Raw genomic sequence first — 55,882 nt, forward strand, 5'->3', positions numbered from 1 at the left:
CTCGAGGCCGCCGCGGCCGCCGCCCCCATGTCCTTCCTGGACAACTCCGGGCAGGACTGCTGCGCCCGCACCCGCATCCTCGTCCAACGCCCGGTCCACGACCGCTTCCTGGAACTCCTCGCCCCGGCCATCGAGTCCGTCACCGTCGGCGACCCCGCCGACGAGACCACCGACATGGGCCCGCTGATCTCCAGGGCCCAGCTGGAACGGGTCCGTTCGTACGTCGACGCCGACGCGCCCGGCATCCGGGGCAAGGCGCCCGACGGCCCCGGCTTCTGGTTCCCGCCGACCGTCCTCACCGGCGTCGACCCGCACGCGCGCGTGGCCGTCGAGGAGGTCTTCGGGCCGGTCGCCGCGGTCATCCCCTTCGACGACGAGGCGGACGCGATCCGGCTCGCCAACGGCACCGACTACGGCCTGTCCGGCTCGATCTGGACGCGTGACGTGGGCCGCGCCCTGCGCGTCTCCCAGGCCGTCAAGGCAGGCAACCTGTCCGTCAACTCCCACTCCAGCGTCCGCTACTGGACCCCCTTCGGCGGCTTCAAGCAGTCGGGGATCGGCCGTGAACTCGGCCCGGACGCGCTCACCGCCTTCACCGAAACCAAGAACGTCTTCATCAGCACGGAGGGCTCCGCACAGTGACCGACACCCCAGTTTGCCGACGCCTGGTCGGCCGTACGGCCGTCATCACCGGAGCCGGCAGCGGCATCGGCCTCGCCACCGCGCGCCGGCTGGCGTCGGAGGGCGCCCACGTCGTCTGCGGCGACGTCGACGAGGCCCGCGGCAAGGCCGCCGCCGAGCAGGTCGGCGGAATCTTCGTGAAGGTCGACGTCACCGACGCCGAGCAGGTCGAGGCCCTGTTCAAGACGGCCTTCGACACCTACGGCAGCGTCGACATCGCCTTCAACAACGCCGGTATCTCCCCGCCCGACGACGACTCCATCCTGGAGACCGGCCTGGAGGCCTGGAAGCGCGTCCAGGAGGTCAACCTCACCTCCGTCTACCTGTGCTGCAAGGCCGCCATCCCCTACATGCGGCGGCAGGGCAAGGGGTCCATCATCAACACGGCGTCCTTCGTGGCCCGGATGGGCGCGGCCACCAGCCAGATCTCCTACACCGCCTCCAAGGGCGGCGTGCTGGCCATGTCCCGTGAGCTGGGCGTGCAGTTCGCCCGCGAGGGCATCCGCGTCAACGCCCTGTGCCCGGGACCGGTCAACACCCCGCTGCTCCAGGAGCTGTTCGCGAAGGACCCGGAGCGGGCGGCCCGCCGCCTCGTGCACATCCCGGTCGGACGCTTCGCCGAGGCGGAGGAGATCGCCGCCGCCGTCGCCTTCCTGGCCAGCGACGACTCCTCCTTCGTCAACGCCAGCGACTTCCTCGTGGATGGCGGGATCTCTGGGGCGTACGTCACACCCCTGTAGGAGCCGCCCCAACTCCCGTCCTACAGTGCGGGAGTGAGCATGACGCCGCCCGGCTGGTACTCCGACCCGCAGGCCCCGCACCTGGAGCGCTGGTGGGACGGTGGCGCCTGGACCGTGCACCGGCGCACCCCGTCCGGCCTCCCCGCGCCGCCGACCCCGGCGGCCGGGGCGTCCGGACGCCGGGCCAAGGCCGTCGCGCTGATATCCGCCGGTGCCGTGCTGGCGACGGCGATCGTCACCGGAGCGACCGTGGTCCGCACGGACGAGGTGCGCGGCGGCGGCGACACGACGATCAACACCGCGCCCAGCGGCCCGCCCGCCCCGTCCCTCGTCGTCGACCAGCTCAACGGCATCACCCTGCCGGTGCCGCCCGGCTGGACCAGCCCCTCGTCCGTCGCCCAGGACGACGTCGTGATGACGACCGACGGCACCTACGACTGCCCCGCCCACACCGGCCGATGCCGCCACGGCCAGGTCATCAGCCGTACGGCACCGAGCACCGAGGGCGCCTCGCCGCGCACCGTCGCCGAACGGGACGTACCCGACGCGGCCGAGTCGGCGTACGGCCACGATCCCGGCGGCCGGCGGCCCTACGGCGGCATCCGCTCCCACCAGGTCGTCAAGGCCGGGCGGATCGCGGTCGCGGGCCGCGACGGATACCTGGTGCGCTGGCGGGTGAGGACGGCCGAGGGACCGGGCGGTTACGTCCAGTCCCTCGCCTTTCCGTCCGACTCCGGCATCCCGGCACCGGTCGTCGTCCGGTTCGTCTTCGACGCGGGCCCGGACGGACCGCCGTTGTCCGACATGGACGAGATCACGAAGGGCATCCGTCCCACGGGACGGTAGGTCTCGGGTCAGAGGAAGGTGTGACCTTCCCCCCGGTACGTCGGCACGGTCGCCGTCACCCGGTCGCCCTCGACCAGATGCAGCTCCGCGAACCGCTCGCACAGCTCGCCCGCCTTCGCGTGCCGGAACCACACCTTGTCGCCGATCAGCAGGTCGTCCGCCGCGGAGCCGAGCAGCGGGGTCTGCACCTCGCCGGGGCCCTCCTGGGGGTCGTACGACAGCCCCTCCGGCAGGTACGGCACCGGGAGCCGGTCGGGGCCCGGGGCGCCCGAGGCCGGGTAGCCGCCGCCGAGGACGGTGACGACCCCGACACCGGGCCGCCGTACGACCGGCATGGCGAAGAGTGCGGCCGGGCGGCCGGTGAAGGACGTGTAGTTGTCGAAGAGGCGCGGCACGTACAGGCCCGACCCCGCCGCTATCTCGGTGACCGCGTCCTCCGCCGCCGTGGTCTGCACACTGCCCGTGCCGCCGCCGTTGACGAACTCCAGGTCCGGCGCCACCGCCCGGACCGCCCGCACCACCGCGGCGCGCCGCTCGGCCAGTTCGCGGCGGGCGGTGGCCTGCATCAGCCGGACCGCGCGGGAGCGCAGCGGGCGGCCCGAGACAGCGTCCCCGACCCCGGCGATATGCCCCTCGTACCCCATGATCCCGACCAGCCTGAAGCCCGGCCGCCGGGCCACGGTCCGGGCGAGGTCGGCGAGCTGGGCGGGGGAGTACAGCGGCGAGCGCCGGGCCCCGACCCGCACCCGGCCCCCGAACATCTTCAGCGAGGTGTCCAACTCCAGGCAGACCCGGACCACTTCGGTCCCGCCGTCACGGGCGGAGTCGATCAGGTCGAGCTGCGCCGGGTCGTCGATCATCACCGTCACGGCGGCGGCCAGCTTGGGATCGGCGGCCAGCTCCGCGAACCGGGCCCGGTCCGCGGACGGATAGGCCAGCAGGATGTCCTCGAATCCCGACCGCGCGAGCCACAGCGACTCCGCGAGCGTGAAGGACATGATCCCGGCGAACCCGTCCTTCGCCAGCACCCGTTCCAGTAGGTGGCGGCAGCGTACGGACTTGCTGGCGACCCGTACCGGCTTGCCGCCGGCCCGGCGCACCAGGTCGTCCGCGTTGGCGTCGAAGGCCTCCAGATCCACGATCGCGAGGGGGGCGTCCAGATGGGCGGTGGCCCGGTCGTAACGGGCCCGGTCGGCGGCGCGCGCAGTCATGAACGAAGCCTGCCAGACAGGATTACCGCAGGGTAGGGGGACGATCCGGGCAGATGCCCCGGGGGCGCGGACTGGTTGCCGTTTGCCGTCGCACAACCCGTAGAGTGACGCGCACGTACGGCGGAACGACCCCGGCCGCCTGACCCGCGCCGGGATGCGGATCCGCGCGTGCGGGTATGCGTGCCCGGGGCGGAGAACTCCGCGCCGGGAGGCACGGCGGCCCGTACGAGGAGTTGGCCCGGGCGCGAGGAAACGGGGGGCGCATGAGTATGGAAGCGCGGCACGCCCCGATCCCGCGACGCCCCGCGTCCGACCCGGCCTCGACGGTGCCGGCACAGCCGGGACAGCAGCCTGCGGGGGAGCCGACGGAGTCCATGGGGGAGCCCGCGCCGACGACCGGTGACCGGGCCGACGGGACCGAACCGGGGAACGGCAGGAACGGTGGGATAGGCCGGGGACCGGTGCCGGGTACGGCCGGCGCGTCCGGCCGCGCCGGCGGGCCCGGTTTCTTCGACCGGGTGAGCCGAGTGAATGGGTCGCCCCGGCCGGACGTATCCACCGGTGGCGCCGACGCCACCGGGCAGGACCAGCTGCCGGGATGGTCCGGCGGTCGGCAGAGTCGTGATGACCGGACGAGTCGGGGCGGTGCGGTGGGGCAGGGCGAACAGGGCGCGGGGGACAGGGCGGTCGGCCGCCCTACACCCGCCGAACGCATCACCCGCCCCCGCTATCCCAACCTCCGCCCGCCCCAGGGCACGACCACCACGTCCGCCCCTCCGCCACCGGCATCGGCCCGCTTCCCGGACACCCCGCCCGCGCCTCCGGGCCGGTACCCCGGCAGCGGCGCACCATCGACATCCCCCGGCCCCGGCCGAGAGCCCGACCGCCCCGCTCCCCCCGCGTCCTCGGGCCGACAGCCCGGCCGCGTCGCGCCACCGGTCTCCCCTGGCGGTGAGTCCGGTCGTGGTGGGTCGGCTGGTTTTGCTGGTCGGGATGCGGGGCGTGGCGCTCCGCCTGCCTCCTCCGGTCGGGAGTCGGGGCGTAGTGCGCCGCCCGCCTCCTCCGGTCGGGAGTCCGGTCGTGTCGCTCCGCCGTTCCGGTTGTCGTACGGTCCGGGGCCGTCGTCCCGGCGTTCGGAGGCCGGGGCGGAGCCGGCCGCATCGCTCCGCCCCCTGCGAGCTTCGGGGGAACCGGAGCCGTCGTCGGACGAGCGGGGCGGAGCCGATGGGTCGGCATCCCCGTCGCGCCCGTCGGCCGTACGCCCGGGCACCGCGTCCACGTCCTCGGCCGACACCACCGGCGCGGCCGGGCCCAAGCGGACCGAGCGGCCCCGCGGCGACTTCTTCGCGCCCCCCATCGGCGCGCCGGCGTCGGGCACCGCGTGGAGCCCGCACATGCGGACCTTCCCGGTGCCGACCGCCCCACCGCGCCCCACGTCACCCCCGAAGGCCGCCCCGCCGCCCCGCACGGCCGAGCCCCCGGCGACCGTAGTTCCACCGCGCCCGGAGCGTCCCCCGGCGGCCGGCGACGCCCCGCGTCCCGCGTCCACCACTCCACCGCGGCCCACGGACCCCCCGGCCGCCGAGGGTGCCGCCCCGTATCGTCCGAGCACCCCGCCCCGACCGGCGGGACCCCCGGACTCCGGCGCGTCGGCCCGCTCGGCGGGCTCCGGCTCGGCCGGTGCTGCCCCGCCGCGCCCGTCGGCCGCTCCCGAGGCGGCAGCCCCGGACCCCTATTACGACACCGCCTCGCCCTTCGGCGGACCCGCACCGGACCCCGCGATGTCCTGGAGCGCCTCCGCGGGAACTCCCGGCCGGGACCGGCCCGTTGTGACCTTCGGCGAGCCGGAGGGGTACGACGAGCGAGGGCGGGGGCGGTCGTTGATCGGTCGCGTGGCGCCGCACACCGCCGTCGCCGCCGCCTGCGTGGTGCTCGGCCTGGGCCTCATCGGCGGTGCGGTGACCGGGAGTTGGCTCATCGACGACGGCACTGACAGCAGCGCGGCGACCAGCTTCAGCTCCGCCTCCGGCCTGTGGCACAACGTGCCCGTCGACGAACTGTTCCCGCCCACCGTGCAGGGCACCGGCGCCGGTCCCGGCGGAGCCGACCGCACCTGGACCCGGATCGCCGTCGCCCCGGCCACCGGCTGCGCCGACGCCTTCGACCCGCTGCTGCGCAAGGTGCTCGCCCCCGTCGGCTGCCGGCGCCTGATCCGTGCCACCTACACCGACGCCACCCAGAGCTATGTGACCACCGTGGGACTGCTGTTCACCAAGGCCGACCCGGCCGGGATGACCGCGCTGGCCAAGCGTTTCGAGACCGAGCACCTGGACCGCCGCACCGACCTGATGCCCCTCCCGTACGCCGCGAAGAACACCGCCGCCGAACGGTTCGGTCCCCACCAGCGCGCGGCCTGGACGATCTCCGTGCTGTCCGACGCCCCGGTCGTCGCCTACGCCGTCTCCGGCTGGGCCGACGGCCGTACCGTCGACACCCCGCAGCCCGCCGCCGACGCCGAGGCGTCCGGCGCCACCACGCCCGCCGCCCAGGCAGGCCTCGGCAACGAGGCCCAGGGCCTGGCCGACCGCATCGAACGGCGACTGCGCCAGAACACCGTCGGCCAGGCAACGGAGACGCCCTCATGAAGCGCCGCGCAACCGGGGCCGCGGTGAGCCTGCTGCTCGCCGGCTCGCTCACCCTCCTGCCGTCCACGACCGCGTACGCCGACAGCATCCGCGCCCAGCAGTGGAGCCTGTCCGCCCTGCACCTGGACCAGGTCTGGCAGACCACCAAGGGCAAGGGCATCACCGTCGCCGTCCTCGACACCGGTGTGGAGGACGACCACCCGGACCTCGTCGGCAACGTCCTGCCCACCAAGGACATGATCGGCTTCGGCGCCGGGCCGGGCAGTCGCAACTGGGCCCGCCACGGCACCGCCATGGCCGGCATCATCGCCGGTCACGGCCACGGGATCGGCAACAGCGACGGCGTGATGGGGGTCGCCCCGGAGGCCAAGATCCTCCCCGTGCGGGTCATCCTGGAGGACGACGACAGCGCCCGTGCCAGGGCCCGCTCCACCCGGGGCAACGCCCTCGCCGAGGGCATCCGCTGGGCCGCCGACCACGGCGCCGACGTCATCAACCTCTCCCTCGGCGACGACTCCGCCTCCGCGCACCCCGAGCCCAGCGAGGACGAGGCCATCCAGTACGCCCTGAAGAAGGACGTCGTGGTCGTCGCCTCGGCCGGCAACGGCGGCAAGAAGGGCGACCACATCTCCTACCCGGCCGCCTACCCGGGCGTCATCGCCGCCACCGCGGTGGACAGGTTCGGCGTCCACGCCGACTTCTCCACCCGCCGCTGGTACGCCACGGTCTGCGCACCCGGCTACGACATCGTCATCGCCGACCCGGACCACAAGTACTACGAAGGCTGGGGCACCAGCGCCGCCTCCGCCTTCGTCTCCGGCGCCGTGGCTCTGATCAAGGCCGCCCATCCCGGCCTCACCCCGGCCCAGATCAAGAAGCTGGTGGAGGACACCGCCGGCAACCCCCCGAGCGGCGGCCGCGACGACTCCCGCGGCTTCGGCATGATCGACCCGGAGGCGGCGATCAGGGGCGCGGCCAAGCTGAGGACACAGAGCCTGACGTCGGCGTCGTACGCCAACAAGTACTTCGGCTCGGGCCCCGACGCGGCGAAGACCACGACGAGCGTCACCGACTGGGCAGCCCCCCTGGCAGGCGGCGCGGGCGGCGTCCTGCTGGTGGCGGCGGTGGTCCTGTGGCGAGGCCGCCGCAGAAGCGCCCCGTAGGGGCGCGGGGCTGTATCGATATGCGGCTCCGCCGCGTGGGCGCGACCAGCCCCCACGCGGCCGCACCCGTCACGAAGCCTGTTGCCCCTACCCCTACTGCGAAGCCGACGCAGACCCGGAAGAAGAGTCAGCGTCCGTGAACGACCCCACCGCCGCCTTCGCAGCCGCCTCCACCAGCGAAATCCCCCTCGCCTGACTCACCGTCCCCTTGGACAGCACGGCAACCAGATAGTCGGTCCCGCCCACCGTCACCCGCCCGATGCTGTTCACGTCCCACAGCCCGGTCGTACTCCGCGCCAGCCACCCGTTCTTCAACGCGAACTCCGAACCGTCGGCGGCGGCCGAAACCCCCCACCGCTGGTCCGACTCGACCGCCTTCATCAGCCCCTGGACATACGCCTGCGAGGCCTCGCTCAGCTTCGAGTCGTCCCCGAACACCTGCTGGAGCAGGATCAGCTGGTCGGCCGCCGTGGTCTGCGTCAGCCCCCACAGCGCCCCGTCGCCGCCCTCCGTCCCCGTCAGCCCGAAGCGCTTGTTCGCCGCGTCCAGCCCCGCCGCCTGGCCGATGATGTCCCACAGCTCCGACGCCGACGTGTTGTCACTGTTCTCGATCATCTTCGTGGCGTACGCCCTCTCCGCCGCCGTCAGATGCCGCCCCGCGTCCTGCGCCTGCAGCAGCAGCGTCGCGAGGATGTCGACCTTGACGATGCTCGCGGTGTCGAAGGCGCTGTCGCCGTAGGCCGCGCTGTCGCCGGAGTCCAGGTCCAGCACCGCCGCCGACACCTTCGCCCCGGACGGCACGGTCACCGTCTTCAGCGCCTTGCCCAGCAGCGCGTCCCGGTCCACGGCCGGCTCCGTCACGGGTTCCACCGATGCCTCCCCGTTCGCCGAGGCCGAGGAGGAGGGCGACGACGACGCAGCCGAGGATACGGCGCCGTTGTTGTCACGCGCGTGTGCCTTCACATACACGGCCCCGGCCGCCGTGGCGCCGACGGCGGCGACCAGTGCGAGGCTCGTATAGAGGAGAGCGCGGCGCCGCGGCCGGTGCGCGCGACGGCGGCCTCGGGGGGCGCGGGGGGCTCCGGAGGTGGCTCTGGGGGACTCCATGCCCGCGATGCTCGGGGTGGGGACTGTGTGCCCCGTTAGCCCGAAGTTAGAACTCGGTCAGGGAAATCTGAGATTCCCGTGAAAGCCGTGTCTGCAGTGTTTCGGGGGCCGCACAACCGCAGCAGCTTCCCACCGATAGGGTCGGGGACCGTGGCGAACAAGAACATTCCCGACTCCGGCTACTCCGACGACGACGGCTCCGCCGCCCCCCGGCTGGCCGCCGCGCTGGCCGACTGGGCCGAGGACCGGACGGCCGTCGCCCCGGTTCTGGAGGCGCTGAAGGGCGCCCGGCTGCTGGTGCCGGTGGTCGCCGTGCTCGGTGAGGTCGAGGAGGACGAGAACGGGCTGCGCCGCGAGAAGACCAGTGACATGGCCGTCCCCACCCTGAAGGCCGGCCACCGCACCGCCCTGCCCGCCTTCACCTCCACCCAGTCGCTGGCCCGCTGGGACCCGGCGGCCCGGCCCGTCGCCGTACCCCTGCACCAGGCGCTGCAGGCCGCCGCGCACGAGAAGGCGGACACCGTGGTGCTGGACCTGTCGGGACCGGTGCCGTTCGAGCTGACCGGGCCGGCGCTGCTGGCCCTCGCCGAGGGGCGTACGACGGTCGATCCGCTCGCCGACCCGGCGGTGCGGGAGGCGGTCCGTACCGCGGTGTCCGCCGAGCCCGCGGTGCTGCGCGCGCACCTCGGCCCCGGGCCGGCCGACGGAACCCTGGCACTGGTCCTCGACCCGGCCGCCGCACCGCCCGCCGACACCGTCCGCGCCGTCGCCGAGCGCCTCGCCGCGGACGAGACACTGAGGGCCCGCCTGGTGCGCGGCCTCGACCTGGCACTGCTGCCGGCCGGGACCACGCCTCCGGGCGAGCCCTTGTACGTGAGGAACTGATCGCTAGCCGTAGACCGGCCCGGTGTACTTCTCGCCGGGGCCCTGGCCCGGCTCGTCGGGGACGATCGAGGCCTCGCGGAAGGCCAGCTGGAGCGACTTCAGGCCGTCGCGCAGCGGGGCCGCGTGGAAGGAGCTGATCTCGGTCGCGGACGCGTCGAGCAGTCCGGCGAGGGCGGTGACCAGCTTGCGGGCCTCGTCCAGGTCCTTGTACTTGTCGCCCTCCTCGGTCAGACCGAGCTTCACGGCCGCGGCGCTCATCAGGTTGACGGCGACCGTCACGATCACCTCGACCGCGGGGACCTCGGCGATGTCGCGGGTCATCTCGTCGAAGTCGGGCTGCTCGGCGTCATCGGGGCCGGGAAAGGGCGTCTCACTCATGCCCCACACGATAGGCGCAGGGCGCGGGGGGCTCTTACTTAGCCCCAGGTCGTCTCAATTAGCCCTGTCTCGGCTTTGCTGCTAGCCTTGTGTGACGACCGGCCGGACAGGTATGCCTCACGGCTAGCTGGACCGGCCCACAAGTGGAGGCTTCGAACTCCCACCCGACCGCCCTACGGGCGGCGGGTCACCGGTCAGACGGTCGCTTCGCCGCTACGGCGACGGCGTTCCGTCCGATAGTGCGCCCCGCGATCCCCGCGGCGGTGTTCCGGTAGTTCGAGGAGCCCCGCCTGTGATCGTCCGGGGCATTTTTTCTGCTTCGGTGCGGTTAGGTCTTACGGAAACAGACGTTACGCGGCTGCCCGCCAGGCCGTCGCGTGGTGCTACCGAGGAGGATCCATCAGCACCGAGCCCCGCATCAACGACCGGATTCGCGTACCCGAGGTGCGACTTGTCGGTCCCAGCGGCGAGCAGGTCGGGATTGTTCCGCTTGCCAAGGCGCTGGAGCTTGCGCAGGAGTACGACCTTGACCTGGTCGAGGTGGCGGCGAGTGCGCGTCCGCCGGTCTGCAAGCTCATGGACTACGGGAAGTTCAAGTACGAGTCGGCCATGAAGGCCCGTGAGGCGCGCAAGAACCAGGCGCACACGGTCATCAAGGAAATGAAGCTCCGGCCGAAGATCGACCCGCACGACTATGACACCAAGAAGGGTCACGTCGTTCGGTTCCTCAAGCAGGGCGACAAGGTCAAGATCACGATCATGTTCCGTGGTCGCGAGCAGTCCCGGCCCGAGCTGGGCTACCGACTGCTGCAGCGGCTCGCGGAGGACGTCCAGGACCTCGGTTTCGTCGAGTCGAACCCGAAGCAGGACGGCCGGAACATGATCATGGTTCTCGGTCCGCACAAGAAGAAGACCGAGGCGATGGCCGAGGCTCGTCAGGCGCAGGAGGCCCGCAAGGCCGAAGCGAAGGCCAATCCCGGTCGCTCGCAGAACCCTGCCGAGTTCGAGGCTGAGGCCGCCGAGGTCGAGGTGCCCGCTGAGGAGCACGCCGAGGCGTGACCCCGGGGGTAACGCCCCAGGTCAGCACCAGGGGCGCGAGCCCCAGGCAGTATCCGACACAAGAGCGACGTTCCACCGTGCCCGGTTTCGCGACCGGGCACCGGAACGCCACCGACGAGGAGATAACGGCGCTATGCCGAAGAACAAGACGCACAGCGGTGCCAGCAAGCGCTTCAAGGTCACCGGCTCCGGCAAGGTGCTGCGTGAGCGCGCCGGCAAGCGCCACCTGCTCGAGCACAAGTCGTCCCGCGTGACGCGTCGCCTCACCGGCAACGCCGAGATGGCCCCGGGTGACACCGCGAAGATCAAGAAGCTTCTCGGGAAGTGACCCACGGCGCCCACCGGCGCCCTGAGTCAGACCAACCGGGACCCAGTCGTTTCCGGGCCGCGTGAGTCCAACCGCGGCCCCGCTACAAGGAGTTAACAAGTGGCACGCGTCAAGCGGGCAGTCAACGCCCACAAGAAGCGCCGGGCGATCCTCGAGCAGGCCTCCGGCTACCGCGGTCAGCGTTCGCGCCTGTACCGCAAGGCCAAGGAGCAGGTCACCCACTCGCTGGTCTACAACTACAACGACCGCAAGAAGCGCAAGGGCGACTTCCGGCAGCTGTGGATCCAGCGCATCAACGCCGCTGCCCGCGCCAACGGCATCACGTACAACCGCTTCATCCAGGGTCTGAAGGCCGCGAACGTCGAGGTCGACCGCAAGATCCTCGCGGAGCTGGCCGTCAACGACGCGGGCGCGTTCGCCGCGCTCGTCGAGGTGGCGCAGAAGGCGCTGCCGGCGGACGTCAACGCCCCGAAGGCGGCGTGACGCTGGCGCTGGCTTCGGCCGACGTGACTTGAGGACCCGCAGGCTTTAGGGCTTGCGGGTCCTGTTGTTGGGGCCTGCGGTTCGTTGTTCGGCTGCGGGTCGGTGGGGGCTGGTCGCGCCCACGCGGCGGTAGCCGCATATATGTACAGTCCCGCGCACCTTCGGGCGCGCTTCCACCGCGCTTCCTCGAAAGTGACCCACACGATGCCCACCCCCGAGCTGATCTCCCCCCGTTCCGCGCGTGTCGTCGCTGCTCGGCGGCTTGCCCGGCGGAACTTCCGGGGGAAGGACCGGCTGTTTCTCGCCGAGGGGCCGCAGGCCGTGCGGGAGGCGGCCGGGCATCGGGCCGGTGAGCTGCCCACGCTCGTCGAGCTGTTCGCGACCGTCGAGGCCGCGGAGCGGTACGCCGACATCGTGGGGGAGGCCAGGGCGGCCGACGCCCGGATCCACCTCGCCTCCGAGGACGTCATCGCCGACATCTCCACCACCGTGACGCCCCAGGGGCTCGTCGGGGTCTGCCGGTTCCTGGACACCCCCTTCGAGGACATCCTCGCCGCCCGCCCCAAGCTCGTCGCCGTCCTCGCCAACGTCCGCGACCCCGGCAACGCGGGCACCGTGCTGCGGTGCGCCGACGCCGCCGGCGCGGAGGCCGTCGTCCTCACCGACGCGTCCGTGGACCTGTACAACCCCAAGGCCGTCCGCGCCTCCGTCGGCTCGCACTTCCACCTGCCCGTCGCCGTCGGCGTCCCCGTCGAGCAGGCCGTCGCCGGGCTCAAGGGCGTCGGTGTGCGGATCCTCGCCGCCGACGGGGCCGGGACCGACGACCTCGACGACGAGTTGGACAAGGGGACCATGGGCGGGCCGACCGCCTGGGTGTTCGGCAACGAGGCCTGGGGGCTCCCGGAGGAGACCCGTGCGCTGGCGGACGCCGTCGTGCGCGTCCCGATCCACGGGAAGGCCGAAAGTCTGAACCTCGCCACCGCCGCCGCCGTATGTCTCTACGCATCGGCCCGTGCACAGCGCGCCTCCGGAGGGTGCCGTTCCGTCACCAGGGACTAGTAGGGTGACCAGCTCGGGGGCCTGCTGCGCCGTCTGAGAGGTGGAGTACGGGGTATGAGTGTCGGCACCAGCAACGCGCCGGGGGGCCGTGGCACCGGCCATGTGCCCGCGCCCCGGCACGGCGACCTCACCGGGCCCGGCATCGACCCCGACGAACTGCCCGACGGCCTCGTGATCGCCGACGAGCACGGTCTCGTCGTCTGCTTCAACGCCGCGGCCGCCCGGATCACCGCCACCGCGCCCGCCGACGCCCTCGGGCAGCGCCTGGAGAAGGCCCTCCCTTTAGAGGACCTGGAGGGCAGGCGCTGGTGGCAGCTCACCGACCCCTACGGCGGCCTCGCCATCCGGGTCGGCCAGCCCGAGCGCAACCTGCTGCTGCCCGGCGGCCGGGAGGTGCTGGTGTCCGCCAGGTACGTGCGGGCCGAGCCGACCGGGCCCGTGCGCCGGGTCGTCGTGTCGCTGCGGGACACCGAGGCCCGCCGCCGTACCGAACGCAGTCACGCCGAGCTGATCGCCACCGTCGCCCATGAGCTGCGCTCGCCGCTGACCTCCGTCAAGGGGTTCACCGCCACCCTGCTCGCCAAATGGGAACGGTTCACCGACGACCAGAAACGGCTGATGCTGGAGACGGTGGACGCGGACGCCGACCGGGTCACCCGGCTCATCGCCGAGCTGCTGGACATCTCGCGGATCGACTCCGGGCGCCTCGAGGTGCGGCGGCAGCCGGTGGACATAGGCGCGGCCGTCGGACGGCACATCCAGGCGTACGTCGCCGCCGGGCAGCCCGCCGACCGCTTCCTGCTCCGCGTCGAGCAGCCGCTGCCCGCCCTGTGGGCCGATCCCGACAAGGTCGACCAGGTCCTCAGCAATCTCATCGAAAATGCCGTGCGGCACGGCGAGGGAACCGTCACCATTGACATCACGGCCACGGCCTCCCCGCGCGAAGGCGAGGAAGCCGGCACGTCGGTCACGGTGAGCGACGAGGGGCCAGGCATCCCGGAGGAGTCCATGAACCGCGTCTTCACCCGCTTCTGGCGGGGCAGCAAGCGCGGCGGCACCGGCCTCGGGCTGTACATCGTCAAGGGCATCGTCGAAGCCCATGGCGGCACCATCACCGTCGGACGCGCCCCCAGCGGCGGCGCCGAGTTCCGATTTACGTTGCCCGTGAGCGCCCCGGCATATCTCGCCTGAGAACGGCTGAGCAGTCCGGGAGCGGCCCGCGGGCGCGTTCGTATACCTCCACCCCGTTAGACTCGGCCTTTGGCACCTTTGTGTCCTTCTCACGGCCCATCAACGGTCTCGGGGACCATCCGCCAGCCAACCGGAAGCACGGGAAGAGATGTCGGCACCCAATAAGTCGTACGACCCTGTAGAGGTCGAGGCCTTGAAACCGGAAGAGATCGAGCGCATGCGGGACGAGGCGCTCGCCGCCTTCGCCGCCGCGGACTCCCTCGACGCGCTCCAGGAGGCCAAGGTCGCCCACACCGGCGGCACCTCCCCGCTGGCCCTCGCCAACCGCGAGATCGGCGCCCTGCCCCCGCACGCCAAGGCCGCGGCCGGCAAGGTGGTCGGCCAGGCCCGGGGCGCGGTGAACAAGGCCCTCGCCGGCCGTCAGGAAGAGCTGGAGGCCGAGCGTGACGCCCGGGTGCTGGTCGAGGAGGCGGTGGACGTCACACTGCCGTACGACCGCGTCCCGGCCGGTGCCCGGCACCCGCTGACCACGCTCTCGGAGCGCATCGAGGACATCTTCGTGGCCATGGGCTACGAGGTCGCCGAGGGCCCGCAGGTCGAGGCCGAGTGGTTCAACTTCGACGCGCTCAACATCGGCCCGGACCACCCGGCGCGCGGCGAGGCGGACACCTTCTTCGTGCAGGGTCCCGAGGGCGGCACCGAGTCCGGTGTCGTGCTGCGCACCCACACCTCGCCGGTCCAGATCCGCTCGCTGCTCGACCGTGAGCTGCCGGTCTACGTGATCTGTCCGGGCCGGGTGTACCGCACCGACGAGCTGGACGCCACGCACACCCCGGTCTTCCACCAGGTCGAGCTGCTCGCCGTGGACGAGGGCCTGACCATGGCGGACCTCAAGGGCACCCTGGACCACATGGTCCAGTCGTTGTTCGGCGCGGGCATGAAGACCCGGCTGCGGCCGAACTTCTTCCCCTTCACCGAGCCGAGCGCCGAGATGGACATGCTCTGCTACGTGTGCAAGGGCGAGTCCGTCGGCAACCCCGACCGGCCCTGCCGCACCTGCTCCTCCGAGGGCTGGATCGAGCTGGGCGGCTGCGGCATGGTCAACCCCCGGGTGCTCGCCGCCTGTGGCGTGGACCCGGAGAAGTACAGCGGCTTCGCCTTCGGGTTCGGCATCGAGCGGATGCTGATGTTCCGCCACAACGTCGAGGACATGCGAGACATGGTCGAGGGTGACGTCCGGTTCACCCGGCCGTTCGGGATGGAGATCTGATGCGGGTCCCGCTTTCCTGGCTGCGGGAGTACGTCGACCTGCCGGCCACCGAGACCGGCCGTGACGTCCAGGCCAAGCTCATTTCGGCCGGTCTGGAGGTCGAGACCGTCGAGCAGCTCGGCGACGGCCTCAAGGGCCCCCTGGTCGTCGGCCGGGTGCTGACCATCGAGGAGCTGACGGAGTTCAAGAAGCCGATCCGCTTCTGCACCGTCGACGTCGGTACGGCTGGGGGCACCTCCCAGGCTTTCGGCTCTGGGGGAGGCACGGGTGAGCCGCAGGAGATCGTCTGCGGCGCCCGCAACTTCGCCGTCGGCGACAAGGTCGTCGTCGTGCTCCCGGGCGCGGTGCTGCCCGGCGGCTTCGCGATCAGCGCCCGCAAGACGTACGGCAAGACCTCCCACGGCATGATCTGCTCCACCGGCGAACTGGGCATGGGCGACGACGGCAGCCACGGCATCATCGTGCTGCCGCCGGAGACCGAGGTCGGCAAGGACGCCATCGAGCTCCTCGAGCTGGTCGACGAGGTCCTGGACATCGCCGTCACCGCCAACCGCGGCGACTGCCTGTCCATCCGCGGTGTCGCCCGCGAGACCGCCATCGCCTACGGCCTGCCGCTGCGCGACCCGGCGCTCCTCGACGTGCCGGGACCGAACGCCTTCGGCTACCCGGTCCAGGTCTCCGACCCGATGGGCTGCGACCGCTTCACCGCGCGCACCGTCATCGGCCTGAGCCCCGAGGCCCGCTCCCCGATCTGGCTGCAGCGCCGTCTGCAGAAGGTCGGCATGCGCCCGATCTCGCTCGCGGTCGACGTCACCAACTACGTGATGATGGAGCTCGGCCAGCCGCTGCACGCCTACGACCGCAACCTGGTCCAGGGCACCATCGGCGTCCGCCGCGCGGCCGAGGGCGAGAAGATCGTCACCCTCGACGGCACCGAGCGGAAGCTGCACGCCGAGGACCTGGTGATCACCGACGACCGCGGCCCCATCGGCCTCGCGGGCGTCATGGGCGGCGCCAACACTGAGATCGCCGACCACGAGGACGTGGAGAACGCCACGACCGACGTGGTGATCGAGGCGGCCCACTTCGACGCCGTCGCCATCGCGCGCACCGCCCGCCGCCACAAGCTGTCCTCCGAGGCCTCCCGCCGCTTCGAGCGCGGCGTCGACCCGCAGGCCGCGGCCGCCGCCGCGCAGCGCACGGTCGACCTGCTGGTGCTGCTGGCCGGCGGCACCGCCGAGGCCGGCGTCACCGAGGTCATCGCGCCGTCCGCGCCGCACACCATCACGGTCGCGGCGAACCACCCCGACAAGGTCGCGGGTGTCGAGTACGGCCGGGAGACCGTCGTCCGCCGCCTCCAGGAGGTCGGCTGCGACGTCTACGGGCAGGACGAGCTGATCGTCACCGTCCCGTCCTGGCGGCCCGACCTCCTTGAGCAGAACGACCTGGCCGAAGAGGTCATCCGTCTGGAGGGCTACGAGAACCTGCCCTCCACGCTGCCCAAGCCGCCGTCCGGCCGTGGCCTCACCCACCGCCAGCGCCTGCACCGCCGGGTCGGCCGCGCGCTGGCCGGGGCCGGCTACGTCGAGGCGCCGAACTACCCGTTCGTCGGCGAGGGCGTCTTCGACCAGCTCGGCCTGGCCGCCGACGACCCGGCCCGCCGTGTCGTCAAGCTGACCAACCCGCTCAACGACGAGGAGCCCGCGCTCCGCACGTCGCTGCTGCCGGGCCTGCTCGGCGCGCTCCGGCGCAACGACGGACGCGGCGGGCACGACCTGGCGCTGTTCGAGACCGGCCTGGTCTTCCTCCCGCGCGAGGAGCAGGGCGTCGCCGGTCATCTGCCGGTCGACCGCCGCCCGACCGACGAGGAGCTCGCCGCGCTGAACGCGGTACTCCCCGAGCAGCCGCGCCATGTCGCGGTCGTCCTCACGGGCGCCCGCGAGCAGGCCGGCTGGTGGGGCAAGGGCCGTCCGGCGGACTGGGCCGACGCGGTGCAGGCCGCGCGGACCGTCGCCGCCGAGGCGGGCGCCGAGCTGACCGTGCGGTCCGGCCAGTACGGACCGTGGCACCCCGGCCGGTGCGCCGAGCTGGTGGTCGTTGCCGACGGCACCGAGCGGGTCGTGGGCCACGCCGGTGAGCTGCACCCGCGCGTCGTCAAGGCGCTGGGACTGCCGGCGCGCACCTGCGCGATGGAGCTGAACCTCGACGCGCTGGAGCAGGCCGGCGACGGTGCGCCGCAGGCGCCGAGCATCTCGACGTTCCCGGTGGCCACGCAGGACGTCGCCCTCGTGGTGGACAAGCCGGTGCCGGCGGCGGAGGTCGAGGCGGCGCTGCGCGAGGGCGCGGGTGAACTCCTCGAGGCCATCCGGCTGTTCGACGTGTACGTCAACGACGGGCAGCTCGGCGACGGGAAGAAGTCGCTGGCGTATGCGCTTCGCTTCCGTGCCGGGGACCGGACGCTGACCGTGGACGAGGCGTCGGCGGCTCGGGATGCGGCGGTTGCCCTTGCGGGGGAGCGTACGGGAGCGGTGCTGCGGGGCTAGTCGCCGTTGGGGGACTGTTGTCGGCCGGCTGCGGGTTGGTTGTGGCTGGTCGCGCAGTTCCCCGCGCCCCTAACGAGGCGCTGCCTCTCGCGGCGTGAAACATGTACTGCCACCTGCATAAATGCGGGTGTCTGGATGATCGTCACTCATTTGGGTGAGATCCAACCCAGACCTGGCCCTTTCGGGGCATGCCGTCGACAGAATCGGACCGGCCTTTCGGGGCCGGTCCGTCTGTTCTGGCAGGGCCTACATGGGGGCCATCGGCATGATCCGTATCAAGGCGAACCCACGGCCCGGGCGCCGTGCACGTGCCCTGGGGCTGCCGACGGCGTGGGGCGCCGTCGCGGTCTCGTACAAATTCGGATGCCCGCTGGCCGGGCAGAGCCAGCTCGGCGCGCGGATCGTCACCAGCGCCGTGTTCTTCGCGGTCGGCACCGGACTCATACTCCATGTCCGCCGGACCCTGCTCCGGGAGCTGCGGCAGGTCCGCAAGGTCGCCGGCGCCGCGCAGAGCGTGCTGCTGCGGCCGTTGCCGCCGCGCCTCGCCGGACTGAACGTCGCCGCCGCCCAGCTCTCCGCCGACCGGGGCGCGAGCATCGGCGGCGATCTCTACGAGGCCGTCGCCACCGAGCACGGTGTACGGGTCGTGATGGGCGACGTACGCGGACACGGGCTGTCCGCCATCGGCACGGTCGCCGCCGTCCTCGGCAGCTTCCGCGAGGCCGCCCACGACGAGCCCGAACTGGGACGTGTCCTGGGCCGGTTGGACCGCGCCCTCGCCAGACACCTGCGCGAACGAGCCAGGGCCGAGCACCCGGCCGGCGGCGGCCTGGACCCGGACAGCCCGGTGGCCGAGGAGTTCGTGACCGTACTGCTGCTGGAGATCACGGGAGACGGCGAACTACGGGCGATCAACTGCGGTCATCCATGGCCGTATCTGCTGAGCGGCGCGCGCGTGGAGCCCCTGTCGCGAGCCGATCCGCTGCCGCCCCTCGGCCCGTTCCCCCTCCCGACGGACCTCACCGCCACCGACTGCGGCCCCCTGCACCCCGGCGAGTCCCTGGTCCTGTACACGGACGGCGCGGAGGACGCGAGAGACCGGGAGGGCCACTTCTTCTCCCTGCCGGAGGCGCTCGCGGAAGCGGTGCGAGACCGCCCGGTCTCCCCTCAGGGCATCCTTCGCACTGTTTTCACGGCCCTGCTCCACCACACGAACGGCCACCCGACCGACGACATCGCACTCCTGGTACTTCGCAACGAACGCGAGCATCAACGGACCTGTCTGGGGGCGCGGGGAACTGCGCGACCAGCCACCACGCACCCGCAGTCGACGAACTACCTCCAGCGGCCCCTTCTCTAGTCGTCGGCCAAGCCAACGGCCGGGCCACCGCACTGTACGAGGGGGAGCCGGCGGCCCGGCCGGCCTCTTGCGAGGCAATTCAGTCAACCGGTTCGACACTCTCCGCAACAGTGCGCGTACGCTGCGGATTCGCGCACTCCGTTCACACCCCGTGTGAATCGGGACGCACTACGCTGACGGCACCAGGCCATTCGGGGGGCATTCATGCAGCCCAACTCTCTGCTCGACGCGATCCTGGACGAGGCGGGGATCTCGCACGCCGGTCTCGCCGCCCATGTCAACCAGGCGGGCCGGGCCCGAGGACTCACGCTCCGTTACGAACACACCGCCGTCGCCCGGTGGTTGAAGGGGCAGCGGCCGAGAGGCCAGGTGCCGGACCTGATCTGCGAGGTGCTGGCCGGCCGGCTGCACCGACCGGTCACCCTCGACGACATCGGCCTCGGCGTGCCCGGCGAGCCCAGCGTCCCGCACACGACCTCGCTCTCCGGGTTCGTCGAACGGGCCACCGCCCTGTGGCGGTCCGACGAACAGCAGCGCCCGCACATACTCGGCGCCCCCGCCGTCACCGGCACGCCCGCGGTGATGCCGGTGTGGGAGTGGGAGAACCCCCCTGAGGACGTGGACGTCTCGCGCGGCGGACGGCACCGGGTCACCCATGCCGACCTGGAGATGCTGCGCGCGGCCCGTGCCCACTACGAGCAGATGTACCGCAAGGCCGGCGGGATGGCGACCCGCACCCGGATCGTCGGCTTCCTGAACGCCGAGGCGGCCCCGCTGCTGCGCGGCAGCTACACGGACGCCACCGGGCGCCAACTGCACCGCGCGACCGGTGGGTTGGTGGCGATCGTGGGTATCTGCGCGTACGACTCCGACGCTCACGGTCTCGCCCAGCGCTACTTCCACCAGGCCCTGCGCCTGTCAAAGGCCAGCGGTGACCGGGGACTCGGCGCGTATGTCATCGCGCTGCTGGTCAACCAGGCACTGTTCATGCGGGAGTTCCGGCAGGCCGTCGCCTTCGCGGAGGCCGCGCTGCGCACCGCGGGCAAACACATCACCCCCGCCCTCGCCTCCGACCTCTACGCGATGCAGGCCAAGGCGTACGCCCACCTCGGCGACGGCACGAGCGCGCTGTCCTGCATCCGGCGGGCCGAGACGGCCGCCGAGCGCATCCGGCGGGGCTACGAACCCGACGAGACCGGCTATGTCCAACCCGGCCTGGTCAATGTGCAGGTGGCCGAAGCGCTGCTCAGCCTCGGCGAGATCGCCGCCGCCCGGGAGCACGCCGCGGCCGCCGTCGACAACCCGGCCCACGACCGGGGGCGGGTGCACCGGCTCGCCATGCTCAGCACCATCGAACTGCGTCAGGGAAACGCCGACAACGCGGTGGCCACGGCCGTCCAGATGGCCGAGCAGGCCCGTGGGATGGAGTCCCAGCGACTGCGCGACAGACTCCGCGCGGTACGCGAGCACCTGGTGCGCAGCGGTTGTTCCGGAACCGCCGAAGCCGCCGAACTCATCGACGGCGCACTGCGCGTACCGCTGTAGAGGCCCAGTACTGCTGAGGAGTCCCTGCTGCGATATTGCCACTTACTCGGCGGAAGGTGGCAGAACCGTGCAGTGGACGAAACAGAACGAACAAACTGTGTATGAAAACCGCTGGTTCAGCGTCAATCTCGCAGATGTCGAGCTGCCGGACGGCCGGCACCTCGACCACTTCCTGATCCGGCTGCGGCCGGTGGCCGTGGCGACGGTGGTCAACGAGGCCAATGAGGTCCTCCTCCTGTGGCGCCACCGTTTCATCACCGACAGCTGGGGGTGGGAACTGGCCGCGGGCGTGGTCGAGGACGGCGAGGACATCGCGTACGCGGCCGCCAGGGAACTGGAGGAGGAGACCGGCTGGCGGCCGGGGACCCTGCACCATCTCATGACCGTGGAGCCGTCCAACGGCCTCACCGACGCCCGGCACCACATCTACTGGTCCGACGAGGGCGAGTACGTCGGACACCCCGTGGACGACTTCGAGTCGGACCGCCGGGAGTGGGTCCCGCTCAAGCTCGTCCCGGACATGATCGCCCGTGGGGAGGTCCCGGCCGCCAACATGGCGGCCGCGTTACTCCTGCTGCATCACATGCGGCTCACTGATGACTAGCGGGCCAGCGCCTGCCAGACGGTGACGACGAGGGCGCCCAGTGCGGTGAGCGCGGCGATCGAGGGCAGGGGCCAGCGAGCGTGCTCCAGCGAGGCAAGGCGGGTGTTCAGGTCGTCCAGTTCCTTGGCCGTCTCCTTGGTGCGATGGCTGAGCAGGTTCAGTCCACCCTCGACCTGTGCGTAGGCCACATCGAGGCGACGACGTAACTCTGCGAGTTCTCCTTGGACCACGGGATGCTCTGGTTCGGTGGCCACGGGTCCGCTCCTTTGCGTAGTCGAATGTGTAGTTCCGCATCCCTTGCATGCGCATGAAGAGTGAACTCGCCTGGTGAGCGCGTGGGGAGAGTGTGCGAAGGGCATATGCGTGCCCGGCGCGCACACGGTGTGTGAAAAACATGGGCCCGGCACCGATGGCGGTGCCGGGCCCATGCGGCATCGCTCCCTGTAACCGCAAGGCGGTTGGGAATGCCGGTAGCGCATCAACACCGAACGCCTGCCCAGGGACGGGTCAGGATCGCGCTGGTCACCCTGCCCGACACGAAGTCCTGGGCGTCCTGCCCGGAGGCCGCCGTGCGGTCGGCGCGGAAGCGGGTCGGGGTGCGGCCCGTCATGGCCTTGAACGTCCGGTCGAAGTGCGGCTGGTCGTGATAGCCGGCCTGGGCGGCGGCCATGGCCCAAGGGGCCCCCGTCTCCTTCAGCCGCAGGGCGTTCTGGAGACGCATCACCTGTGCCGCGCCCTTCGGGGTGAGGCCGGTCTGGAGATGGAAGCGGCGTTCGAGGTGGCGGCGGCTCCAGCCGGTCCTGGCGGCGAGTTCCTCCACCCGGATCCGCCCCGCCGTCCGCCGGCAGGCCTGCCACGCCCAGCATGCGCGAGCGCGGCTTCACCTACCGCCCGCAGCCCCTCGCCCCGGGCCCCAACTCGCTGGACGACAACCGGTACGGCCTGCTGACCGCCGAGCAGGCCACGCAGGACGGCTATGGCGAGACCGGTGCGGTGCTCCGCGCAGCATCCACCGCCGACACCAACTCCCGCGAGGAGACCGACCCGCGCTGGACGGCTGCGCTGCTCGGCACCGACCGCCACCGGGCCTACGTCCATCTGCCGGCCGGGCAGGAGTACTTCTACAACTCCGACGCATGCGTGACCGCCGCCGACACCGGGCTGTACGGCGCGGACTACCAGCGCCTCTGCAAAACCTTCCAGGTCCTCACCGGCCAGGTCGTCGACCGGGGTGACCGCGGACGCGCGGTACCGTTCCGCCGTACGGCGCTGGGAGACGTGCATGCGCAAGGCCGACCAGGACGTCCACGGGCTCGACAGCCCGGCCGTCGCGATCCAGCGGCAGCTACGACGCATCGGCGACGACCGGGCCGCACTGCACACGATCGCCGGCCAGGAGCTCGAGTCCGCCGCCACGGACGCCCGTTGCCAGCAGCAGGCAGGACTCTTCGACGCGGTGGCCGCGGCGCAGCGCGAGGCGGAGCCCACGGTGCTGCGCGAGGCGAACGCGGAGGCGGAGCTCGCGCGCCTGAGGAAGGCACGGCAGTCGGCCACGGCCAGAGCGACCCCGCCGACACCCGAGCCCACACGCACACGGTGAACCCGCCCTACTCCTCCGGAGCCCCGCGCTCCACGGCCACGCGCGCTGGTAGCGCGTCAGGTTCTCCGGGTGCGTGCTGGGCGCGAGCAGGAGGCGGGGGAGACGGCAGCTGCGCGTGCAGCCTAGATCGTGTTCGGCATCGCATCGTGGCGCTCCTGAGCGACGCGCAGCAGGATCTCGCGCAGCACTTCGCGTGTGCTTCCACGTGTCTTGACGGCATGGCAGTTCGGGCAGAGCGCCACCATCTGACTCGGGTGATCGCGACCGCCGCCGGCGAGGTCCACCACATGGTCGACTTCGAGGATCGGATGCCTGCGATCCGTCACATCGGCGGGTTGGCCTGTGCACTGGGGGTTCTCGCAGCGTCCCTTGCTCCGGCGCAGGACGAGATGGCGTGCGGCACGTGAGCGCCTGGGCCGTTGCGTGGTGCGGGAGATCCGTTCTCCATGGGTTTTGGCTTCGCGCTCCTCGACGAGCCTGCAGCCGCGCTCGTACTCCGCTGCCGTGATGAGCCACTGCTCGGGCTCTCCCTCGGTCACCTCGGGGAGGTCGGCCGACTCGATGTCCCGCAAACCGACGTCAGCGAGAAGCGGGGTGCAGTCGAGGCCGTCGAAGAAGGTGTCGGCAAGCTCGTCGATCACGGCGAGGCGGGTCACCTCGGAGTCCCGGAACAGCTCGTACAGCGGCTCGGCCAAACCCCCGAGCGGTTGGTTGGCAGCGAACCAGCGGCGTACCTTGGCGTCACCGTGTGCGGTGGTCACGGGCTCCGCGTAGTCGTGCAACGACCAGACCCCGACGTGGTGGAGAGAGGCGACGGGGTAGTCGGGCCGTGGCCGCTCTCCCCTCAGACCGTGCCGCTCCAGGAGGGCCTTCAGAGTCTCCTCGGTTTCAGTCCAGGGAAGCAGCCGCTGCTCGCCGCGCAGGGCTCGGCCCATGGCCCACAGCAGCGCGATGGGTTGGTACAGGGCGGGATGACCGGAGGAGCGGTTCACCTTCAGATGAGTGACGCGGTGGACGAGATCGTCAGCGGTCGGACCGCTCACCGGATGATCCTCCGCGATGTCGAAGCCGAGGCTCCTCAGCAGTCCGGCGGCGTGCGCTGCGCCGCCGGAGAAGTCGCCCGCAGCCAGCGGCTGTTGGCCGGGCAGGAAACCGTGTGCGGCGCCGACGATCGCCTTGGAGTCGTACTGTTCGCCCTCGTACGACAGCAGGTAGCGGCGGGCGCGCCGGAAGCCGTGATGCTTGAGGAAGGCATCGCGACCGAGCCGATCGCATTCTTCGATCGCCTTCTCGACCTCGCGGCGTGTTATGTCGGTCAGCGCCATGCCAGAACCCTACGTGAGGGGCGCCGCTCAAGGCGGAGCCGGCGACGCTGCTGTCGGCAGGGGTACGTGGCTGAGGTGGTCGATCACGGGTGAAACCGCCACCGGCCTTCTGAAACCACGTCCACCTTGTCGTCGCTGACGCGAATGGCTGTGTCGTCGTCGATGAAGTAGATCGGGAAGTCCGCTCGCGCGGTGATGCGATCGGCCCAGGCGTCGTCGCGCTCCGGGAAGTCCGGCGAGTACAGATGGGGCTTCAGGTACCAGTCGAAGAGGCCGAAGGGCGGCTTCACGGTGGTCGCGTCGAGGACATGGAGGTCCGCGGTGTCCCCGATGACGTCGGCGGAGTGTTCGGTGAGATTCCGGCTGAAGATCATCGATCCGGCGCTCAACCCCACATAGACCCGGCCTGCCAGCGCTTCCAGGAAGCCGTCGGCCAGGTCGTTGCCGGTGATGCTGCGCGCGAGATGGTAGTGACTGCCGCCCCCGGCATAGATGACGTCGGCGCGCAGCAGCCGGTCGAGTACCAGCCGCCGGGGCAGACCGTTCAGTTCCAGGACGTCGAACTCCCGCCAGCCGAGGCCGTGCAACCGGTTCATGTCCGAGAGGAGCCACCCGTGGTCTCCGGACTCGGCCACGGACGCCGTGGGAACGTACACGATGTTCGCCGACCCGAACGGCTTTCCCAGCATGTCCCGCAGCGCACCCCGCAGGGCCTCGTTACGCAGTCCGCTCGACGTCAGCAGTAGCTCCATCGGATGAGCCAACCACGCCCGACGGGCTCACGCAACGCACCGCCCGCAGACCCGGGCGGGCCTCAAGACCGCCTGCTCACCGGCTCGCCGTCGACATCGAGGCCACGGTCCTGCGCCCAGGCGCGCCGACGGCACGAGGAGCCCCGTCACCGGGAGCAGAACGTGAAGGGGCTCTTGAGCAGCGCCACTTGGCGGCGTCGCCGCACTCCCTAGTACGTGTAGAAGCCCGACCCCGTCTTCCGCCCCAGCCGCCCCGCCTCGACCATGCGCTGGAGCAGCGGGGGAGCGGCGTACAGCGGCTCCTTGTACTCGGCGTACATCGAATTGGCGATCGAGACGATCGTGTCCAGGCCGATCAGGTCGGACAGCTTCAGCGGGCCCATCGGGTGGGCGCAGCCCAGCTCCATGCCGTTGTCGATGTCCTCGCGGCTCGCGATGCCCGACTCGAACATCCGGATGGACGAGAGCAGGTACGGCACCAGCAGTGCGTTGACCACGAAGCCGGAGCGGTCCTGGGCGCGGATCGCGTGCTTGCCGAGCACCTTCTCGGCGAAGACCTGGGCGCGGCTGATCGTGCCCTCGGAGGTGGTGAGCGCCGGGATCAGCTCGACCAGCTTCTGCACCGGGGCCGGGTTGAAGAAGTGGATGCCGATCACGTGGTCGGGGCGGGAGGTCGCGACGGCCAGCTTGACCAGCGGGATCGAGGAGGTGTTGGACGCCAGGATCGCGTCGGCGCGGGTCACCACCTGGTCGAGCACCTGGAAGATCTCGGTCTTCACCTGCTCGTTCTCGACGACGGCCTCGATCACCAGGTCGCGGTCGGCGAACTCGCCGAGGTCCGTGGTGAAGCTCAGCCGCGCCAGCGTGGCGTCCCGCTCCTCCTCGCTGATCTTGCCGCGCTCGGCGGCCTTGGCCAGGGAGTTGTACAGCCGGGTACGGCCGATCTCCAGGGCTTCGCCGGTGGTCTCGGCGACCCGCACGTCCAGACCGGCGCGGGCGCACACCTCGGCGATGCCCGCTCCCATCTGGCCGCAGCCCACGACTCCGACCTTCTCGATGTCGGTCACATCGTCCCCTTCGCTGATCTACGGGCGGCCCGCAGGACCTCCGGATCCGGTGCCTGCTCCGTTCGTGCACGTTACCCGTAAGTATCGATGATCGATCGTCCGGGTGGGGCATCCTGGCCGCGGACGAAGATCCGTCAGGGTGCGGATCCCCCAGGATCCCCGAGCGTAAGAGGGTCTCACGATGGCAGGAGTGTCTCGCAGGGCATTCGCGTTGGCGGCGCTGTCGACGCTGACACTGGCTACGCCGGGGGCCGAGGCCGCACCGGCACGGTCGCGCCGGGCGGTCACCGAGATGCGGGGCATGTGGCTGGCGACCGTCTCCAACCGTGACTGGCCCTCCCGCACCGGCCTGACGGCCGCCGAGCAGCGCAAGGAACTGACCGCCCTGCTCGACAAGGCGGTCGACTACCGGCTCAACGCCGTGATGTTCCAGGTACGGCCCACCGCCGACGCGTTCTGGCCCTCGCCCTACGAGCCCTGGTCGCAGTACCTCACGGGCACCCAGGGCAAGGACCCCGGCTGGGACCCGCTGGGCGTGGCCGTCGAGGAGGCGCACGCCCGGGGACTGCAACTGCACGCCTGGTTCAACCCGTACCGGATCGCCAACAACACCGACCCGGGCAAGCTGGTCGCCTCGCATCCCGCCCGCAAGCACCCGGAGTGGGTGGTGCCGTACGGCGGCAAGCTCTACTACAACCCGGGCATCCCGGCGGTCCGCGCCTTCGTGGAGCAGGCGATCCTGGACGCGGTCGCCAGGTACCCCGTGGACGCGGTCCACTTCGACGACTACTTCTACCCCTATCCGGTGGCCGGCCAGACCTTCGACGACGATGACGCCTACGACACCTACGGCGGCGCCTTCTCCTCGCGGGCGGCCTGGCGGCGGGACAACATCGACAAGCTGGTGACCGAGATCGCCGACGGGATCAGGGTGCTGCGGCCCGGCACCCGGTTCGGGGTCAGCCCGTTCGCGGTGTGGCGCAACGCCACCACCGACTCCCGGGGCTCCGACACCAGAGCGGGCGTCGAGACGTACGACGACCTCTACGCCGACACCCGGACCTGGGTGCAGAGGAACTGGATCGACTACATCGTCCCGCAGGCGTACTGGCAGATCGGCAACACGGCCGCCGACTACGCCAAGGTCGTCGACTGGTGGGCGGGCGTCGCCAAGGGGACCGGGACCCGGCTCTACATCGGTGAGGCGCTGTACCAGGCGGGCGCCGCCGACGCGCCCTCGGCCTGGCAGGACCCGGCCGAGCTGTCCCGGCATCTGACCCTGGCCGGCCAGTACGCACAGGTCGGCGGGCATGTGTACTTCGCGGCCAAGGACGTGGCCGCCGATCCGATCGGGGCGCTCTCGCGGGTGGTCGCCGACCACTACCGGCAGCCGGCGCTCCCGCCGGGCTGACCTGCGCGTGGCCGGCGACCCCGGCGCCTACTTCTGCGGGTGGGTCTCCCGGTGCCTGACCTGGCAGTCGGGGCCGGGGGACATGATGGCCTCGTGGCCGTCCTCGAAGCGGACCCGGTAGGGCGGGGTGCCCTCCGGTCCCAGCACCTTGACGATGGTGGACACATGGTCGTGCTGTCCGACCACCCTGCCGTGCTGGACAAGCTGGTCGCCCTCGGATGCACGCATCTCCAGGGCCTCCTCACGATCGCGATCGTTGGGTGACGGCGATGCACACGAGCACGGCGGCGGCCGTGAGAGGAGCGGCCGCGGAGAGGTGCTCGCCCAGCAGCAGCACCGACCACACCAGTGTGAGCAGCGGCTGGGCCAACTGCAACTGGCTGGCCTTCGGAATGCCCACGGCCGCCATGCCCCGGTACCAGACCACCAGCCCGAGGAACTGCGAGCCCGCCGCCACCCACAGCACCCCGAGCACACCGTGCGTGTTCCAGACGACCGGCTCGTACGACAGCGCGACCACGGCGGCCGGCACGGTGAGCGGCAGACAGAGCACCAGCGCCCAGCCGATGACCTGCCAGCCCGGCATGATCCGGGCCAGCCGGCCGCCCTCGGTGTAGCCGGCCGCGCACACCACCAGCGCGGCGAACAGATAGGCGTCGGCGGTCGTGAGCGCCCCGCCGCTCTGCGCGATCGTGAACGCCAGCACGGCCGCCGCGCCCGCGAGAGCCGCCGCCCAGAAGGTGCGGGACGGCCGGATGCCCATGCGCAGGGCCGAGAAGAGGGCGGTGGTCAGCGGCAGCAGGCCCACGACCACGGCGGCGTGCGAGGTGGTGGAGGTCTCCAGGGCGAGCGTGGTCAGCATCGGGAAGCCGAGCACGACCCCGGCCGCGACGACGGCCAGCCCCGCCCAGTGCCGGCGCTCGGGCAGCCGTACCCGGAGAAACAGCAGACAGCCGCCCGCCATGACCGCCGCCAGCACACTGCGCACCGCCACCAGCGCCCAGGGGCCGAAGCCCTCCAGGCCCCAGGCGGTGGCCGGGAAGGTGAGGGAGAAGGCGACCACACCGAGCGCGGCCTGCAGGGTGCCGAGCCGGTGGGAGGGAGCGGCAGGCGAGGTGCCGGAAGGGGAGGTGTCGGCCGGGGTAGTGCCGGTCGGGGAGGTGTCGGCCGGGGGAGTGCCGACCGCTATCGAAGTCGAGCGGATAGCGCTACTCTGTTCTCTCATGCAAGAGCGTAGCAGTGTCCTTGAACTGGCGGAACAGTTGCGGCGGGACCTCGACCGCTACTCAGCTGGCGGAAAGCTCCCGTCGAGCCGGGCGCTCGTCGAGCGGTTCCGGGTGAGCCCGGTGACGGTCTCCCGGGCGCTGGCGCAGCTGGTCGCCGAGGGCCTGGTCGTCACCCGGCCCGGTGCCGGCGCCTTCAAGGCCCGGCCGCGCTCCACGCCCGAGCCCATCGGGGACACCTCCTGGCAGGAGGTGGCGCTCAGCGCCGACGGCGCCCTCGACGTGGTCCCGCGCACGGTCGACGCGTCCGGGGTCACGGTGTGCCTCGCCGTCCCGCCGCCCGGTGTCCTGGAACTCAGCGGCGGCTATCTGCACGCCTCCCTGGAGCCGGAACGGGCGATGGCGGCGGCGCTGGCGCGGGCCGGCCGCCGTCCCGGCGCCTGGGGCCGGCCGCCCCTCGACGGACTGCCGGAGCTGCGCGAATGGTTCGCCCGCGAGATCGGCGGCGCCGTCACCGCGGCCGAGGTACTGATCGCGAACGGCGGGCAGTCCGCCCTGGCCACCGCCCTGCGCGCGCTCGCCCCGCCCGGCGCCCCGGTCCTCGTCGAGTCCCCGACCTACCCCGGCATGCTCGCCATCGCCCGCGCCGCGGGACTGCGCCCCGTCCCGGTCCCCGTCGACCCCGACGGGGTCAGACCCGAACTGCTCGCCGACGCCTTCCGGGCCACCGGCGCCCGGGTGTTCGTCTGCCAGCCCCTCTTCCAGAACCCGACCGGCGCCGTCCTCGCCCCCGGTCGCCGCGCCGAGGTGCTCCGCATCGCCCGCGAGGCCGGCGCGTTCGTGATCGAGGACGACTACGTACGACGGCTGGTCCACGCGGACGCGGGCCCGCTGCCCCGCCCGCTCGCCGCCGACGACCCCGACGGAGTCGTCGTCCACGTCGTCTCACTGACCAAGGCCACCTCACCGAGCTTCCGGGTGAGCGCCCTGGCCGCCCGCGGCCCGGTCCTCGAACGCCTCCGCGCCATCCAGATCGTCGACACCTTCTTCGTCCCCCGCCCCCTCCAGGAGGCCGCCCTCGAACTCGTCGGCTCCCCGGCCTGGCCCCGTCATCTGCGGGCCCTGTCGGCAGCGCTGAAGAACCGCCGCGACACCCTGACCGGCGCCCTTGCCCACCAGCTCCCCGAACTCGCGATCCCGCACATCCCGTCCGGCGGCTACCACCTCTGGCTCCGCCTCCCCGAAGGCACCGACGACACGGTCCTGACCGCCGCCGCCCTGCGCGCGGGCGTCGCCGTCACCCCCGGCCGCCCCTACTTCAGCGCCGAACCCCCGGCCGCCCACGTCCGCCTGAGCTTCGCGGCCGTCGCGGGGGCGGGGGAGATCACCGAGGGGGTACGACGACTGCGGGCGGCCTGCGACGAGGTGCTGCGGCCCAGACCGTGAAAACCGATCGACGCCCGCGCCCCCGACCGGCGAGGATCCCCGCATGAGCGACACACCCGGCCTCCCCGAGGGCTACGAGTTCTCCGCCGACACCGACCGCGTGGACGTCGAGCGCGTCCACGCCTGGCTGTCGACCGACGCCTACTGGGCGACCGGCCGTCCGCTGGAGAAGCACCGGCGGGCGATGGCGAGCTCGATCAACTGCGGGGTCTACGACACCGTCACCGGGGAGCAGGTGGCCTACGCGCGTGTGGTGACCGACCAGGCGCTGTTCGCCTGGCTCGCCGACGTGTACGTCGACCGGTCGGTGCGCGGCAAGGGCGTCGGCACGGCGCTGGTCGGGGCGATCCGCGAGCACCTGCGGCCGTACGGACTGCGGCGCGTGCTGCTGGCCACCGACGACGCCCACGGGGTCTACCGGAAGCTCGGGTTCGCCCCGCTCGAACAGCCGGACAAGTGGATGGCGCTGTACTACACGTCACCCGAGTGACATTCGGGCCGACTTGTCGGACACCTCCTGACCATTGAGTAACGTTTCCTCCAGCTCGGACAACTCACCACCCCACAGCCCTTGACCTGCGCACATGAGCGTCACACCATCGCCGCATGTCACTTCGGGTCACGTTCGTCGCAGCCGCGCGCAGCTCACCGCTGCTCGCGGAGCGCTTCGAGGACCACCTCCCGCTGGACAGGGAAGGCTGGCAGGAGGTGCAGCGCGTCGCCCCTGAGCTGCTGCCCCTCGCGGCGGCCGAGCTGCGCTACTGCTCACCGACCCCGCGCAGCCGTGCGACCGGCGAGGGCCTGGGGTACGCCCCGCTGGTCCAGCTCGCCCTGCGCGACTGCGACATGGGCCGCTGGCGCGGGCTGACCCTGGGCGAGGCGATGGCCAGGGAGCCGGACCAGGTGGACGCCTGGCTCGCCGACCCGCGTGCCACCCCGCACGGCGGCGAGTCGCTGCTGGCGTTCATCTCCCGGGTCGGCAGCTGGCTCGACACCCGCCCGGTGGGCGACGGCGGCCGGATCGTCGCGGTGGCCGAGCCCTCGGTGATCCGCGCCGCCCTCGTCTACGCCCTCAAGGCGCCGCCCTCGATCTACTGGAACATCGACGTACGCCCGCTGTCGACGACCACGGTGACGGGCATCGCCGGCCGCTGGAACCTGCGCTTCGACACGCCCACGGCACAGGCCCCGCGCACCTGAGCGCTCCGCCGGGAGCGCCGCGACATGCCGTCGGCGGTCTGCGGCGCCGGTGCGGTTGGTCGCGCCCACTCGGCGGCAGCCGCACATCGGTTCAGCCCCGTGCACGTAGTCGGTCGTCTGCGGCGCGGGTGTGGCTGGTCGCGCAGTTCCCCGCGCCCCTTCGGGGCGCTCAGTCGGGGTCGGCCTCGCGCGCGTAGTCGGTCGTCAGGACCAGGTCCTTCGTCGGGCCGCCGACCCGCCACACCGTCCGCCAGTGGTCGGCGTCCCGGACGGTGAACTCGCCCCGGTAGAGGTCGGCCGCACAGGGGTGGTCGGCGACATACCGTCCCGTCGTCAGATCCAGGTCGTGGAAGGGCCGTCCGTCGGCGAACCGCACGTCCGCCGTTCCCGGCCGCGCGCCGGGCAGGAACCGCAGCGTGCGCTCGGCGGGCCGGGCCACGCCCTGCCAGGTGAACGTCCCCGATTCCTCGTGCAGCAGCCCGCCCCCGGCCAGCGGCCGGAACACCGTGATGCCCTCGAACCGCCCCTCGTCCCCGCCCGCCAGATCGCGCACGGTCCGCTCGAGACGCCACCGCCCGGCGAGATGGGCCAGCACGTCCGCCACGGGCCAGAGGCCGTCCACGGGCCGGAAGTCGTCCATGCTCACCCCTTCTTCGGCCGGGGCGTGCCGGTCGGCGCCTTGCGCTCCGCCTGTTGCCGGATCTCGTGGTGCGCGGCATGGCCGGTCGCCCGGAACGCCTCCTCGTACGCGGCCAGCGCCCCGCCCAGCCCGCCACCCGCCGCACCCCGCTGCTGGATGTACATCCCTCGACCCTACGCCCGCCCCATTGACGCGCTCATGGCGTGTACATATCTTGCCGTTCGAAGTGCTGACCGCTGTCCGATATTTCGAATAAGCAACTCCTGAGCAACTCCTTCACGAGCCGCGGAGTATCCATGTCACGCACCACCCGCACCCGGCTGAGACTCGGCCTTGGAGCAAGCGCTTTCCTGCTGGCCGCAGGTCTCGTCCCGGCCCCCGCCCACGCCGAGGACACCACCGACTACTCGATCAGCGTCGACCCGGCCGCCCAGGGCGCCAAGATCGACAAGACGATGTACGGCGTCTTCTTCGAGGACATCAACCGCGCCGCCGACGGCGGCCTGTACGCGGAGCTGGTCCAGAACCGGTCCTTCGAGTACACGACCGACGACAACAAGTCGTACACCCCGCTCACCGCGTGGACGGTCACCGGCACCGCCCAGGTCGTCGACGACTCCGGCCGCCTGAACGACCGCAACCGCAACTACCTGTCCCTGGGCGCCGGTTCGTCCGTCACCAACTCCGGCTACAACACCGGCATCCGGGTCGAGGACGGCAAGAAGTACGACTTCTCGGTCTGGGCCCGCGCGGACGCCGGCACGACCCTCACCGTCGGCCTCTCCGACGCCGGCGGCACCCTCGCCACCGCCCGCCAGGTGGCCGTGAAGAAGAACGGCTGGGCCAGGTACCGGGCGACCTTCACCGCGACCCGCACCAGCTCCACCGGCCGCCTCACCGTGGCCAGTTCGGACGCCGCCGCGCTCGACATGGTCTCCCTCTTCCCGCGTGACACCTACAAGCACGAGCCCAACGGCCTGCGCAAGGACCTCGCCGAGAAGATCGCCGCCCTGCACCCGGGCTTCGTCCGCTTCCCGGGCGGCTGCCTGGTCAACACCGGTTCCATGCAGGACTACAGCGAGGCCTCCGGCTACCAGCGCAAGCGGTCGTACCAGTGGAAGGACACGATCGGCCCGGTCGAGACCCGCGCCACCAACGCCAACTTCTGGGGCTACAACCAGAGTTACGGTCTCGGCTACTACGAGTACTTCCGCTTCGCCGAGGACATCGGCGCGATGCCGCTGCCCGTCGTCCCCGCTCTCGTCACCGGCTGCGGCCAGAACAAGGCCGTCGACGACGACGCGCTGCTCAAGCGGCACATCCAGGACACCCTCGATCTCATCGAGTTCGCCAACGGCCCGGCGACGTCGACCTGGGGCAAGGTGCGCGCCGGGATGGGCCACCCCAAGCCCTTCCACCTCACCCACATCGAGGTCGGCAACGAGGAGAACCTGCCCACCGAGTTCTTCGCCCGCTTCACGCAGTTCCGCACGGCCATCCAGGCGAAGTACCCGTACATGCAGGTCATCTCCAACTCCGGCCCGGACGACGCCGGTACGACCTTCGACACGGCCTGGCAGCTCAACAAGGACGCCAAGGTCGACATGGTCGACGAGCACTACTACAACAGCCCGCAGTGGTTCCTGCAGAACAACGACCGCTACGACTCCTACGACAGGAGCGGTCCGAAGGTCTTCGTCGGCGAGTACGCCTCCGGCGGCAACACCTTCAAGAACGGCCTCGCCGAGGCCGCCTACATGACCGGCCTCGAACGCAACGCGGACGTCGTCAAACTCGCCTCCTACGCCCCGCTGTTCGCCAACGAGGACTACGTGCAGTGGCGCCCGGACCTGGTCTGGTTCAACAACCACGCCTCCTGGGACTCGGCGAACTACGAGGTCCAGAAGCTGTTCATGAACAACGTCGGCGACCGGGTGGTCCCGAGCACCGCCACCACCACACCGAACGTCAGCGGCCCCATCAGCGGTGCCGTCGGCCTGTCGACCTGGAACACCAGCGCCGCCTACGACGACGTCAAGGTCACCGACGCCGACGGGAACACCCTGCTCAGCGACGACTTCTCCGGCGACGCCACGCAGTGGACGCACACGGGCGGCGGCAGCTGGGCGATCCAGGACGGGCAGTACGTCGAGACCTCCGACACCGCCGAGAACACCATGGTCCAGGCCGGCGACACCAACTGGCACGACTACGACCTGCATGTGAAGGCCACCAAGAAGTCCGGCAAGGAGGGCTTCCTCGTCGCCTTCGGCGTCAAGGACACCGGCAACTACTACTGGTGGAACATCGGCGGCTGGAACAACACCCAGACCGCCGTCGAGCAGGCCGTGGACGGCGGCAAGTCCACGCTGATCGCCAAGGCCGGATCGGTCGAGACCGGCCGTGCCTACGACGTCGACATCAAGGTGCGGGGCCGGCAGGTGACCCTGTACCTCGACGGGCAGGAATGGGGCAGCTTCGCCGACAACAAGCCGGCCGAGCCGTTCCGGCAGGTCGTCACCAGGGACAAGAAGACCGGTGACCTGATCGTCAAGGTCGTCAACGCCCAGTCGGCCGCGGCCCGTACGGCGATCGACCTCGGCGGCGCCAAGGTCGCGAAGAAGGCGAGGGTGACCACGCTCGCGGCGGCGCAGGACGCGGTGAACACCGAGACGTCCACCGCGGTCGCCCCGGTCACGTCCACCTTCACCGGGGTCGCCGACAGGTTCACCTACACCTTCCCGGCGAACTCGATCACCTTCCTGCGGATCAGGCAGAAGTAGCGTCCCGCGTGGGCTGCTGTCCGACCGGCAGCAGCCCACGCTCGGCGAACACCTTCTTCGCTACGAACGTGGCGTTGAGGGCCTTCGGGAAGCCGCAGTACCCGGCGGAGTGCAGCAGGGCCTCGACGATCTGTTCGGGAGTGAGGCCCACGTTGAGCGCCGCGTTGATGTGCACCTCGAGCTGCGGCTCGCAGCCGCCCAGCGCGGTGAGCATGCCCAGCGTCACCAACTGCCGGTCCCTGGGCGCCAGTTCGGGGCGGGCGTAGATCTCGCCGAAGCCCCAGGAGACGATCTGGTGGGCCAGCTCGGGGCTGATGTCGGCCAGCGAGTCGATGACCCGCTGCCCGGCCTCACCGTCGACCTTCCTCAGAACCCCCAGTCCGTGGGCGAAACGCTCTTCGCGGGTGGTGTTCTCGCTCATGTCGGCTCCTCCGTTCTCCTCGGAATCGGGCACGGCGAGAACGCTAGGAGGTGGAGTGCGCTCCAGGTCAAGTGGCCGCGCGGTCACCCCAGTTCGCGCAGTGCGGCGACCCGTTCGCCCAGGAAGCCGCGGCCCCAGCCGGCACGCTCGGCGTCGTAGCCCCGGGGCGCGCACTCCACCACCAGGATCAGGCCCAGGTAGAGGCCGTACAGCGCGAGGCGGTGGCGCAGGGCCGGGGTGAAGTCGAGGCGGCCGCCGGCCGCGAGGTATCCCGCCACCAGGTCGCTGTCCGGGCCGATGTCCCCGCCGAACTCCAGGGAGACCAGTTCGGCGGCCGGGTCGCCCCAGAAGGCCCGTTCGTGGTCGATGAGGCCGGTGATCCGGGCCCCGTCGCCCCGGTCGTCGACGAAGATGTTGCCCGGCCACAGGTCGAAGTGGACCAGGCGGGGCTCGGTGACCTCGTCCAGCGCCTGGCCGCCCTCGGCCACCAGGGTCCGGACAGCGGCGGCGGGCACCCCGAGGTCGGATCCCCAGTGTTCCGCGTCCTCCAGGAGGGCCTCCACCATGGCCGTGAAGGCGGTGCGCCAGTCGGCCGCGGACAGGCCGGCCTCGGGCGCCGGATAGCCGAACCGGCCGTCCTCGGCGGTCAGGGTGTGCAGCCGGGCGGTGATCGCGCCCAGTTCGCGGCGCAGCGCCGACGCCGAGGTGTGCGGGAGCTGCTCGGCCGCCTTGTCCCACGGGGTGCCCTCCAGGACGGAGACGGCGAGGAAGTCGTCGCCGGAGTGCAGCAGCGCCGGGGCCGGCACCGCTCCGTCGGCCAGGGACGCGAGCCGCCGGTAGACCATGACCTCGGTCGCCATGATGCCCCGCTCGTACCTCAGCACCGGTGCCCCGGCGGGCGGGGCGAGCTTCACCACGGCCGTGCGTCCGTCGTCGAAGCGCACGCGATAGGCGGTGTTGAACCAGCCGTCGGTCAGCTCCGCCTCCAGCCGGCATCCGAGTCCCGTCGCCGCGCGGAGGAGGGCGTCGAGTTCGGCGGCGGACAGCCGGCGCTTGGTCAGGCTCTGCATGAGGTGACTCGCTCTCGTCCGGGGCAGCTTGGGAGCGCTCCCGAACATACGGGACCGACTCAGGCATGACCCCTGCTTCGGATGATCTCCGCGGCCTCCAGCAGTCCGGAGAGCACGGTCCGCACCGCCCTGCGCGCCGCGCGCTCGGGGCGGTGGAGCACGTCGACGTGGCGGTGGGCCTCGATGCCGGTGAGCGGTCTGAGGGTGACGCCGGGGTGGGGGCGGGACGTCCAGCGGGGCATCAGGGCGACTCCGCCGCCCGCGGCGACCACCTCGGCGACCACCGTGATCTCGTTGACCCGGTGGACGATGTCGACCCGGCGGCCGGCCGCGGCGGAGACGGCCTCGACGGTCGCGAGGAGCGGGAAGCCGTCGTGCACGCTGATCCAGGGCTGATCGGCGACGTCCTGCGCGGTCAGGGCGGACCGCGCGGCCAGCGGGTGGCCGACGGGCAGGGCGATGTCGAGGGGTTCGCGCAGCAGCGGGGTGGCCGTGGCGGTCCGCGGCCAGGGCGGGGCGTGGTCGAGGCGGTGGGCGATGACCAGGTCGTAGGTGCGGGTCAGGGGCGGGAAGCCGGTCTGGGCCACGTCCTCGTCGTGGAGGGCGAGCCGAGGGGACCCCGGCGCTGCCGACCGTCGTAGCAGCAGCGGATAGAACGCGGCGGCCCCGCTGTGGAAGGCCGCCACCGACACCGTGCCGTCGGGCTGCTCGACGTACTCGTCGATGGTGTGGCGGGCCCGGGCCAGTGCCGTCTCCACCCCGATCGCCGCGTCGGCCAGGGCCTGCCCGGCCGCGGTGAGCACCAGCCGGCGGCCGGCGCGCTCGGTGAGGGGGACCGGGATCGAGCGCTGCAGCAGGCGCAGCTGCTGCGAGATCGCCGAGGGCGTCACCCGCAGCGCCTCCGCGACAGCCGTTACGCTGCCCAGTTCGCCCAGCTCCCGCAGGACGCGCAGCTGCCGTTCGTCCACGGCCCGAGTGTAGCTTCACTACAAGGTTGGTTGAGCAAGTCGTCGTTTACTTCACAGTCCCGGCCGTGGATCGTGAACGGCATGCCGACCCACCGTCGTACCGATGCGGTGCTCCTGGTCGTCGCCGTCGTCTGGGGCTCCAGCTATCTGGCGGCGAAGACGGCCACGGACACCCTCCCCGTACTGACCGTCCTCTTCCTGCGGTACGCCATCGCCGCACTCGCCTGCGCCGCCGCCCTGCGCGGACTCGGTTCCCTCACCCGGGACGAGAAGGCCTACGGCTCCCTGCTCGGCCTCACCCAGGCCGCCGTCCTCGTCCTGGAGACGTACGGTGTCGCCCGCACCAGCGCCGGGAACGCGGGCCTGATCATCAGCCTCACCCTCGTCCTCACCCCGGTCATGGACCGCGTGGGACGCCGGGGCGGACTGCCGGGGCGGTTCCACCTCGCCGCCGGGGTGTGCCTGACGGGTGTCGCCCTGCTCGTGTCCGGCAACGGGCTGCGCGCCCCCGGAACCGGCGATCTGCTGATACTGGCGGCCGCGGTGGTACGGGCGGGCCATGTGGTGCTGGTCGGGCGGGTGACCGCGGCCCGCGAGCTGCGCCCCTTCCGGCTGACGGCCGTACAGACCGCCGTGGGCGCGGTCCTCTTCCTCGTGCCCGCGGCGCCCGCGCTGCCGGCGCTCGCCTCGACCGGCGCCGCCACCTGGGCCGAGCTCCTCTACCTGGCCCTCTTCTGCGGCCTGTTCGCGTTCCTCGCCCAGACCTGGGCCGTCCAGCGCACCTCCGCGACCCGGGCCAGTCTGCTGCTGGGCACCGAGCCGGTGTGGGCCCTGCTGGCCGGCGTCGGCCTCGGCGGCGAACACCTCACCGCGCTCTCCGTGCTCGGCGCCACGCTGATCGTCGCCGGAACATACTGGGGCCAAGCCGTCGAACGCGCCCATCGCGCCCTTCCTGCGACGCCTGCCCGCGCGATGTCCGCCGAAGGTGCCCGATAGGTCCCCGACGGGCCCCTGAAAGGCTTGTTAACCTGCCCATCATGTCCAGGAAATCTTTCGTTTCCTTTTCCGCCGCCAATTCTTTCCCAAAGGGCACGCGCATTCGGAATTAGGCCTATTACTTCACAGCCGAGGCACAACCAACCTGGAGCCCTACCCGTCTAAGTCGGCGAAACACCGACCTGCGGGGAGTAACACCCCCGTTTTTCTCTGGGGGCCGCACAGAATGAATCGCACAACCCTGACCGGGCGCGAACAGGGGGTGAAACCGGTAAGGGGCGAAGGGCGGGAAGCCGGTCCCGTGAGACGGCCGAAAGCCGATTCGAGAGGGGCGGCCGCTCTGCTCGCGGCGCTCCTCACCGCCGTCGCGTTCTGCACGGCCGACGCGGTGGCCCGCAGCTACCCCTTCGGCTCGAACACCCGCAACGTCAACGACCTGGGCAACCAGTACGTGCCCTTCCACGCCCACCTGTGGGACCTGCTGCACGGCAGGGCCGACGGCGGCCTCCTGATCAACTGGCAGTCCGGCTACGGCTCCAGCTTCCTGCCCGACATCGGCACCTACCTCAGCAGCCCGTTCGCCCTGCTGGTCGGGGTGTTCCCGCGCCATGAGATCGACCTCGCGGTGTACGTGATCACCGTGCTGAAGACGGCGACCGCCGGAGCCGCCATGGCCTGGCTGCTGCTCAGCCTGCGCCGGGGCCGCTGGTGGGCGGCCGGCCTCCTGGGCGCCTCCTACGCCCTGTGCGGCTGGAGCCTCGCCCTCGCCTCCTTCAACCCGATGTGGCTCGACGGCCTGATCGCACTGCCGCTGCTCTGCCTGGTCGGCGAGTGGGTGCTGGCCGGACGCCGTCCGCTGCTCGGGGTGCTGATCGTGGCGCTCGCCTGGATCGCCAACTTCTACACCGCCTACATGGCCACCCTCGGCGCCGCCCTGGTGCTGCTGCTCCGGCTGGTGCTCGCCGAACTGCCCTGGCGGCGCGCCCTGGCGGTCCTGGGCCGGGCGGCGGTGACCGTCGGGCTCGGGATCGGCCTGGCCGCGCCGCTGGTGATCGTCGTGTACTCCGGGACCAAGCACGCCTACCCCGGCCGCGAGGGCCACTTCGCCCCGGTCGGCACCGAGGACCTGCTCGCCCGGCTGCTGCCGACCACCTACAGCTACGGCTCCCCGGCCCTCTACGTCGGCATCACCGCACTGGTGCTCGCCCTCGCCCTGCCGTTCCACCGGGCGGTACCGGTCCGGGTCCGGGCCGGCTGGACGGTACTGGTGCTCGCGGTGGCGCTCTCCCTCCAGTGGGCGCCGACCAGCCTGGCCTGGCACGCCTTCGCCGTCCCGAACGGCAGCTCCTACCGCCAGGCCTTCGTGCTCTGCGCCCTGCTGGTGATGGCGGCCTGGCAGGCACTGGCCCACGGCCTGCCGGACTGGCGGGCGCTGGGCGCGGCGGCCCTGCTGCTGGCCCTGATCGGCGCGGTCGCCAGCCGCAGCACCCTGACCCAGCAGCACAACCACCACACCTGGACGGTGGTCCTGCTCGCCGTCGCGGGCGCCCTGGGCGGACTCGCCCTGCTCAGCCTCAGGAACGGCGGGCCCGTACTGGTCGGACTCGCCGCGCTGCTGCTGATCGGCGCACAGTTCGGCGAGGCCGCCGCCACCTCCGCCGTCGCCACCCGTATGCGCCTGAACCAGATGGACGACTACGCCCCCTGGGGCGACCGCCAGCAGCGGGAGGCGGACGCCGTCGCCCAGGCCGACGCCTGGCCGAAGTACCGCACCGAACCCGGCCGCGACCAGACCGTCGGCAACGACCCGATGATGGTCGGCGGCCAGGGCTCCCAGTACTACAGCAGCCTCACCGCCGACGTCCTCAGCCGCACCATGACCGCGCTCGGCGACGGCTGGACCTCGCGCGGCCGCAGCCTGCAGAGCCTCGACAACCCCGTCACCGACGCGGTCTTCGCGGTCGGCGCCCGGGTGCACAACCCGCCGGACCCGCACCAGAAATGGCTGCCCCAGGGCGGCGGCCCGTCGACCGTCACCCGCGAGGACGTCCCGCCGCTGGTGACCGTGCGGGCCACCACCGCCGGCAGCACGACCCCCGCCGCCTTCGGCCCCTCGCCGTACCGCAACCAGGAACTGCTGCTCGGTGCCCGCGTCTACACCCTGCCCCGTACCACCCTCAGCGGTGCGCGGAAGGGCGACGAGGTGCGGGGCCTGCTGGTCGACGGCCCGCAGACGGTCACCGCGCAGTGCCGGGCCGGGAGTTCGGTCTTCCTGTGGGCGCCGCAGTACTCCGGTACCGCACAACTCGCCGCCGGCGGCGAGCGGAAGCTGTTCCGGTCCGACGCCGACGGCACGAAGATCGCCGCGATGCAGCCGCTCGGCACGGCGCGCGCCTCCGGGCAGGTAAGGATCGAGCTGAAGCCCAACCGGCTGAGCCGGGTTCCGGCACAGGGCGCGGTCGGCTGCCTCGACACGGCGAAACTCCGGGACGCCGTGGGGCAGTTGAAGTCCACCGGCGCGACCCAAGTGACCGTCTCCGACGGCACGCTGCACGCCAAGCTCCCCGCCGGCAGCAAGGGAACCGCCGTCGTGGCCGCCCCCCGCATCGCCGGCTGGCGCTGCTCCGCCGGCGGCGACGAGGTGGCGGCGGGCGAGTTCTACGGCCTGATCGCCGTCCCGCTGGGCGCCTCCGCCACCAGCCTCACCTGCACGTTCCACCCGCCCGGCCTGCGCCTGGGCACAGCCGTCGGCGGCGTCTCGCTGCTGACCCTGATCCTGCTCGGCACCGTCCCGGCCGTACGCCGCAGAATCGCCGCCCGCTCCGGCGAGCGCACGACCGCCGCTCACTGACCCGTCCCCAGGGGGAGAAACCCATGCTGATATCGATCGTCGCGCCCTGCTACAACGAGGAAGACGTCATCGAACGCTTCCACGAGCAGGTCCAGAAGATCGCCAACGAACTCCTGCCGCTGGGCCACGACATGGAGTTCGTGTACGTCGACGACGGCAGCCGCGACCGGACGCTGCACCTCCTCAGCCAGATCGCCGAGGGCGACTCGCGCGTCCGGTACGTCTCCTTCAGCCGCAACTTCGGCAAGGAGTCGGCCCTGCTCGCCGGCCTGAAGCACGCGACCGGCGACGCCGTGATCGTCATGGACGCCGACCTCCAGCACCCGCCGGAGCTCATCAAGCGCATGGTCGAACTGCGCGGCGAGGGCTACGACCAGGTCATCGCCAAGCGCACCCGGCAGGGCGACCGCTTCACCCGCACCCTCACCGCCCGCCTCTACTACCGGCTCATCAACCGGATGGTCGACGTCGAACTCGTCGACGGCGTGGGCGACTTCCGGCTGATGTCGCGCCGGGTCGTGGACGCCGTCGTGAACCTCACCGAGTACAACCGCTTCTCCAAGGGCCTGTTCGCCTGGGTCGGCTTCCCCAGCACCACCTTCGAGTACGAGAACGCGGTGCGCGAACACGGCACCAGCTCCTGGTCGTTCCGCAGCCTGCTCAACTACGGCCTGGACGGGCTGCTCTCCTTCAACAACCGTCCGCTGCGCGCCGCGCTCTACCTCGGCATGACCCTGCTGGCGCTCGCGGGCGCGTACACGGCGTGGATCGTGGGAGCCACGATGATCAACGGCGTCCAGACGCCCGGCTATGTCACCATCATTACAGCCGTCACCGCCCTGGCCGGTGTCCAGATGATCATGCTCGGGGTCATCGGGGAGTACACCGGCCGGATCTACTACGAGGTCAAGGGGCGTCCGCACTTCCTGGTGAAGGCGACGAACGTGGATCGTACGGAAGACCGCACCCGCGGCACGACGAAGGACCTCATCCCCTGATGCCGAACGCCCTGTCGACCGCTTCGTCGACCACCGGACCCACTCGCCCGATATCGGGGCAGATCATCACCTTCGCGGCGGTGGGTGTCGTCAATACGGCGACGTACTACGGGCTTTACTTGTTTTTTCTGATGTATTTGCCTTACCTCGCGGCGCACATTATCTCGTTCACGCTGAGCATGATCGGCTCGTTTTTTCTCAATGCGAAGTTCACCTACCGGACGCGTCCCACCTGGCGGAAATTCCTGCTCTTCCCGCTGACCAACGCGACGAATTTCGTGATCACGACGGTGGGGGTGTACGTGATCGTCGACATGCTGCACGTGGGGAGCAAGTTCGCCCCGCTGATGGCGTCGGCGGCGGCGATTCCGGTCACCTTCGTGGTGTCGCGATGGGTGATGCTGCCGAAGGTGGACGCGGCGTAGGCAGGGCGACGACGGCATCGATCGCGGACCGGATCTCCCCGTCCGCCAGGAACGCGCGGTGGTCCCGGTGCGGCGACAGCCACCGGTCGAGTCCCCGTACCGTGCGCGCCGAGCCCGTCCGCCCTGGAGAAGTGCGTCCTGCCCGTCGCCGGCGGTGACGACTCCTTCGGTCTCTTCGGCTACGCGCTGCACGCGATCGCCCGGATCGGCTGCGTCGCCGTGGTCCATGACCTGTCGGACGCGGGCGGCGCAGGGCAGGGCCGCCGGGCCGAAATCGCCCAGGAGGACGACGGGGCCACAAGGCCGGTCCTCGGACGGCAGCGCCTCGCCGAGGAACCGCAGCGCCGTGTCGTGGTCGCCGCCGACGCCCCCGAATACATTGCATAAAAGTGCAAGGGAACGTATAGTCATGCCATCTGGAGGAGGATGGACATGGCGGTACGTGCGGCGGTGGCCGGAGCGAGCGGGTACGCGGGCGGAGAGGTCCTGCGGCTGCTCCTCGCGCACCCCGAGGTCGAGATCGGCACCCTGACCGGGAACTCCAACGCGGGCCAGCGCCTGGGCGCGCTCCAGCCGCACCTGCTGCCGCTGGCCGGCCGAGTCCTCGCGGAGACGACCGCCGAGACCCTCGCCGGGCACGACGTCGTCTTCCTCGCGCTCCCGCACGGGCAGTCCGCCGCCGTCGCCGAGCAGCTCGGCCCGGACGTCCTCGTCGTCGACATGGGCGCCGACTTCCGCCTCCAGGACCCGGCCGACTGGGAGCGCTTCTACGGCTCCCCGCACGCCGGCACCTGGCCCTACGGCCTCCCCGAACTGCCGGGTGCCCGCGCCGCGCTGGAGGGGTCCAAGCGCATCGCGGTACCCGGTTGCTACCCCACCGCCGTCTCGCTCGCCCTCTACCCGGCCTACACCACCGGGATCGCCGAGCCCGAGGCGCTGATCGTCGCCGCGTCCGGTACCTCCGGCGCGGGCAAGGCGCCCAAGCCGCACCTGCTGGGCAGCGAGGTCATGGGCTCCATGACCCCGTACGGCGTCGGCGGCGGCCACCGGCACACCCCCGAGATGATCCAGAACCTGAGCGGTGCGGCGGGGGAGCGGGTCGCCGTCTCCTTCACACCGACGCTCGCGCCGATGTCCCGGGGCATCCTCGCCACCTGCAGCGCCGCGGCGAAGGACGGGGTGACCGCCGAGACCGTCCGCGCCGCCTACGAGAAGGCCTACGCCGACGAGCCCTTCGTCCACCTCCTCCCCGAGGGCCAGTGGCCCGCGACGGCGTCCGTCCACGGTTCCAACGCCGTTCAGGTGCAGGTCGCGTACGACGAGGCCGTCGGCCGCATCATCGCGATCAGCGCCATCGACAACCTGACCAAGGGCACCGCCGGCGGTGCCGTCCAGAGCATGAACCTCGCCCTGGGTCTCGCCGAGACCACCGGGCTGACCACGATCGGAGTTGCGCCGTGAGCGTGACGGCAGCGAAGGGATTCACGGCGGCGGGCATCGCCGCCGGGATCAAGGAGAACGGCAACCCGGACCTGGCCCTCGTGGTCAACACCGGGCCCCGCCGTGCCGCCGCGGGCGTCTTCACCTCCAACCGTGTGAAGGCCGCGCCCGTGCTGTGGTCCGAGCAGGTGCTCAAGAGCGGCCAGGTCTCGGCCGTCGTCCTCAACTCCGGCGGCGCCAACGCCTGTACGGGCCCCAAGGGCTTCCAGGACACCCACGCGACCGCGGAGAAGGTCGCCGAGGTGCTGGGGAGGGGCGCGATCGAGGTCGCCGTGTGCTCCACCGGGCTCATCGGTGTGCTGCTGCCCATGGACAAGCTGCTGCCCGGCGTCGAGACCGCCGCCGCCCAACTCTCCGAGCACGGCGGCGAGAAGGCCGCCATCGCCATCAAGACCACCGACACCGTGCACAAGACGTCCGTTGTCGCCAAGGACGGCTGGACCGTCGGCGGGATGGCGAAGGGCGCCGGCATGCTCGCGCCCGGCCTCGCCACCATGCTGGTCGTGATCACCACGGACGCGGCCGTCGAGAGCGACGTACTGGACCAGGCGCTGCGCGCCGCCACCCGGACCACCTTCGACCGCGTCGACTCCGACGGCTGCATGTCCACCAACGACACCGTGCTGCTGCTCGCCTCCGGCGCCTCCGAAGTCACCCCCGAGTACGCGGAGTTCGCCGAGGCCGTCCGCGCCGTCTGCGACGACCTCGGGCAGCAGCTGATCCGGGACGCCGAGGGCGCCAGCAAGGACATCAAGGTGGAGGTGGTCAACGCCGCCTCCGAGGACGACGCCGTCGAGGTGGGCCGCTCCATCGCCCGCAACAACCTCCTCAAGTGCGCCATCCACGGCGAGGACCCCAACTGGGGCCGCGTGCTCTCCGCCATCGGCACCACCAAGGCCGCCTTCGAGCCCGACCGGCTGAACGTCGCCATCAACGGCGTATGGGTCTGCAAGAACGGCGGGGTGGGCGAGGACCGCGAGAAGGTCGACATGCGCTACCGCGAGGTGCACATCGTCGCCGACCTCGCCGCCGGTGCCGAGACCGCCACCATCTGGACCAACGACCTCACCGCGGACTACGTCCACGAGAACAGCGCCTACTCGTCATGAGCACCACGCGTAAGCACACCGCGCTGCCCAAGGCCCAGACCCTCATCGAGGCGCTGCCCTGGCTGGTCCGTCACAACGGCAGGACCGTCGTGATCAAGTTCGGCGGCAACGCCATGATCGACGAGGACCTGAAGGCCGCCTTCGCCCAGGACGTCGTCTTCCTGCACCACGCCGGCCTCAAGCCCGTCGTCGTGCACGGCGGCGGCCCGCAGATCAGCGCCGCCCTCGACAAGCACGGCATCGTCAGCGAGTTCAAGGCCGGGCTGCGGGTCACCACCGAGGACGCCATGGACGTCGTACGGATGGTGCTCGCCGGGCAGGTCCAGCGCGAGCTGGTCAACCTGCTCAACCAGCACGGGCCGCTCGCCGTCGGACTGACCGGCGAGGACGCCCACACCATCACCGCCACCAAGCACCGGCCCGAGATCGACGGCGAGTTGATCGACATCGGGCGGGTGGGCGAGATCACCGCGATCGACACGGGCGCGATCGAGGCCCTGCTCGCCGACGGCCGGATCCCGGTCGTCTCCTCCATCGCCCGCTCCCAGGACGACGGACATGTCTACAACGTCAATGCTGATACGGCGGCTGCGGCACTCGCTGCTGCTCTGGACGCCGAGACCCTCATGGTCCTCACCGACGTCGAGGGCCTCTACGAGGACTGGCCGAACTCCGACGAGGTGATCAGCCGCCTCACCGCATCCCAACTGGAGAAGCTGCTCCCGGAGTTGAGCGCCGGCATGGTGCCGAAGATGGAGGGCTGCCTGCACGCCGTGCGCAACGGCGTGCAGACCGCCCGGGTCATCGACGGCCGGGTCCAGCACTCGATCCTGCTGGAGATCTTCACGAACGACGGCATCGGCACGATGGTCGTGCCGGACGCGGAGGGGGAGTCATGAGCAACCAGGAACTGACCACGCGCTGGCAGGGCGCGCTCATGAACAACTACGGCACCCCGCGCCTGCCCCTGGTGCGCGGCGAGGGCGTCAAGGTCTGGGACACCGAGGACCGGGAGTACCACGACTTCGTCGGCGGTATCGCCACCAACGCGCTCGGCCACGCCCACCCGGCGATCGTCGAGGCCGTGAGCACGCAGATCGCGTCCCTCGGGCACATCTCCAACTTCTTCATGGCCGAGCCCACCGTCGCCCTCGCCGAACGGCTGCTCCAGCTCTTCGGCCGGGAGGGCAGGGTCTTCTTCTGCAACTCCGGCGCGGAGGCCAACGAGGCCGCCTTCAAGATCGGCCGGCTCACCGGGCGGACCCACATGGTCGCCACCGACGGCGGCTTCCACGGCCGGACCATGGGCGCTCTCGCGCTCACCGGGCAGCCCGCCAAGCAGGACCCGTTCCGCCCGCTGCCCCCCGACGTCACCCACGTGCCCTACGGCGACGCGCAGGCCCTGGCCGCCGCGGTCACCGAGGACACCGCCCTGGTGATCATCGAGCCGATCCAGGGCGAGAACGGCGTGGTCGTACCCCCGCCCGGCTACCTCAAGGCGGCCCGCGCGATCACCGCCGCCACCGGCGCGCTGCTCGTCCTCGACGAGGTGCAGACCGGCACCGGCCGCACCGGCACCTGGTTCGCCTACCAGGCCCACGAGGGCGTGCTGCCCGATGTCGTCACCCTCGCCAAGCAGCTCGGCGGCGGGCTGCCGCTCGGCGCGACCGTGGCCTTCGGCCGGGCCGCCGAACTGCTCCAGCCCGGCCACCACGGCACCACCTTCGGCGGCAATCCGGTCGCCTGCGCCGCCGGCCTCGCCGTCCTCGACACCATCGAGAACGAGGGGTTGCTGGAGAACGTCAAGCGGCAGAGCGAGCGGTTGCGGGACGGGATCGAGGGTCTCGGCCACGGGTTGATCGATTATGTCCGGGGCGAAGGCCTCCTCCTGGGTATCGTGCTCACCGAGCCCCTGGCCGCACAGGTCCAGCAGGCGGCTCAGGAGGCCGGGTTCCTGGTGAACGCGCCCGCCCCCGACGTCGTACGGCTGATGCCGCCGCTGAACCTCCGCGACGTCGAGGCGGACGCGCTGCTGCAGGCGCTGCCCGGCATCCTCGACGCAGCGAACGGGGACGGACGATCCGGGGAATGAGACGACGATGAGTGAGGCGCAGGAGTTCGACCAGTCGGGCGGGGTGGGGCCCGCGGTGCCGCAGACCCGGACCGCCCGGCACCGCCGGATCGTGGACATCCTCAACCGGCAGCCGGTGCGGTCGCAGAGCCAGCTCGCCAAGCTGCTGGCCGACGACGGGCTCACGGTCACCCAGGCGACGCTCTCCCGGGACCTCGACGAGCTCAACGCGGTGAAGATCCGCAACACCGACGGCGAGCTGATCTACGCGGTCCCGAGCGAGGGCGGCTTCCGCACGCCCCGCGCGCCGCTGGGGGAGTCGGCGAAGGAGGAGCGGATGCGCCGCCTCTCCCAGGAGCTCCTGATCTCGGCGGAGGCGTCGGCGAACCTGGTCGTCCTGCGCACCCCGCCGGGCGCGGCCCAGTTCCTGGCCTCCGCCATCGACCAGGCCGAGCTGCACGACATCCTGGGCACCATCGCCGGCGACGACACGCTGCTGCTGATCAGCCGCGAGCCGACCGGCGGCCAGGCCCTCGCGGACCATCTGCTGCGCCTGGCCCAGAACGGGCACTGAGAGCCTGTGTCACATCCCCGGCCGGGCGCGCGGCGTCTGGCACGCACTCCCCCAGAGGGGGGACCCCCAGCGGCGTTGCCGAACCGCCCACGTGGCTCCGCCATGAGGGCGCTCCGGCGCCTTGCGATCGCACGCACCAGACGCCGCGCGCTGATCCGACCGGGGATGTGACACAGGCTCTGACCCGCATGCGGGGCCCGGCCCGCCGACGGAGAATGGACATGTGATCTTCCGCGGCGGGCGGGCAGGCGGGCGGGCAATCCCCTGGCGGCCGTCGAACGTATACAGGGGTGTGTCGGGATTCCGGTTCCCCGTCGGCCGCCTCCCGGACGAGGCTCTGCTGTCCGGGCTGGCCACCGGAGATCCGGAGCTCGCCGAGATCTTCGTACGAAGGTTCCAGCACCGGGTATTCGGGGTCGCCATGGCCGTCACCGGGGACCAGCAACTCGCCGAGGACGTTGCTCAGCAGACGTTCGAGCGTGCTTGGCGGCACGCCCAGATCTACGACTCGCGCCGTGGCTCGGTCGGGACCTGGCTGACGACCATCGCGCACAACCTCGCCGTCGACGCCGTCCGCGCCAGGCGGACGGAACCGATGGCCCCCGAGGACCTCGACCCGCTTCTCGACGTCGTCACCGAGACCCCCGAGCAGTGGGCGCTGGCCGACGAGGCCTCCTCCCAGCTCCGGGCCGCGCTGGCACGGCTGCCGCGGGAGCAGGCCAGGGCCCTGATGATGGCAGGTGTCTACGGTATGACGGCCCAGCAGATCGCCGAGGTGGAGAAGATCCCGCTGGGCACCGCCAAGACGCGGATCAGAGCGGCGATGGCGAAACTCCGCACCGCGCTCGCGTCTCCGAAGCGAGGCGACCATGTCCAGTGACGCGCACTGCGAGAAGCTGCGGGAGGTCGGCGCCGAGCTGGCGCTGGGCGTGCTCCCCGGCCGCGAGCGGGCCGAGGCCGTCGCGCATCTGGACGGGTGCGCGGACTGCCGGGAGTACGTCCGGCAACTGACCGGGATCGGCGACCGGCTGATCGGCCTGCTCCCGGACGCCGAGCCGCCGCCCGGCTTCGAGGCCAGGGTGGCGCGCAGCCTCGCCGAGCAGGCGGCGACGGCCCCCGAGGGGCAGCGGCCCGCCCGTGCCGCCCAGGGCCTGCGCAGCCGCGCCCGGCGGGCCCGGCTGCGGCTCGCCGCGGTGGCCACCGCCGTCGCCGTCGCCCTCGGCTTCGCCGGCTGGGCGATCGGCGGCGCCGTCGAGGGAGCCGTCACCGCCTCGCCGCGCGCCGTGGAGTCCGAGCCCATGCTGGTCGGCGACATGTTCCCGGCCGGGGGCGGGCAGCCCATCGGCGACGTCTACGCCCACCCCGGCAGCCCCGCCTGGATGTTCGTGTCCGTCGTCTTCCCCGGCACCCCCTACACCGGCAAGGTCACCTGCCTCCTCGAACACATCGACGGTACGACCACGCGCATCGGCGAGTTCCCCGTGCGCGAGGGACGCGGCCACTGGGGGGTGGCGGTCGCCGTCGACCTCACCCAGTACTCCGGTGCCCGCCTGACCTCGCCCCACGGCACCGTCGTCGCCACCGCCCAGCTGCAGAAGGGCAAGGTGGTGACGCCGGTGACGTGAACGCCCGACGGCGGCGGAACGGCTCAGGACAGCACCGCTCCCGCGTTCAGCCGGTGCAGCCGGGCGTACGCCCCCTCGCGCCCGAGCAGCTCCGTGTGCGCGCCGTCCTCGACGACCCTGCCCCGGTCGAGCACCACGATCCGGGTGGCGTCCCGGACGGTCAGCAGATTGTGGGAGATGACGACCGTCGTCCGTCCGGCCATCAGCCGGCGCAGCGGATCCATGATCCGCCGTCCCGACCGCACGTCCAGCCCGGCCGTCGGTTCGTCCAGCAGCAGCACCGGCGCGTCCCGGATCATCGCCCGGGCGATCGCCAGCCGCTGGCACTGTCCGCCGGAGAGCGTGCGGCCGCGCTGGCCGACGAGCGTCTCGTAGCCCTCCGGGAGCCGCTCGATGAACTCGTGCGCGTCCGCGGCCCGCGCCGCCGCGACGATCTCCGCCTCCGTGGCCGCCGGCCGGCCGTAGGCGATGTTCTCGCGCACGGTGCCGTGGAAGACGAGCGTCTCCTGCAGCACCACCGCGACGTTCTCCCGCACGTCGGATAGGCTGAGCTCGCGCAGGTCGGTCCCGTCCAGGCGGACCGCGCCCCGGTCGGGGTCGTAGAACCGCAACTGCAGCTTCGCGAGCGTGGACTTGCCCGCCCCGCTCGCCCCGACCAGTGCCAGCGTCTCCCCGGGCGCCACCTGGAACGACACGTCCGACAGCGCCCAGGCCGCCGTACCGGGATAGCGGAACCACACCCCGTCGAACTCCACGTCACCCCGCGCCCGGCGGATCCGCCGCGCCCCCGGCGCCTCGGTCACCTGAGGCCGCTGGTCCAGCAGTTCGATGATCCGCTCCGCCGAGGCGGAGGCCGCGTAGAAGGTGGTGCCGAGCCCGGACAGGCCGTGCACCGGGCCGTACAGCTTGCCGATCAGCGCGAGGAACACCAGGAGCCCACCGAGCGTGAGCTGGCCCTGGGCCAGCTTCCAGGTGCCGAGGCCCAGCACCGCGAGCCCGCCCGCCACCTCGATGACCTCGACGACGGGTCCGTACACGGCCCGGATCCGTGCGGAGGCCATCGCCGCCCGGAACCTGCCGAGGCTCTCCCGCTCGAACCGGTGCGCCTCCCAGCCCTGCCGGTTGTACGCCTGGACCAGCACGACATTGCCGAGCGACTCCTCGGCGACCGCGCTGAGCGAGCCGCTGCTGCGCCTGCGCTCCCGCGACGCCTCCTTGATCAGCCGCGAGAAGTGCCGGGCGGAGCCCCAGAACAGCGGCACGATGAGGAGGGAGAGCAGGGTCAGGTCCCAGCGCAGGTAGAAGAGCAGGCCGAGGAAGACGCCCAGGCGGATCACGTAGTACAGGGCGTCCGCCACGCCCGAGAGCAGGAACGTCTCCACCGCGTCGACATCGCCGGTGACCCTGGACAGCACGTCCCCGAGCCGCCGGCGCTCGAAGAAGCCGAGCGACAGTCCCTGGACGTGCCGGAACACGTCGCAGCGCAGGGCGAGCAGGAAGTGTTCGCCGACCCAGGTGGAGGTGACGTCGTCGGCGAACCCGAGGGCTCCGGAGCAGACGACGAGCCCCAGATAGGCGGGTGCGATCCAGAGGAACGGCCGTAGATCCCGGGTGACGAGCACGTCGTCCACGACGATCTTGAAGAGCCAGAGCTCCGCGGCGTCGACGGCGGGGGCGGTCAGGCTCAGCAGGACGAGCGGCACGAGCCAGCGCCGGCCGCCGCGGGTGTACGGCCAGAACCGCCGGAACACCTCACGCGGGGAGACCGGGGGTACGGCCGCCACCACCGAGTCGGACGGGTCGCCGGTCGACAGCAGACGCCGCAGGAGATGCGCCATGACAGGAGTTCCTCGGGAACGAACGGCAGTGCGGACCGGCTGCCCCGGTCGCCGGTCCGCTCACCCTTCCCTCTGCGGTCAGTAGCCGTTGTGGCCGTGACGGTCGCCCTCGCCGTGGTCGTGCCGGTCGCCGTGACGGTCACCGTGGTCGTGGTCGTCCTCGTGGTCGTGCCCGTGACGGTCGCCGAACCGATCGTCGCCGTGGCCGCCGTGGTCCCGGTGCATCGCCGGCAACAGGTTGCTGAAGATGGCCATGGTGTTCCTCCCGAAACTTGCTTCACAGGAGATACGGCCGAAGGGGGAGCTTGGATGGCTTTTCTCGTGACAAATTGGAAAAACTTCGCGAACGGCGCGGGCAGTTCTTCGTCTGCGGGTGAGTGGGGGCTGGTCGCGCAGTTCCCCGCGCCCCTGAAGGGGCGCTTCCCGGCGCCGGCAAGCGAAACCCCCGCCCGCCCTCAACCCAAACGCGCGGCAAGTCCCCCAGTGCACCGCACCTCGTCCCCCGCCGTGATCAGCAGCCCCTCCACATCCGGCAGCGACTCCAGCCAGGCCAGCCCCTCCCGCGATCCCATCGCGAACGCCGCCGTGGCCCAGCAGTCCACCCACGTCAGACGCGGGCCCACCACCGTCACCGCCACCAGGTCCGTCACCGCCGACTTCCCGGTCCGCGGATCGACGATATGGGCGCCCCGCTCCGCCGTACCGGACGTGGCGACCGCCAGCTCCTCCACGCCCGCCGCCGAGATCACCGCGGCCAGTCCACCCGGCCGCAGGGGATCGGCGATCCCCACCCGCCACGCCCGCGTCGGCTCGGGCGCGCCGAACATCTGGACGTCGCCGCCGCCGTTGACGCTCACGCCGCGCACCCCGGCCACCTGCCGGAGGGCCTGCGCCGCGCGCTCCGCGGACCAGCCCTTCACGATCCCGGTGGGGTCGAGCCGGCCGCGGTAGCGCGTGCTGAACCAGCCGTCGCTCACCCGCTCCGCCTCGGCCGCCAGTTCCAGCACCTCGGCGACTTCGGGATCGCACGCGTCGACGCCGATCTCCCCCCGGGCCAGCCGGGACACCTGGCTGGCCTCGCGGTAGGTGCTGAACACCTCGTCGACCCGGTGCAGCCCGGCGACCGCCTCGGTGAGGGCGGCCTGTACGGCATCCGGATCCCCGCCGCGGACGTCGAAGGAGAAGACGGTCCCCATGACCTCCTCCGCATGACGTACCGCGGCGGGAGCCTCCGCGGACTCCGCCACCGCGTCAGCCACCGGCCTGGTCCAGCGCCGACTGCAGGGACTGCTTGTAGCCGGTGCTGGTGTAGGTGGCTCCGGAGACGGAGTCGATGGTGGCGTTGCCCGCCGCCACCGCCTCCTGGTTGAGCTTCGGCACGGCGAGCGCCGTCTTCTGGTCGCTGAGCCCGCCCTTGGGCGCCTGGACCGCCTCCGCCTTGGTGATCTTCCCGCCCGAGACGGTGATCCGGACCTGGACCGGCCCGTACTGGGTCTGCGCGACCTGCCCGGTCACCGTCTTGGCCTGCGCCTGCGCGGACCCCGAAGAGGACGAGGACGAGCCGGCGGACGAGCCCGTACCGGAGGACGAGGACGAGCCGGAGGACGACGAGGCCGCCTCCTTCATCTTGTCCAGCGCCGACTGCAGCGACTGCTTGTACCCGGTGCTCGTGTACGTCGCCCCGGAGACCGAGTCGATGTTCGCGCTCTGCGCCGCCACCGTCTCCTTGTTCAGCTGGGGCACCGACAGCGCGGTCTTCTGGTCGCTGGTGCCGCCCTTGGGCGCCTGGATCGCCTCGGCCTGGGTGATCTTCCCGCCGGCGACGGTCAGCCTGACCTGCACGACCCCGTACTGCGTCTGGGTCGCGTCACCGGTCACCTGCGTGGCCCCGGCGGCCCCGGTGCCGCCCTGCGGCGACTCCTGCCCGGCCGCCGCCGCGGACGGGGCCGCGCCCGCCGCCGACGCGGACGTCGGGTCCGACGACGGCTTCAGCGACAGCAGCAGCACGACGGCGGACACGGTTCCCGCGGTGGCCAGCATCACGCGCCTGATGGGGTGACTCTTCCTCATCGTTCCAGAACTCCCGATTCCCCTGGGTCCCTTGGATCCCTTGAATTCCCGTCGCTCACATCTCGAACGACTCGTGATGGATGCGGCGGGCGGGAACCCCCGCGCCGCGCAGCGCTTCGTACACTCCCTGCGCGAACCCGGGCGGGCCGCACATGAAGACGTCGTGGTTGTCGATGTCCGGGATCTTCCGCTGGAGGTTCTCCGCGGAGATGTCAGGACGCTCGCCGTCCGGGCTGTTGACCGCGTACATCAGCCGGGCCCCGCGCTCGTTGGCGATCTTCGCGAGCTCGTCCCAGAGCGCCAGGTCCTGCGTGGTGTTGGCGCGGTAGAGCAGGGTCAGGTCGCCGGCGGCGCCGGGCAGCGTCTCGAACAGCGCCCGCATGGGCGTGATCCCGACGCCGCCCGCCACCAGCAGAACCTTGCCGCGGCTGCGCCGGGACGCGGTCATCGCCCCGTACGGCCCTTCGGCCCACACCTTGGTCCCGGGCCGTAGTTCGCGCAGCCGCGCGCTGTGGTCGCCGATCGCCTTGACGGTGATCCGCAACATGTCGGGGCGGGGTGCCGCCGACAGGGAGTACGGGTGCGAGCTGAACCGCATCCCGGGCGCCAGGAACCGCCAGCGGAAGAACTGGCCGGCCTCCGCGCCCATCCGGTGCAGCTTGCGCCCGCCGATCAGCACCGACACGATGCCCGGCGTCTCCTCGATGACCGCCTCGACCCGCATCCGGTGACGGAGGTTGAGCCGGATCGGGGTGAGGATCCGGTACCAGACCACCAGCGCGGTGACGGCGCCGTACAGCCCGTACCAGAAGGTCTTGGCGATCGGCGTGAGGGCGAAGTCGTTGCCGGTGGTGATCTGGTGCCAGAACGTCAGGAACACCGCCGCGTACGTGAGCAGGTGCACGTGGTACCAGGTGTCGTACGGCAGCCTGCGCCGGACCACCCCGATCGACGTCAGGCCGATGACCACGAACAGGCCCGTGCCGATGGCGGCCTTGCCCATGTCCGGCAACTGGTTCACCGAGTCGATGGTCTGCTGGACGATGTCGTTCAGCGTCTTGCCGGCCTGCAGCGCGTAGCCCCACATGATGAGGAAGACGTGCGCGAAGACCAGGCAGAGGGTGTAGCGGCCGCTCATCGCGTGCCAGCGGGCGACGCGGTCGGAGCCGACCCGTCGCTCCAGCGCGGGCACGCGGGCCATCTGCAGCACGACGAGTGCCATCAGATATCCGGCCAACAGGCCCGTGATGCGGCCCGCGTTGAGTATCTTGCCGTTGGTGTCGGCGATGGACGGTGTGTTGTGCCACCACAGCCAGAGCACGGCCGCCGCGCCCGCCCAGACGGCGAGCAACAGCGGTACGGCCGGGGAGCGGCGCGGGCGGATGCGGCGCATCGTCTGGCGGCGGGCGGCACGTCCGCCTGCGAGTGTGGTGGTCACGGTTCCTCCGTGGGGACTTGACCCTTGGCCCACAGATACGTGCCGCACAGCCCGAGTGTTCAGAGCCCCGTTCAGAGACCCGCTGAGTCCAGTGCCGACTGGAGTGACTGCTGGTAACCCTCGCTGGTGTACGTCGCCCCGGAGACGGTGTCGATGCTCGCGCTCTGCGCCGCCAGCGCCTCGCTGCGCAGCTGCGGGAGGGCGTAGCTGTTGATCTGCTGGTCCCGGGGGTTGTCCGACGGGTACTGGAGCGCCGTGACGTCGGTGATCTTGCCGTTCTTGACGGTCACCCGGACCTGCACGGGACCCCAGCGGGTCTGGACGGTGCTCCCGGTGACGGTCTTGGCGGCGGTACTGCCGCTCCCGGACTTGCCGGATTTGCTCGACTTGCCGGACGTGCCGGAGCCGCTGCTCCCGGAACTGCTCGACGCCTGCGGTGCGGCGCTGCTCGCGCTGCTCGACGGTGCCGGCGCCACCGAGCCCGTGACCACGGTCGGGCTGGTGTGCGGCTTCAGGGCCAGCAGCATCACGATCCCGGAGACGGTGGCGGCACTCGCCAGCACGACCCGGCGCAGGGGACGGTTCTTGTTCAGTGCGTGCACGGCAGCGGCCTCACAGCTCGAAGGACTCGTGGTGGATACGGCGGTCCGGCACCCCGGCGGCACGCAGCGCGCCGTACAGCTCCTGGGCGAAGCCGTGCGGACCGCAGATGTAGACGTCGTGACCGGCGAGGCCGGGGAAGGTCGCCCGCAGCGCCTCCGCCGTGAGGGCGGGGCGTTCGCCGTACGGACCGTTGAGGGCGTACAGGACCTTGGCCCCGCGCCACCGCGCGATCGCCTCCAGCTCGGCGCCCAGCGCCAGGTCCTCCGCCGTACGCGCCCGGTAGAGCAGGGTGACCTCGCCGGGCAGCGTCTCGAACAGGGCCCGCAGCGGGGTGACCCCGACGCCGGCCGCGATCAGCAGGGACCGGTGACTGGTGGCCCGGTCCGCGGTGAGCGCGCCGTACGGCCCTTCCGCCCACACCCTGGTGCCGGGCCGCAGCAGCGGCACGGCCGCGCTGTGGTCGCCGAGCGCCTTGACGGTGATCCGCAGCAGATCGCCGCGCGGCGGCGCCGACAGGGAGTACGGCGTCGACGTCCAGCCCATGCCGTCGCCGCCGAAGAACCGCCAGCGGAAGAACTGCCCGGCCTGTGCGCCCAGTTCGCCGATCCGCCGCCCTTGCACCACGACCGAGTACACACCCGGCGCCTCCTGCTGCACGGAGTCCACGCGCAGCCGGTGCCGGAGATTGAGCCGCACCGGCGCCAGCACCCGGAACCACAGCACCAGGGCCGCGACCCCCAGGTACAGCGCGTACCAGAAGGCGGTGGCGACCGGCTTGCC

56 protein-coding genes (2 of these 56 running past the window's edge) are annotated in these 55,882 nt (G+C 71.5%); 34 read left to right on the forward strand and 22 right to left on the reverse strand.

Annotation, left to right across the window (positions count from 1 at the left end; all coding sequences use genetic code 11):
* The 3 genes in view from AB0D85_RS11555 to AB0D85_RS11565 are tightly spaced (at most 39 nt apart) and all read left to right on the forward strand, a layout consistent with a single transcriptional unit that may run on beyond the window.
* Positions 1–642, forward strand: the end of a protein-coding gene (locus AB0D85_RS11555) for an aldehyde dehydrogenase family protein (RefSeq protein WP_362317283.1). 738 nt of this gene lie to the left of the window's left edge; only the last 642 of its 1,380 coding nucleotides appear in the window; its start codon lies off the left edge, out of view; it ends in the stop codon at positions 640–642.
* Complete coding sequence (locus tag AB0D85_RS11560) at positions 639–1,421, forward strand: 3-oxoacyl-ACP reductase (RefSeq protein ID WP_362317285.1); 783 nt, start codon at positions 639–641, stop codon at positions 1,419–1,421. Before AB0D85_RS11555 ends, AB0D85_RS11560 begins: the two co-directional genes overlap by 4 nt.
* Positions 1,422–1,460: 39 nt before the next feature.
* Positions 1,461–2,267, forward strand: a complete 807-nt coding sequence (locus tag AB0D85_RS11565) for a DUF2510 domain-containing protein (RefSeq protein ID WP_362317990.1) — start codon at positions 1,461–1,463, stop codon at positions 2,265–2,267.
* A gap of 8 nt (positions 2,268–2,275) precedes the next feature.
* Here AB0D85_RS11565 and AB0D85_RS11570 read toward each other — a convergent pair whose 3' ends face one another.
* On the reverse strand, positions 2,276–3,478 hold the full coding sequence (locus AB0D85_RS11570; protein ID WP_362317288.1) for an amino acid deaminase/aldolase: 1,203 nt from the start codon (positions 3,476–3,478) through the stop codon (positions 2,276–2,278).
* A gap of 1,394 nt (positions 3,479–4,872) precedes the next feature.
* On the opposite strand from AB0D85_RS11570, the gene AB0D85_RS11575 reads away from it, so the two are divergent.
* Both AB0D85_RS11575 and mycP read left to right on the forward strand, forming a co-directional pair.
* Positions 4,873–6,123 (forward strand): hypothetical protein, encoded by a 1,251-nt coding sequence (locus tag AB0D85_RS11575; RefSeq protein ID WP_362317291.1) that lies wholly within the window; start codon positions 4,873–4,875, stop codon positions 6,121–6,123.
* Positions 6,120–7,286 carry a type VII secretion-associated serine protease mycosin gene (gene mycP / locus AB0D85_RS11580; RefSeq protein WP_362317294.1) on the forward strand — a complete coding sequence of 389 codons (1,167 nt, stop codon included), beginning with the start codon at positions 6,120–6,122 and terminating at the stop codon, positions 7,284–7,286. Before AB0D85_RS11575 ends, mycP begins: the two co-directional genes overlap by 4 nt.
* 93 nt (positions 7,287–7,379) lie before the next feature.
* Here mycP and AB0D85_RS11585 read toward each other — a convergent pair whose 3' ends face one another.
* Positions 7,380–8,393 (reverse strand): serine hydrolase, encoded by a 1,014-nt coding sequence (locus tag AB0D85_RS11585; protein WP_362317297.1) that lies wholly within the window; start codon positions 8,391–8,393, stop codon positions 7,380–7,382.
* 150 nt (positions 8,394–8,543) lie between these two features.
* Between AB0D85_RS11585 and AB0D85_RS11590 the strand changes: the two genes are divergently transcribed.
* Entirely contained in the window at positions 8,544–9,278 is a 735-nt protein-coding gene (locus AB0D85_RS11590; RefSeq protein ID WP_362317300.1) for an SseB family protein, read from the forward strand.
* 3 nt (positions 9,279–9,281) lie between these two features.
* Here the strand turns inward: AB0D85_RS11590 and AB0D85_RS11595 are convergent, their stop codons facing one another.
* Positions 9,282–9,656 carry a DUF1844 domain-containing protein gene (locus AB0D85_RS11595; RefSeq protein WP_362317303.1) on the reverse strand — a complete coding sequence of 125 codons (375 nt, stop codon included), beginning with the start codon at positions 9,654–9,656 and terminating at the stop codon, positions 9,282–9,284.
* Between the two features lie 399 nt (positions 9,657–10,055).
* Between AB0D85_RS11595 and infC the strand changes: the two genes are divergently transcribed.
* From infC to AB0D85_RS11645, 10 genes are all read left to right on the forward strand, one after another.
* Positions 10,056–10,715: a translation initiation factor IF-3 gene (infC, locus tag AB0D85_RS11600; RefSeq protein ID WP_362317993.1), complete on the forward strand. Its 660-nt coding sequence runs from the start codon at positions 10,056–10,058 to the stop codon at positions 10,713–10,715.
* A gap of 133 nt (positions 10,716–10,848) precedes the next feature.
* Positions 10,849–11,043 carry a 50S ribosomal protein L35 gene (rpmI, locus tag AB0D85_RS11605; protein WP_046726698.1) on the forward strand — a complete coding sequence of 65 codons (195 nt, stop codon included), beginning with the start codon at positions 10,849–10,851 and terminating at the stop codon, positions 11,041–11,043.
* Between the two features lie 99 nt (positions 11,044–11,142).
* Positions 11,143–11,526: a 50S ribosomal protein L20 gene (gene rplT, locus AB0D85_RS11610; protein WP_055492778.1), complete on the forward strand. Its 384-nt coding sequence runs from the start codon at positions 11,143–11,145 to the stop codon at positions 11,524–11,526.
* Positions 11,527–11,730: 204 nt separating this feature from the next.
* The gene (locus AB0D85_RS11615) at positions 11,731–12,585 is read left to right on the forward strand and encodes an RNA methyltransferase (protein WP_362317308.1); all 855 of its coding nucleotides are present in this window, start codon (positions 11,731–11,733) and stop codon (positions 12,583–12,585) included.
* A gap of 54 nt (positions 12,586–12,639) precedes the next feature.
* On the forward strand, positions 12,640–13,776 hold the full coding sequence (locus tag AB0D85_RS11620; RefSeq protein ID WP_362317311.1) for an ATP-binding protein: 1,137 nt from the start codon (positions 12,640–12,642) through the stop codon (positions 13,774–13,776).
* 148 nt (positions 13,777–13,924) lie between these two features.
* Positions 13,925–15,046: a phenylalanine--tRNA ligase subunit alpha gene (gene pheS / locus AB0D85_RS11625; RefSeq protein WP_362317314.1), complete on the forward strand. Its 1,122-nt coding sequence runs from the start codon at positions 13,925–13,927 to the stop codon at positions 15,044–15,046.
* The gene (gene pheT, locus AB0D85_RS11630; RefSeq protein ID WP_362317317.1) at positions 15,046–17,589 is read left to right on the forward strand and encodes a phenylalanine--tRNA ligase subunit beta; all 2,544 of its coding nucleotides are present in this window, start codon (positions 15,046–15,048) and stop codon (positions 17,587–17,589) included. Before pheS ends, pheT begins: the two co-directional genes overlap by 1 nt.
* A 265-nt stretch (positions 17,590–17,854) precedes the next feature.
* The gene (locus tag AB0D85_RS11635; RefSeq protein ID WP_362317320.1) at positions 17,855–18,949 is read left to right on the forward strand and encodes a PP2C family protein-serine/threonine phosphatase; all 1,095 of its coding nucleotides are present in this window, start codon (positions 17,855–17,857) and stop codon (positions 18,947–18,949) included.
* A 204-nt stretch (positions 18,950–19,153) separates the two neighbouring features.
* Positions 19,154–20,494, forward strand: a complete 1,341-nt coding sequence (locus tag AB0D85_RS11640; protein WP_362317323.1) for a transcriptional regulator — start codon at positions 19,154–19,156, stop codon at positions 20,492–20,494.
* A 67-nt stretch (positions 20,495–20,561) separates the two neighbouring features.
* Positions 20,562–21,098: an NUDIX hydrolase gene (locus AB0D85_RS11645; protein WP_123978410.1), complete on the forward strand. Its 537-nt coding sequence runs from the start codon at positions 20,562–20,564 to the stop codon at positions 21,096–21,098.
* Here the strand turns inward: AB0D85_RS11645 and AB0D85_RS11650 are convergent.
* Positions 21,095–21,352 (reverse strand): hypothetical protein, encoded by a 258-nt coding sequence (locus AB0D85_RS11650; protein WP_362317327.1) that lies wholly within the window; start codon positions 21,350–21,352, stop codon positions 21,095–21,097. The genes AB0D85_RS11645 and AB0D85_RS11650 overlap by 4 nt on opposite strands.
* A 224-nt stretch (positions 21,353–21,576) precedes the next feature.
* Positions 21,577–21,918 carry a helix-turn-helix domain-containing protein gene (locus AB0D85_RS11655; protein ID WP_362317330.1) on the reverse strand — a complete coding sequence of 114 codons (342 nt, stop codon included), beginning with the start codon at positions 21,916–21,918 and terminating at the stop codon, positions 21,577–21,579.
* 462 nt (positions 21,919–22,380) lie between these two features.
* Between AB0D85_RS11655 and AB0D85_RS11660 the strand changes: the two genes are divergently transcribed.
* The gene (locus AB0D85_RS11660) at positions 22,381–22,698 is read left to right on the forward strand and encodes a hypothetical protein (RefSeq protein ID WP_362317332.1); all 318 of its coding nucleotides are present in this window, start codon (positions 22,381–22,383) and stop codon (positions 22,696–22,698) included.
* 122 nt (positions 22,699–22,820) lie between these two features.
* Here the strand turns inward: AB0D85_RS11660 and AB0D85_RS11665 are convergent, their stop codons facing one another.
* The 3 genes from AB0D85_RS11665 to AB0D85_RS11675 form a co-directional block, all read right to left on the reverse strand.
* Positions 22,821–24,023, reverse strand: coding sequence for an HNH endonuclease signature motif containing protein (locus tag AB0D85_RS11665; RefSeq protein ID WP_362317334.1), 1,203 nt, complete (start codon positions 24,021–24,023; stop codon positions 22,821–22,823).
* A gap of 83 nt (positions 24,024–24,106) precedes the next feature.
* On the reverse strand, positions 24,107–24,775 hold the full coding sequence (locus tag AB0D85_RS11670) for a Type 1 glutamine amidotransferase-like domain-containing protein (protein ID WP_362317336.1): 669 nt from the start codon (positions 24,773–24,775) through the stop codon (positions 24,107–24,109).
* Positions 24,776–24,984: 209 nt separating this feature from the next.
* The gene (locus AB0D85_RS11675; RefSeq protein WP_362317338.1) at positions 24,985–25,842 is read right to left on the reverse strand and encodes a 3-hydroxybutyryl-CoA dehydrogenase; all 858 of its coding nucleotides are present in this window, start codon (positions 25,840–25,842) and stop codon (positions 24,985–24,987) included.
* Between the two features lie 181 nt (positions 25,843–26,023).
* On the opposite strand from AB0D85_RS11675, the gene AB0D85_RS11680 reads away from it, so the two are divergent.
* On the forward strand, positions 26,024–27,253 hold the full coding sequence (locus tag AB0D85_RS11680) for a family 10 glycosylhydrolase (RefSeq protein ID WP_362317340.1): 1,230 nt from the start codon (positions 26,024–26,026) through the stop codon (positions 27,251–27,253).
* 27 nt (positions 27,254–27,280) lie between these two features.
* Here AB0D85_RS11680 and AB0D85_RS11685 read toward each other — a convergent pair whose 3' ends face one another.
* Positions 27,281–27,481: a DUF1918 domain-containing protein gene (locus AB0D85_RS11685; RefSeq protein ID WP_362317342.1), complete on the reverse strand. Its 201-nt coding sequence runs from the start codon at positions 27,479–27,481 to the stop codon at positions 27,281–27,283.
* Between the two features lie 13 nt (positions 27,482–27,494).
* Entirely contained in the window at positions 27,495–28,478 is a 984-nt protein-coding gene (locus AB0D85_RS11690) for a DMT family transporter (RefSeq protein ID WP_362317345.1), read from the reverse strand.
* Between AB0D85_RS11690 and AB0D85_RS11695 the strand changes: the two genes are divergently transcribed.
* The 3 genes from AB0D85_RS11695 to AB0D85_RS11705 all read left to right on the forward strand — a co-directional run bounded on the left by AB0D85_RS11695 (position 28,477) and on the right by AB0D85_RS11705 (position 31,122).
* Positions 28,477–29,922: a PLP-dependent aminotransferase family protein gene (locus tag AB0D85_RS11695; RefSeq protein ID WP_362317348.1), complete on the forward strand. Its 1,446-nt coding sequence runs from the start codon at positions 28,477–28,479 to the stop codon at positions 29,920–29,922. The two genes, AB0D85_RS11690 and AB0D85_RS11695, sit on opposite strands and share 2 nt — an antisense overlap.
* 43 nt (positions 29,923–29,965) lie before the next feature.
* Positions 29,966–30,412, forward strand: coding sequence for a GNAT family N-acetyltransferase (locus tag AB0D85_RS11700; protein ID WP_362317351.1), 447 nt, complete (start codon positions 29,966–29,968; stop codon positions 30,410–30,412).
* Positions 30,413–30,528: 116 nt separating this feature from the next.
* Positions 30,529–31,122 (forward strand): histidine phosphatase family protein, encoded by a 594-nt coding sequence (locus tag AB0D85_RS11705; protein ID WP_362317354.1) that lies wholly within the window; start codon positions 30,529–30,531, stop codon positions 31,120–31,122.
* A gap of 169 nt (positions 31,123–31,291) precedes the next feature.
* Here AB0D85_RS11705 and AB0D85_RS11710 read toward each other — a convergent pair whose 3' ends face one another.
* Both AB0D85_RS11710 and AB0D85_RS11715 read right to left on the reverse strand, forming a co-directional pair.
* A complete protein-coding gene (locus AB0D85_RS11710; protein ID WP_362317996.1) occupies positions 31,292–31,744 on the reverse strand; it encodes a DUF6314 family protein in 453 nt (150 codons plus the stop codon).
* Positions 31,745–31,764: 20 nt separating this feature from the next.
* Complete coding sequence (locus AB0D85_RS11715; protein WP_362317357.1) at positions 31,765–31,926, reverse strand: hypothetical protein; 162 nt, start codon at positions 31,924–31,926, stop codon at positions 31,765–31,767.
* A 132-nt stretch (positions 31,927–32,058) separates the two neighbouring features.
* On the opposite strand from AB0D85_RS11715, the gene AB0D85_RS11720 reads away from it, so the two are divergent.
* The gene (locus tag AB0D85_RS11720; protein ID WP_362317360.1) at positions 32,059–34,545 is read left to right on the forward strand and encodes an alpha-L-arabinofuranosidase C-terminal domain-containing protein; all 2,487 of its coding nucleotides are present in this window, start codon (positions 32,059–32,061) and stop codon (positions 34,543–34,545) included.
* On the opposite strand, the gene AB0D85_RS11725 is transcribed toward AB0D85_RS11720, so the two are convergent.
* The 3 genes from AB0D85_RS11725 to AB0D85_RS11735 all read right to left on the reverse strand — a co-directional run bounded on the left by AB0D85_RS11725 (position 34,532) and on the right by AB0D85_RS11735 (position 37,004).
* Positions 34,532–34,966 carry a carboxymuconolactone decarboxylase family protein gene (locus AB0D85_RS11725; RefSeq protein WP_362317363.1) on the reverse strand — a complete coding sequence of 145 codons (435 nt, stop codon included), beginning with the start codon at positions 34,964–34,966 and terminating at the stop codon, positions 34,532–34,534. The genes AB0D85_RS11720 and AB0D85_RS11725 overlap by 14 nt on opposite strands.
* An 83-nt stretch (positions 34,967–35,049) precedes the next feature.
* Entirely contained in the window at positions 35,050–36,036 is a 987-nt protein-coding gene (locus AB0D85_RS11730) for an aminoglycoside phosphotransferase family protein (RefSeq protein WP_362317366.1), read from the reverse strand.
* A 59-nt stretch (positions 36,037–36,095) separates the two neighbouring features.
* Positions 36,096–37,004 (reverse strand): LysR family transcriptional regulator, encoded by a 909-nt coding sequence (locus tag AB0D85_RS11735; RefSeq protein ID WP_362317368.1) that lies wholly within the window; start codon positions 37,002–37,004, stop codon positions 36,096–36,098.
* 81 nt (positions 37,005–37,085) lie between these two features.
* Between AB0D85_RS11735 and AB0D85_RS11740 the strand changes: the two genes are divergently transcribed.
* The 12 genes from AB0D85_RS11740 to AB0D85_RS11795 all read left to right on the forward strand — a co-directional run bounded on the left by AB0D85_RS11740 (position 37,086) and on the right by AB0D85_RS11795 (position 49,153).
* The gene (locus AB0D85_RS11740) at positions 37,086–38,000 is read left to right on the forward strand and encodes a DMT family transporter (RefSeq protein WP_362317371.1); all 915 of its coding nucleotides are present in this window, start codon (positions 37,086–37,088) and stop codon (positions 37,998–38,000) included.
* 226 nt (positions 38,001–38,226) lie between these two features.
* The gene (locus AB0D85_RS11745) at positions 38,227–40,851 is read left to right on the forward strand and encodes a YfhO family protein (RefSeq protein WP_362317374.1); all 2,625 of its coding nucleotides are present in this window, start codon (positions 38,227–38,229) and stop codon (positions 40,849–40,851) included.
* 23 nt (positions 40,852–40,874) lie between these two features.
* On the forward strand, positions 40,875–41,849 hold the full coding sequence (locus tag AB0D85_RS11750) for a glycosyltransferase family 2 protein (RefSeq protein ID WP_362317377.1): 975 nt from the start codon (positions 40,875–40,877) through the stop codon (positions 41,847–41,849).
* Complete coding sequence (locus AB0D85_RS11755) at positions 41,849–42,274, forward strand: GtrA family protein (RefSeq protein WP_362317380.1); 426 nt, start codon at positions 41,849–41,851, stop codon at positions 42,272–42,274. Before AB0D85_RS11750 ends, AB0D85_RS11755 begins: the two co-directional genes overlap by 1 nt.
* 219 nt (positions 42,275–42,493) lie before the next feature.
* Positions 42,494–42,661 (forward strand): hypothetical protein, encoded by a 168-nt coding sequence (locus tag AB0D85_RS11760; RefSeq protein WP_362317383.1) that lies wholly within the window; start codon positions 42,494–42,496, stop codon positions 42,659–42,661.
* A gap of 45 nt (positions 42,662–42,706) precedes the next feature.
* Entirely contained in the window at positions 42,707–43,735 is a 1,029-nt protein-coding gene (gene argC / locus AB0D85_RS11765) for an N-acetyl-gamma-glutamyl-phosphate reductase (RefSeq protein WP_362317386.1), read from the forward strand.
* Positions 43,732–44,883: a bifunctional glutamate N-acetyltransferase/amino-acid acetyltransferase ArgJ gene (gene argJ / locus AB0D85_RS11770; protein WP_362317389.1), complete on the forward strand. Its 1,152-nt coding sequence runs from the start codon at positions 43,732–43,734 to the stop codon at positions 44,881–44,883. The genes argC and argJ overlap by 4 nt, the downstream gene beginning before the upstream one ends.
* Complete coding sequence (gene argB / locus AB0D85_RS11775; RefSeq protein ID WP_362317392.1) at positions 44,880–45,782, forward strand: acetylglutamate kinase; 903 nt, start codon at positions 44,880–44,882, stop codon at positions 45,780–45,782. The genes argJ and argB overlap by 4 nt, the downstream gene beginning before the upstream one ends.
* The gene (locus AB0D85_RS11780) at positions 45,779–46,975 is read left to right on the forward strand and encodes an acetylornithine transaminase (RefSeq protein ID WP_362317395.1); all 1,197 of its coding nucleotides are present in this window, start codon (positions 45,779–45,781) and stop codon (positions 46,973–46,975) included. Before argB ends, AB0D85_RS11780 begins: the two co-directional genes overlap by 4 nt.
* A gap of 7 nt (positions 46,976–46,982) precedes the next feature.
* Positions 46,983–47,528: an arginine repressor gene (locus tag AB0D85_RS11785; RefSeq protein ID WP_362317398.1), complete on the forward strand. Its 546-nt coding sequence runs from the start codon at positions 46,983–46,985 to the stop codon at positions 47,526–47,528.
* Positions 47,529–47,820: 292 nt separating this feature from the next.
* Entirely contained in the window at positions 47,821–48,408 is a 588-nt protein-coding gene (locus tag AB0D85_RS11790; protein ID WP_362317401.1) for a sigma-70 family RNA polymerase sigma factor, read from the forward strand.
* Positions 48,398–49,153: a zf-HC2 domain-containing protein gene (locus AB0D85_RS11795; protein WP_362317404.1), complete on the forward strand. Its 756-nt coding sequence runs from the start codon at positions 48,398–48,400 to the stop codon at positions 49,151–49,153. Before AB0D85_RS11790 ends, AB0D85_RS11795 begins: the two co-directional genes overlap by 11 nt.
* A 23-nt stretch (positions 49,154–49,176) precedes the next feature.
* Here the strand turns inward: AB0D85_RS11795 and AB0D85_RS11800 are convergent, their stop codons facing one another.
* The 7 genes from AB0D85_RS11800 to AB0D85_RS11830 form a co-directional block, all read right to left on the reverse strand.
* The gene (locus AB0D85_RS11800) at positions 49,177–50,991 is read right to left on the reverse strand and encodes an ABC transporter ATP-binding protein (RefSeq protein ID WP_362317407.1); all 1,815 of its coding nucleotides are present in this window, start codon (positions 50,989–50,991) and stop codon (positions 49,177–49,179) included.
* 78 nt (positions 50,992–51,069) lie between these two features.
* On the reverse strand, positions 51,070–51,246 hold the full coding sequence (locus AB0D85_RS11805) for a hypothetical protein (RefSeq protein WP_362317409.1): 177 nt from the start codon (positions 51,244–51,246) through the stop codon (positions 51,070–51,072).
* 200 nt (positions 51,247–51,446) lie between these two features.
* Positions 51,447–52,238 carry an FAD:protein FMN transferase gene (locus AB0D85_RS11810; RefSeq protein WP_362317999.1) on the reverse strand — a complete coding sequence of 264 codons (792 nt, stop codon included), beginning with the start codon at positions 52,236–52,238 and terminating at the stop codon, positions 51,447–51,449.
* Between the two features lie 4 nt (positions 52,239–52,242).
* Complete coding sequence (locus tag AB0D85_RS11815) at positions 52,243–53,061, reverse strand: FMN-binding protein (protein ID WP_362317412.1); 819 nt, start codon at positions 53,059–53,061, stop codon at positions 52,243–52,245.
* Between the two features lie 55 nt (positions 53,062–53,116).
* Positions 53,117–54,499 carry a ferredoxin reductase family protein gene (locus AB0D85_RS11820; protein ID WP_362317415.1) on the reverse strand — a complete coding sequence of 461 codons (1,383 nt, stop codon included), beginning with the start codon at positions 54,497–54,499 and terminating at the stop codon, positions 53,117–53,119.
* Between the two features lie 71 nt (positions 54,500–54,570).
* A complete protein-coding gene (locus AB0D85_RS11825) occupies positions 54,571–55,101 on the reverse strand; it encodes an FMN-binding protein (protein WP_362317418.1) in 531 nt (176 codons plus the stop codon).
* Positions 55,102–55,111: 10 nt separating this feature from the next.
* Positions 55,112–55,882 carry the 3' portion of a ferric reductase-like transmembrane domain-containing protein gene (locus AB0D85_RS11830; protein ID WP_362317420.1) on the reverse strand. 585 nt of this gene lie beyond the right edge of the window, so the window shows 771 of its 1,356 coding nt (coding positions 586–1,356); its start codon lies off the right edge, out of view — the gene reads right to left on this strand; it ends in the stop codon at positions 55,112–55,114.

Source organism: Streptomyces sp. NPDC048277, from assembly GCF_040652235.1.
Classification (GTDB): domain Bacteria; phylum Actinomycetota; class Actinomycetes; order Streptomycetales; family Streptomycetaceae; genus Streptomyces.

Coding starts and splice junctions, on each gene's coding strand:
- AB0D85_RS11685 (WP_362317342.1), bottom strand. CDS start 27,481: ATGCGTGCATCCGAGGGCGACCAGCTTGTCCAGCACGGCAGGGTGGTC.
- AB0D85_RS11725 (WP_362317363.1), bottom strand. CDS start 34,966: ATGAGCGAGAACACCACCCGCGAAGAGCGTTTCGCCCACGGACTGGGG.
- pheT (WP_362317317.1), top strand. CDS start 15,046: ATGCGGGTCCCGCTTTCCTGGCTGCGGGAGTACGTCGACCTGCCGGCC.
- rpmI (WP_046726698.1), top strand. CDS start 10,849: ATGCCGAAGAACAAGACGCACAGCGGTGCCAGCAAGCGCTTCAAGGTC.
- AB0D85_RS11730 (WP_362317366.1), bottom strand. CDS start 36,036: ATGCAGAGCCTGACCAAGCGCCGGCTGTCCGCCGCCGAACTCGACGCC.
- AB0D85_RS11665 (WP_362317334.1), bottom strand. CDS start 24,023: ATGGCGCTGACCGACATAACACGCCGCGAGGTCGAGAAGGCGATCGAA.
- AB0D85_RS11660 (WP_362317332.1), top strand. CDS start 22,381: ATGCGCAAGGCCGACCAGGACGTCCACGGGCTCGACAGCCCGGCCGTC.
- AB0D85_RS11795 (WP_362317404.1), top strand. CDS start 48,398: ATGTCCAGTGACGCGCACTGCGAGAAGCTGCGGGAGGTCGGCGCCGAG.
- AB0D85_RS11615 (WP_362317308.1), top strand. CDS start 11,731: ATGCCCACCCCCGAGCTGATCTCCCCCCGTTCCGCGCGTGTCGTCGCT.
- AB0D85_RS11690 (WP_362317345.1), bottom strand. CDS start 28,478: ATGAGAGAACAGAGTAGCGCTATCCGCTCGACTTCGATAGCGGTCGGC.
- AB0D85_RS11785 (WP_362317398.1), top strand. CDS start 46,983: ATGAGTGAGGCGCAGGAGTTCGACCAGTCGGGCGGGGTGGGGCCCGCG.
- AB0D85_RS11715 (WP_362317357.1), bottom strand. CDS start 31,926: ATGTACATCCAGCAGCGGGGTGCGGCGGGTGGCGGGCTGGGCGGGGCG.
- AB0D85_RS11680 (WP_362317340.1), top strand. CDS start 26,024: ATGGCAGGAGTGTCTCGCAGGGCATTCGCGTTGGCGGCGCTGTCGACG.
- AB0D85_RS11575 (WP_362317291.1), top strand. CDS start 4,873: ATGCGGACCTTCCCGGTGCCGACCGCCCCACCGCGCCCCACGTCACCC.
- AB0D85_RS11570 (WP_362317288.1), bottom strand. CDS start 3,478: ATGACTGCGCGCGCCGCCGACCGGGCCCGTTACGACCGGGCCACCGCC.
- AB0D85_RS11595 (WP_362317303.1), bottom strand. CDS start 9,656: ATGAGTGAGACGCCCTTTCCCGGCCCCGATGACGCCGAGCAGCCCGAC.
- AB0D85_RS11705 (WP_362317354.1), top strand. CDS start 30,529: ATGTCACTTCGGGTCACGTTCGTCGCAGCCGCGCGCAGCTCACCGCTG.
- mycP (WP_362317294.1), top strand. CDS start 6,120: ATGAAGCGCCGCGCAACCGGGGCCGCGGTGAGCCTGCTGCTCGCCGGC.
- AB0D85_RS11700 (WP_362317351.1), top strand. CDS start 29,966: ATGAGCGACACACCCGGCCTCCCCGAGGGCTACGAGTTCTCCGCCGAC.
- AB0D85_RS11640 (WP_362317323.1), top strand. CDS start 19,154: ATGCAGCCCAACTCTCTGCTCGACGCGATCCTGGACGAGGCGGGGATC.
- AB0D85_RS11800 (WP_362317407.1), bottom strand. CDS start 50,991: ATGGCGCATCTCCTGCGGCGTCTGCTGTCGACCGGCGACCCGTCCGAC.
- AB0D85_RS11805 (WP_362317409.1), bottom strand. CDS start 51,246: ATGGCCATCTTCAGCAACCTGTTGCCGGCGATGCACCGGGACCACGGC.
- AB0D85_RS11740 (WP_362317371.1), top strand. CDS start 37,086: ATGCCGACCCACCGTCGTACCGATGCGGTGCTCCTGGTCGTCGCCGTC.
- AB0D85_RS11695 (WP_362317348.1), top strand. CDS start 28,477: ATGCAAGAGCGTAGCAGTGTCCTTGAACTGGCGGAACAGTTGCGGCGG.
- AB0D85_RS11745 (WP_362317374.1), top strand. CDS start 38,227: ATGAATCGCACAACCCTGACCGGGCGCGAACAGGGGGTGAAACCGGTA.
- AB0D85_RS11755 (WP_362317380.1), top strand. CDS start 41,849: ATGCCGAACGCCCTGTCGACCGCTTCGTCGACCACCGGACCCACTCGC.
- pheS (WP_362317314.1), top strand. CDS start 13,925: ATGTCGGCACCCAATAAGTCGTACGACCCTGTAGAGGTCGAGGCCTTG.
- AB0D85_RS11620 (WP_362317311.1), top strand. CDS start 12,640: ATGAGTGTCGGCACCAGCAACGCGCCGGGGGGCCGTGGCACCGGCCAT.
- AB0D85_RS11565 (WP_362317990.1), top strand. CDS start 1,461: ATGACGCCGCCCGGCTGGTACTCCGACCCGCAGGCCCCGCACCTGGAG.
- AB0D85_RS11780 (WP_362317395.1), top strand. CDS start 45,779: ATGAGCAACCAGGAACTGACCACGCGCTGGCAGGGCGCGCTCATGAAC.
- AB0D85_RS11815 (WP_362317412.1), bottom strand. CDS start 53,061: ATGAGGAAGAGTCACCCCATCAGGCGCGTGATGCTGGCCACCGCGGGA.
- AB0D85_RS11585 (WP_362317297.1), bottom strand. CDS start 8,393: ATGGAGTCCCCCAGAGCCACCTCCGGAGCCCCCCGCGCCCCCCGAGGC.
- argC (WP_362317386.1), top strand. CDS start 42,707: ATGGCGGTACGTGCGGCGGTGGCCGGAGCGAGCGGGTACGCGGGCGGA.
- AB0D85_RS11750 (WP_362317377.1), top strand. CDS start 40,875: ATGCTGATATCGATCGTCGCGCCCTGCTACAACGAGGAAGACGTCATC.
- AB0D85_RS11720 (WP_362317360.1), top strand. CDS start 32,059: ATGTCACGCACCACCCGCACCCGGCTGAGACTCGGCCTTGGAGCAAGC.
- argB (WP_362317392.1), top strand. CDS start 44,880: ATGAGCACCACGCGTAAGCACACCGCGCTGCCCAAGGCCCAGACCCTC.
- AB0D85_RS11635 (WP_362317320.1), top strand. CDS start 17,855: ATGATCCGTATCAAGGCGAACCCACGGCCCGGGCGCCGTGCACGTGCC.
- AB0D85_RS11670 (WP_362317336.1), bottom strand. CDS start 24,775: ATGGAGCTACTGCTGACGTCGAGCGGACTGCGTAACGAGGCCCTGCGG.